51 protein-coding genes, 1 pseudogene and 1 riboswitch (1 of these 53 running past the window's edge) are annotated in these 57,671 nt (G+C 46.7%); of the genes and pseudogenes, 36 read left to right on the forward strand and 16 right to left on the reverse strand.

All coding sequences use genetic code 11. The features are described 5' to 3' along the window. The coding region (locus G7Y37_RS05110) for an Rpn family recombination-promoting nuclease/putative transposase (protein ID WP_165062399.1) at window positions 1-502 on the reverse strand (502 nt) is incomplete at its 3' end. 276 nt (window positions 503-778) lie between these two features. On the opposite strand from G7Y37_RS05110, the gene G7Y37_RS05115 reads away from it, so the two are divergent. Further along, window positions 779-4,006, forward strand: coding sequence for an FtsX-like permease family protein (locus tag G7Y37_RS05115; RefSeq protein ID WP_241156019.1), 3,228 nt, complete (start codon window positions 779-781; stop codon window positions 4,004-4,006). A gap of 154 nt (window positions 4,007-4,160) precedes the next feature. Beyond that, window positions 4,161-4,862, forward strand: a complete 702-nt coding sequence (locus tag G7Y37_RS05120) for an ABC transporter ATP-binding protein (RefSeq protein ID WP_165062400.1) — start codon at window positions 4,161-4,163, stop codon at window positions 4,860-4,862. A 27-nt stretch (window positions 4,863-4,889) separates the two neighbouring features. Here the strand turns inward: G7Y37_RS05120 and G7Y37_RS05125 are convergent, their stop codons facing one another. Next, the gene (locus G7Y37_RS05125) at window positions 4,890-6,167 is read right to left on the reverse strand and encodes an aspartate kinase (RefSeq protein WP_165062401.1); all 1,278 of its coding nucleotides are present in this window, start codon (window positions 6,165-6,167) and stop codon (window positions 4,890-4,892) included. Window positions 6,168-6,394: 227 nt separating this feature from the next. Here G7Y37_RS05125 and G7Y37_RS05130 point away from each other — a divergent pair, with 227 nt between their 5' ends. Both G7Y37_RS05130 and G7Y37_RS05135 read left to right on the forward strand, forming a co-directional pair. Beyond that, complete coding sequence (locus tag G7Y37_RS05130) at window positions 6,395-7,540, forward strand: hypothetical protein (RefSeq protein WP_165062402.1); 1,146 nt, start codon at window positions 6,395-6,397, stop codon at window positions 7,538-7,540. Window positions 7,541-7,549: 9 nt separating this feature from the next. After that, complete coding sequence (locus tag G7Y37_RS05135) at window positions 7,550-8,233, forward strand: PspA/IM30 family protein (RefSeq protein ID WP_165062403.1); 684 nt, start codon at window positions 7,550-7,552, stop codon at window positions 8,231-8,233. Window positions 8,234-8,235: 2 nt separating this feature from the next. Here the strand turns inward: G7Y37_RS05135 and G7Y37_RS05140 are convergent, their stop codons facing one another. Beyond that, window positions 8,236-8,973 (reverse strand): TlyA family RNA methyltransferase, encoded by a 738-nt coding sequence (locus G7Y37_RS05140; RefSeq protein ID WP_165062404.1) that lies wholly within the window; start codon window positions 8,971-8,973, stop codon window positions 8,236-8,238. A gap of 225 nt (window positions 8,974-9,198) precedes the next feature. Then, the gene (locus tag G7Y37_RS05145) at window positions 9,199-10,248 is read right to left on the reverse strand and encodes an aspartate-semialdehyde dehydrogenase (protein WP_165062405.1); all 1,050 of its coding nucleotides are present in this window, start codon (window positions 10,246-10,248) and stop codon (window positions 9,199-9,201) included. 91 nt (window positions 10,249-10,339) lie between these two features. Here G7Y37_RS05145 and G7Y37_RS05150 point away from each other — a divergent pair, with 91 nt between their 5' ends. Next, window positions 10,340-10,891, forward strand: coding sequence for a DJ-1 family glyoxalase III (locus tag G7Y37_RS05150; protein WP_165062406.1), 552 nt, complete (start codon window positions 10,340-10,342; stop codon window positions 10,889-10,891). A gap of 49 nt (window positions 10,892-10,940) precedes the next feature. After that, window positions 10,941-11,363 carry a hypothetical protein gene (locus G7Y37_RS05155; RefSeq protein ID WP_241156021.1) on the forward strand — a complete coding sequence of 141 codons (423 nt, stop codon included), beginning with the start codon at window positions 10,941-10,943 and terminating at the stop codon, window positions 11,361-11,363. 153 nt (window positions 11,364-11,516) lie between these two features. Here G7Y37_RS05155 and G7Y37_RS05160 read toward each other — a convergent pair whose 3' ends face one another. From G7Y37_RS05160 to queD, 3 genes are all read right to left on the reverse strand, one after another. Beyond that, complete coding sequence (locus G7Y37_RS05160) at window positions 11,517-11,957, reverse strand: phosphatase PAP2 family protein (RefSeq protein WP_165062408.1); 441 nt, start codon at window positions 11,955-11,957, stop codon at window positions 11,517-11,519. Between the two features lie 3 nt (window positions 11,958-11,960). Next, entirely contained in the window at window positions 11,961-13,178 is a 1,218-nt protein-coding gene (locus G7Y37_RS05165) for an LL-diaminopimelate aminotransferase (RefSeq protein ID WP_165062409.1), read from the reverse strand. 73 nt (window positions 13,179-13,251) lie between these two features. Then, on the reverse strand, window positions 13,252-13,671 hold the full coding sequence (queD, locus tag G7Y37_RS05170; protein ID WP_165062410.1) for a 6-carboxytetrahydropterin synthase QueD: 420 nt from the start codon (window positions 13,669-13,671) through the stop codon (window positions 13,252-13,254). 155 nt (window positions 13,672-13,826) lie between these two features. On the opposite strand from queD, the gene G7Y37_RS05175 reads away from it, so the two are divergent. From G7Y37_RS05175 to G7Y37_RS05195, 5 genes and pseudogenes are all read left to right on the forward strand, one after another. Beyond that, a complete protein-coding gene (locus G7Y37_RS05175) occupies window positions 13,827-13,982 on the forward strand; it encodes a hypothetical protein (protein ID WP_165062411.1) in 156 nt (51 codons plus the stop codon). Between the two features lie 186 nt (window positions 13,983-14,168). Further along, window positions 14,169-14,387 (forward strand): annotated as a pseudogene (rhuM, locus tag G7Y37_RS09315) (RhuM family protein); the annotation flags it as partial. A 161-nt stretch (window positions 14,388-14,548) separates the two neighbouring features. Beyond that, a complete protein-coding gene (locus G7Y37_RS05185) occupies window positions 14,549-15,406 on the forward strand; it encodes a HipA domain-containing protein (RefSeq protein ID WP_165062412.1) in 858 nt (285 codons plus the stop codon). Further along, window positions 15,403-16,203 carry a recombinase family protein gene (locus tag G7Y37_RS05190; protein ID WP_165062413.1) on the forward strand — a complete coding sequence of 267 codons (801 nt, stop codon included), beginning with the start codon at window positions 15,403-15,405 and terminating at the stop codon, window positions 16,201-16,203. The genes G7Y37_RS05185 and G7Y37_RS05190 overlap by 4 nt, the downstream gene beginning before the upstream one ends. Before the next feature lie 122 nt (window positions 16,204-16,325). Continuing rightward, window positions 16,326-17,360 carry a hypothetical protein gene (locus G7Y37_RS05195; RefSeq protein ID WP_165062414.1) on the forward strand — a complete coding sequence of 345 codons (1,035 nt, stop codon included), beginning with the start codon at window positions 16,326-16,328 and terminating at the stop codon, window positions 17,358-17,360. Window positions 17,361-18,327: 967 nt separating this feature from the next. Here G7Y37_RS05195 and G7Y37_RS05200 read toward each other — a convergent pair. Continuing rightward, window positions 18,328-18,687 carry a 3-hydroxyisobutyrate dehydrogenase gene (locus tag G7Y37_RS05200; RefSeq protein WP_165062415.1) on the reverse strand — a complete coding sequence of 120 codons (360 nt, stop codon included), beginning with the start codon at window positions 18,685-18,687 and terminating at the stop codon, window positions 18,328-18,330. 395 nt (window positions 18,688-19,082) lie between these two features. Further along, window positions 19,083-19,155, forward strand: a riboswitch (Fluoride riboswitch). A gap of 38 nt (window positions 19,156-19,193) precedes the next feature. Here G7Y37_RS05200 and G7Y37_RS05205 point away from each other — a divergent pair. The 3 genes from G7Y37_RS05205 to G7Y37_RS05215 all read left to right on the forward strand — a co-directional run bounded on the left by G7Y37_RS05205 (window position 19,194) and on the right by G7Y37_RS05215 (window position 21,715). After that, on the forward strand, window positions 19,194-19,571 hold the full coding sequence (locus G7Y37_RS05205) for a CrcB family protein (protein ID WP_165062416.1): 378 nt from the start codon (window positions 19,194-19,196) through the stop codon (window positions 19,569-19,571). A 273-nt stretch (window positions 19,572-19,844) separates the two neighbouring features. Further along, entirely contained in the window at window positions 19,845-20,291 is a 447-nt protein-coding gene (gene dtd, locus G7Y37_RS05210; protein ID WP_165062454.1) for a D-aminoacyl-tRNA deacylase, read from the forward strand. Between the two features lie 158 nt (window positions 20,292-20,449). Continuing rightward, window positions 20,450-21,715, forward strand: coding sequence for a radical SAM protein (locus tag G7Y37_RS05215; RefSeq protein WP_165062417.1), 1,266 nt, complete (start codon window positions 20,450-20,452; stop codon window positions 21,713-21,715). An 89-nt stretch (window positions 21,716-21,804) separates the two neighbouring features. On the opposite strand, the gene G7Y37_RS05220 is transcribed toward G7Y37_RS05215, so the two are convergent. After that, window positions 21,805-22,566, reverse strand: coding sequence for a bifunctional 2-polyprenyl-6-hydroxyphenol methylase/3-demethylubiquinol 3-O-methyltransferase UbiG (locus tag G7Y37_RS05220; protein ID WP_165062418.1), 762 nt, complete (start codon window positions 22,564-22,566; stop codon window positions 21,805-21,807). 152 nt (window positions 22,567-22,718) lie between these two features. Between G7Y37_RS05220 and G7Y37_RS05225 the strand changes: the two genes are divergently transcribed. After that, entirely contained in the window at window positions 22,719-24,662 is a 1,944-nt protein-coding gene (locus G7Y37_RS05225; RefSeq protein WP_165062419.1) for an elongator complex protein 3, read from the forward strand. Window positions 24,663-24,666: 4 nt separating this feature from the next. Here G7Y37_RS05225 and thrH read toward each other — a convergent pair whose 3' ends face one another. After that, on the reverse strand, window positions 24,667-25,269 hold the full coding sequence (gene thrH / locus G7Y37_RS05230; RefSeq protein WP_165062420.1) for a bifunctional phosphoserine phosphatase/homoserine phosphotransferase ThrH: 603 nt from the start codon (window positions 25,267-25,269) through the stop codon (window positions 24,667-24,669). A gap of 126 nt (window positions 25,270-25,395) precedes the next feature. Between thrH and G7Y37_RS05235 the strand changes: the two genes are divergently transcribed. Beyond that, entirely contained in the window at window positions 25,396-26,700 is a 1,305-nt protein-coding gene (locus tag G7Y37_RS05235; RefSeq protein ID WP_165062421.1) for a (Fe-S)-binding protein, read from the forward strand. Between the two features lie 102 nt (window positions 26,701-26,802). Here the strand turns inward: G7Y37_RS05235 and G7Y37_RS05240 are convergent, their stop codons facing one another. Beyond that, complete coding sequence (locus tag G7Y37_RS05240) at window positions 26,803-27,633, reverse strand: sortase (protein ID WP_165062422.1); 831 nt, start codon at window positions 27,631-27,633, stop codon at window positions 26,803-26,805. A gap of 325 nt (window positions 27,634-27,958) precedes the next feature. Between G7Y37_RS05240 and pyrH the strand changes: the two genes are divergently transcribed. Genes pyrH through dxr form a run of 5 tightly spaced genes read left to right on the forward strand, consistent with a single transcriptional unit; the run spans window position 27,959 to window position 32,370 of the window. Then, window positions 27,959-28,675, forward strand: coding sequence for a UMP kinase (gene pyrH, locus G7Y37_RS05245; RefSeq protein ID WP_165062423.1), 717 nt, complete (start codon window positions 27,959-27,961; stop codon window positions 28,673-28,675). 11 nt (window positions 28,676-28,686) lie between these two features. Then, a complete protein-coding gene (frr, locus tag G7Y37_RS05250; RefSeq protein WP_165062424.1) occupies window positions 28,687-29,250 on the forward strand; it encodes a ribosome recycling factor in 564 nt (187 codons plus the stop codon). 48 nt (window positions 29,251-29,298) lie between these two features. Continuing rightward, complete coding sequence (locus G7Y37_RS05255; protein WP_165253357.1) at window positions 29,299-30,072, forward strand: isoprenyl transferase; 774 nt, start codon at window positions 29,299-29,301, stop codon at window positions 30,070-30,072. Next, a complete protein-coding gene (locus tag G7Y37_RS05260; RefSeq protein WP_241156022.1) occupies window positions 30,072-31,280 on the forward strand; it encodes a phosphatidate cytidylyltransferase in 1,209 nt (402 codons plus the stop codon). Before G7Y37_RS05255 ends, G7Y37_RS05260 begins: the two co-directional genes overlap by 1 nt. Continuing rightward, complete coding sequence (gene dxr / locus G7Y37_RS05265; RefSeq protein WP_165062425.1) at window positions 31,267-32,370, forward strand: 1-deoxy-D-xylulose-5-phosphate reductoisomerase; 1,104 nt, start codon at window positions 31,267-31,269, stop codon at window positions 32,368-32,370. Before G7Y37_RS05260 ends, dxr begins: the two co-directional genes overlap by 14 nt. Here dxr and G7Y37_RS05270 read toward each other — a convergent pair. The 4 genes from G7Y37_RS05270 to G7Y37_RS05285 are packed head-to-tail and all read right to left on the reverse strand — an operon-like array spanning window position 32,343 to window position 40,799. Further along, the gene (locus G7Y37_RS05270) at window positions 32,343-33,077 is read right to left on the reverse strand and encodes a class B sortase (RefSeq protein ID WP_165062426.1); all 735 of its coding nucleotides are present in this window, start codon (window positions 33,075-33,077) and stop codon (window positions 32,343-32,345) included. The genes dxr and G7Y37_RS05270 overlap by 28 nt on opposite strands. Continuing rightward, complete coding sequence (locus G7Y37_RS05275) at window positions 33,071-36,127, reverse strand: InlB B-repeat-containing protein (protein WP_165062427.1); 3,057 nt, start codon at window positions 36,125-36,127, stop codon at window positions 33,071-33,073. The genes G7Y37_RS05270 and G7Y37_RS05275 overlap by 7 nt, the downstream gene beginning before the upstream one ends. Then, the gene (locus G7Y37_RS05280; RefSeq protein WP_165062428.1) at window positions 36,124-36,612 is read right to left on the reverse strand and encodes a hypothetical protein; all 489 of its coding nucleotides are present in this window, start codon (window positions 36,610-36,612) and stop codon (window positions 36,124-36,126) included. Before G7Y37_RS05280 ends, G7Y37_RS05275 begins: the two co-directional genes overlap by 4 nt. Before the next feature lie 32 nt (window positions 36,613-36,644). After that, the gene (locus tag G7Y37_RS05285) at window positions 36,645-40,799 is read right to left on the reverse strand and encodes a VaFE repeat-containing surface-anchored protein (RefSeq protein ID WP_165062429.1); all 4,155 of its coding nucleotides are present in this window, start codon (window positions 40,797-40,799) and stop codon (window positions 36,645-36,647) included. Between the two features lie 264 nt (window positions 40,800-41,063). On the opposite strand from G7Y37_RS05285, the gene G7Y37_RS05290 reads away from it, so the two are divergent. The 5 genes from G7Y37_RS05290 (at window position 41,064) to G7Y37_RS05310 (ending at window position 46,429) form a co-directional block, all read left to right on the forward strand. Next, window positions 41,064-42,173, forward strand: a complete 1,110-nt coding sequence (locus G7Y37_RS05290; protein WP_165062430.1) for a site-2 protease family protein — start codon at window positions 41,064-41,066, stop codon at window positions 42,171-42,173. Between the two features lie 89 nt (window positions 42,174-42,262). Beyond that, the gene (gene ispG, locus G7Y37_RS05295) at window positions 42,263-43,339 is read left to right on the forward strand and encodes a flavodoxin-dependent (E)-4-hydroxy-3-methylbut-2-enyl-diphosphate synthase (protein WP_165062457.1); all 1,077 of its coding nucleotides are present in this window, start codon (window positions 42,263-42,265) and stop codon (window positions 43,337-43,339) included. Window positions 43,340-43,372: 33 nt separating this feature from the next. Further along, window positions 43,373-45,124, forward strand: coding sequence for a proline--tRNA ligase (locus G7Y37_RS05300; RefSeq protein ID WP_165062431.1), 1,752 nt, complete (start codon window positions 43,373-43,375; stop codon window positions 45,122-45,124). 35 nt (window positions 45,125-45,159) lie between these two features. Then, window positions 45,160-45,912 carry a 23S rRNA (guanosine(2251)-2'-O)-methyltransferase RlmB gene (gene rlmB / locus G7Y37_RS05305; protein ID WP_165062432.1) on the forward strand — a complete coding sequence of 251 codons (753 nt, stop codon included), beginning with the start codon at window positions 45,160-45,162 and terminating at the stop codon, window positions 45,910-45,912. Continuing rightward, entirely contained in the window at window positions 45,896-46,429 is a 534-nt protein-coding gene (locus tag G7Y37_RS05310; RefSeq protein WP_165062433.1) for an NYN domain-containing protein, read from the forward strand. The genes rlmB and G7Y37_RS05310 overlap by 17 nt, the downstream gene beginning before the upstream one ends. 7 nt (window positions 46,430-46,436) lie before the next feature. Here G7Y37_RS05310 and G7Y37_RS05315 read toward each other — a convergent pair whose 3' ends face one another. Next, complete coding sequence (locus G7Y37_RS05315; RefSeq protein WP_165062434.1) at window positions 46,437-47,138, reverse strand: response regulator transcription factor; 702 nt, start codon at window positions 47,136-47,138, stop codon at window positions 46,437-46,439. A gap of 94 nt (window positions 47,139-47,232) precedes the next feature. Between G7Y37_RS05315 and G7Y37_RS05320 the strand changes: the two genes are divergently transcribed. From G7Y37_RS05320 to glp, 10 genes are all read left to right on the forward strand, one after another. Continuing rightward, window positions 47,233-48,027 carry a type III pantothenate kinase gene (locus tag G7Y37_RS05320; protein ID WP_241156023.1) on the forward strand — a complete coding sequence of 265 codons (795 nt, stop codon included), beginning with the start codon at window positions 47,233-47,235 and terminating at the stop codon, window positions 48,025-48,027. Between the two features lie 330 nt (window positions 48,028-48,357). Further along, window positions 48,358-50,046, forward strand: coding sequence for a formate--tetrahydrofolate ligase (locus tag G7Y37_RS05325; protein ID WP_165062435.1), 1,689 nt, complete (start codon window positions 48,358-48,360; stop codon window positions 50,044-50,046). Window positions 50,047-50,049: 3 nt separating this feature from the next. After that, the gene (locus G7Y37_RS05330; protein ID WP_165062436.1) at window positions 50,050-50,502 is read left to right on the forward strand and encodes a YkgJ family cysteine cluster protein; all 453 of its coding nucleotides are present in this window, start codon (window positions 50,050-50,052) and stop codon (window positions 50,500-50,502) included. A gap of 57 nt (window positions 50,503-50,559) precedes the next feature. Further along, on the forward strand, window positions 50,560-51,183 hold the full coding sequence (locus G7Y37_RS05335; protein WP_165062437.1) for a cyclodeaminase/cyclohydrolase family protein: 624 nt from the start codon (window positions 50,560-50,562) through the stop codon (window positions 51,181-51,183). Continuing rightward, on the forward strand, window positions 51,183-52,031 hold the full coding sequence (locus tag G7Y37_RS05340; RefSeq protein WP_165062438.1) for a bifunctional 5,10-methylenetetrahydrofolate dehydrogenase/5,10-methenyltetrahydrofolate cyclohydrolase: 849 nt from the start codon (window positions 51,183-51,185) through the stop codon (window positions 52,029-52,031). Before G7Y37_RS05335 ends, G7Y37_RS05340 begins: the two co-directional genes overlap by 1 nt. Further along, window positions 52,032-52,859, forward strand: coding sequence for a formate/nitrite transporter family protein (locus G7Y37_RS05345; protein ID WP_165062439.1), 828 nt, complete (start codon window positions 52,032-52,034; stop codon window positions 52,857-52,859). Window position 52,860: 1 nt separating this feature from the next. Further along, window positions 52,861-53,298 (forward strand): tRNA (adenosine(37)-N6)-threonylcarbamoyltransferase complex ATPase subunit type 1 TsaE, encoded by a 438-nt coding sequence (tsaE, locus tag G7Y37_RS05350; RefSeq protein WP_241156024.1) that lies wholly within the window; start codon window positions 52,861-52,863, stop codon window positions 53,296-53,298. Between the two features lie 32 nt (window positions 53,299-53,330). After that, the gene (gene tsaD / locus G7Y37_RS05355) at window positions 53,331-56,084 is read left to right on the forward strand and encodes a tRNA (adenosine(37)-N6)-threonylcarbamoyltransferase complex transferase subunit TsaD (protein WP_241156025.1); all 2,754 of its coding nucleotides are present in this window, start codon (window positions 53,331-53,333) and stop codon (window positions 56,082-56,084) included. Between the two features lie 69 nt (window positions 56,085-56,153). Further along, window positions 56,154-57,446, forward strand: coding sequence for a phosphopyruvate hydratase (gene eno / locus G7Y37_RS05360; RefSeq protein WP_165062440.1), 1,293 nt, complete (start codon window positions 56,154-56,156; stop codon window positions 57,444-57,446). 69 nt (window positions 57,447-57,515) lie between these two features. Continuing rightward, window positions 57,516-57,671, forward strand: partial view of a gephyrin-like molybdotransferase Glp gene (glp, locus tag G7Y37_RS05365; RefSeq protein WP_165062441.1) — the 5' portion only. The gene runs 1,107 nt beyond the window's last position; 156 of the gene's 1,263 nt are visible here — the first part of the coding sequence; its start codon is at window positions 57,516-57,518; its stop codon lies off the right edge, out of view.

Consider the following 57,671-nt stretch of genomic DNA (forward strand, 5'->3'; position numbering starts at 1 on the left):
AAGAAAGCAGGTGCTTATCTTTTGTCTTTGCATAGTCTTTACAGTTAAGAGCAATCCAGTGTATGCCGCTGTCTATATCTAAAGTACTATCTTGTCTACATATTGGTTCTATTTCATATACAGGAAGTCCTGCTTTGAAAGGGTCGTGATTGCAAACAAATATAATATAGCTTGTGGGTAGCTTATCGTAGTCTGCTCCTTTATCTAGCGATGTAGTATCAATAGATGCTTGATAGTATCTATATCTCCTAGCGATATCTGCTCTTTGTTGAATTTGTAGTTCTATGTCAAAAACTTCATGTTTTGTCTTAGCAAACAAATCAAGACGCACACTCTTAAAATCTAGCCTAGGCTCTATTGCTTGTTCAGCGTTTTTGTAAATTAGGTCATCAATTTGTTTATTCAATACACACTCTAGAAAGTCTTTGCATATATCTTTTTGAATCATTACACGATTGAACATAAATTGATTAGTAATAGAAACAAACTTTTCTTTATCCATAGCAATCTATTCTTTCTCTAGAAGACTTATAAATCTTCTAATCAAGACTAGATTGCAAACCTTATAGCTGTGTATCAAAAATGCGATATTGAGTAACATACAAACCTTGGCACAAAACCAACTACATGCAACACTCGCTGCACCATAAATCCTCATAGTTGCAACTTTTAATGAGTGTAAATCTTGCAGAAAGCTGGCATCCTTGGCAACTTTTAATAAGCAAAGTAACGGCACTTTATTGGTATGGCAAACTTTTATTAAGAATAATGCGGAAGCGTGCTAAATGTACGATATCATTCAAACATGAAGCATACGGCTTTTAATAAAGAGGTGTGGCGCTCTATTACCCATTCACTTGGGCGCTTTATTGCGATCTTTGCAATAGTTGCGCTGGGGGTGGGTTTCTACGCAGGTCTTCAAATGACCGCGCCCGACATGCGCCTTGCTGCTGATAAATTCTACGACGAAACCAATCTGTTTGACATACGTGTTGTGTCTACTATGGGTCTTTCCGATTCTGATATTGAGGCGTTGCGGCAAATTGAAGGCGTAGAAGATGTGCAGGCAGCTTGGGAGACTGATGCTCAAGGCGAAGTGAATGACGAGCCTTACACGTTTCGCATTCATTCGTTGGATGATTCTAGTGCCAACGAACAGCGCATTAACGATTTGGTTCTGGTAGATGGGCGTATGCCTAGCGCATCGGGCGAATGCGTTATTTCAGCCGACCGCATAATGAATGGTCCTGTAGGGTTGGGTGACACCATAACGCTTATTGAAGGCACCACCGAATTATCCGACACACTGAACCGGACGCAATTCACAATTGTGGGTACGGTAAGTTCGTCGTATTACACATCGTCTACCTCTATGGGTTCAACTTCGCTCGGTTCGGGCGTTATTCAACAGTTTATGTATATTCCTGCTAGCGATTTTTCTGCCGACTATCCCATAACCGAGGCATTTATATCCGTTTCGGGTGCGAAACAACTTGAATCTGGCAGCGAAGGTTATAACGACGCGGTGGCTTTCGTGCTAAGCCGCATAGAGTCCATAGCCGATGCGCGCGAACAGGCTAGGGTTGACGAATTGAAAGCCGATGCGCAGCGCGAACTTGACGATGCGCGAAGCGAATACAATGCCGAGCGGGCTGATGCAGAAAGTCAGCTGGCTGACGCGCAGCGCAAACTTGACGATGCGCTTTCCCAAATTCGGGAAAGCGAGCGCAAGATAAATCAAGGTCAGCGCGAATACGACAGCGGGAAGGTGCAGCTGGAAGAGCAGCGCAGCGCGGCTAAGAAGCAATTGGCTGATGCGCAAAGCGAAATTGATAATCAGGCGGCACAGCTGGAATCAACAAAGACCGCACTTACCACGCAGCGACAACAGCTGGAAGCGGCGCAGGCGCAACTTCAGCAGGCTCTTGTGCTTGATCCAACCAACCCGGCGCTCCAGCAGCAGCTAGCCGAAGTGCAGGCAGGGCTTGCAAAGGTAAATGCGGGTTTAGACCAAGTGGCGCAGGGCGAAACGCAGCTAGCTGCTGGACGGCAGCAGCTAGAAGAGCAGCGTGCGCAAGCAAATGTGCAGCTTGATGCCGCGCAAAAGAAGCTAGACAAAGCTGAATCCGATTTGTCTAGCGGGCGCGCGCAGCTAAAACAGGGAAAAGCAGATTACGAGTCGGGTTTGGCGGAATACGAGGAAAATCGCGAAAAGGCAAATGCGGAATTTGCTGATGCCGAAGCCGAACTAGCGGATGCTCAAGCTGACATAGATGCTATTGAGAAGCCCGATTGGCTTGTTATGGACCGCACGAAGAATTACGGCGTTGAAAGTTTCGCTCAAGATTCCACGCGTATAGGGCACATTGCCGCCGTATTCCCGCTAATATTTTTCCTAGTGGCTGCCCTTGTGTCGCTTACCACCATGACGCGCATGGTCGATGAAGAGCGCATGCTTATAGGCACATATAAAGCGTTGGGTTATTCGCGGTCGCGCATAACATCGAAATACCTAATATATGCGGCTTCCGCAAGCATTGCGGGTTCTGTTGTGGGCATTGCGGCGCTGGCATTTACGCTGCCGGCTATTATTATGTCGGCATATTCAATAGTTTATATTGTGCCCACTGCTGGCTTGCAGATGGATTGGCAGGTTGCGCTTTTGTCGGCAGGCATGGGTGTGGGTATTACTCTTATCGCTACGGCTGCTGCCGCAATTTCCACACTTAGGGAATCGCCAGCGGCTCTTATGCTGCCGCCTGCGCCGAAGGCGGGTAAGCGTATTTTGCTAGAGCGCGTGCGCCCCGTGTGGAATAAGCTGTCGTTTTTATGGAAGGTTACATGCCGCAACATTTTCCGCTATAAGAAGCGTTTGATAATGACCATAGTCGGCATTGCGGGCTGTACCGCGCTGCTGCTAACCGGCTTCGGTTTGCAAGATTCCATCAACGACATAATAGATAAGCATTATGGGCAAATCGTGAAATATACAGTGGTTGTTACAGAAGAGGAAGATGCCTCCGATGCCGACAAGCAGGCTGTAAACGATGCCATAGCTAGCGTAGGTGCCGATACGCAAGTTGATGCACACGTGGAACTGATGGTTACTGTGGGTGGTGGATCGGGTGCTGTGCAGGCAAACCCGAATAAGGAAGACCTAACCACTGAAGTTATTGTGCCCGAAAACGAACAGGAATTTTCCAAGATATGGGCGCTGAAGAACCGCCTTTCTGGGGAAGACGTGCATTTGCAAAATGAAGGTGCAGTAGTTACAGAAAAGTTGGCTGCTGAAAACGAAATAAGTGTGGGCGACAATGTTGTACTGGCTGTGAAAGACGATATGGGTAACGCTACAGATCAGGTATTTGCTGTGCCAGTAACGGGCATAGTTGAAAACTATGTGGGACACAGTGTTTTTATGTCTGCTTCGGCTTACGAAAAGGCTTTTGGCGCCAACCCGCAATTCAGCACTGTGTATGCAAATATTCCCGAAGATGCCGATGTGCGCGGCAAGTTGGATGCTGAAATGCAGCAAATAGATAGCGTGCGCACGGTGGCTTATAACGACGAAACAATAGATAGCTACAAATCGGCGCTAAGCTCTGTGAATATGGTTGTGGTTGTGCTTATTTTGGCAGCGGCAATGCTTGCCTTCATTGTGCTTTACAATCTTACCAACATAAACATTACCGAGCGTGTGCGCGAAATAGCCACGCTGAAAGTTTTAGGATTCACGGCACGCGAAGTGCAGATATACATATTCCGCGAGACTATTATTCTGTCTGTTTTAGGCGCACTTGTAGGGCTTGTGCTGGGAATTTTCCTAGAGAATTTTGTGGTTGTTACGGCTGAGGTTAATCAAGTTATGTTTGGTCGCGATATCCATATTCTAAGCTTCGTTTTCGCCTTCTTGCTAACAATGTTGTTCACTGTTTTGGTTATGCTGGTCATGATGCGCAAACTCGCCAATATAGATATGGTTGAAAGTTTGAAGTCGAATGAATAGGGAGTTTTGGAAATCTTGCCCCGTGAAGCTACGTTCAGAAGCTTCGCAGCCTTCACTCCGCTTCACGGAGCAAGACTTGCGGTTCGCCTCGCCGGGCTTCACGGAGCAAGACTTGTGGCAATTATTCATTAGGGCGCAACAGTAGGGAGTAGAAATGGCATTTTTGGAAGTGCGTGACCTTTGTAAAACATACAAGATGGGCGAGGTGGAAGTACCCGCTGTGCGCAGCATGACTTTCGACGTTAATGCCGGTGAATTTGTGGTGGTGGTTGGACCTTCGGGCAGTGGAAAGACTACGCTTTTGAATATGATAGGCGGTATGGACACCGTAACGTCGGGCAGCATAGAGTTGGACGGCGTGCGTGTTAGCGACTACACACCCAAAGAAGTTACGTTTTATCGCCGCTACGATATAGGTTTTGTTTTTCAGTTCTACAATCTGGTGGCTAATCTGACCGCGCTAGAGAATGTAGAGTTGGCTAATCAGATATGCAAAGATCCGCTGGATGCGGGCGATGCGCTGCGCTCTGTTGGGCTTGGGCACAGGATAGACAACTTTCCCGGGCAGCTTTCCGGTGGTGAGCAGCAGCGCGTAGCCATTGCGCGTGCATTGGCGAAGAACCCTAAGTTGCTGCTTTGCGACGAGCCCACAGGCGCGCTCGATTATGAAACGGGTAAGGCTATCCTAAAACTTCTACAGGACACATGCCACAACACCGGCAAAACCGTTATGGTTATTACCCACAATCAGGCGTTCGAGCGCATAGCCGATAGGGTAATTCGCGTACATGAGGGTCATGTGGCTGCTGTAACTGTAAACGACAACCCAGATAGCGCTGAAACCCTAGAGTGGTAATAATGGCTGTCTGTTGCTGCTGTTGCGCTAGCGACCTTTTGCCATTTTGGCGGCAATTTCTTCGGCGGATAGTTGCGTTTCTTCAAATATGCTGTCGGAATCTAGGTCAAATGCGGTGTGTAACAGCTGCACCGCGCGTTGAGTTTCGGCAGAATCTATAACCATAGAAAGTCTAATCGGCGATGTAGATATTGCCATTATATTTATGTTGTTTTCGCCCAGCGTGCGGAAAGCCAGCGCTGATACGCCCGGCGAAGATTTCATGCCTGTGCCCACCAGACTTATCTTGGCAATGTCTTCTTCTACGTCTACCGAATCGGCACCAATTTCCGGAATAATTACGTCAAGCGTTTCACGGGCGCGTGCCAGATCGGATGCGGGGCATGTAAATGAAATGTCGGTTGCCCCGTCGCGGGATGTGTTTTGGATAATCATATCCATGTTCACCATATTGGCAGCCAGTGCGCTGAATACTTTTGCCGCAACGCCTACAGCGTCGGGCACGTGGCGTATAGTCACCTTTATCTCGGAAGTGTCGTGTGCAATGCCGGTTATAACGGCTTCCTCCATTTTTGGATCCTCCTTGATATAGGTGCCGGGCGCATCGGAAAAAGCCGAGCGCGAATGTATTACTACGCCCCATTTTTTGGCGAATTCCACGGCGCGGCTTTGAAGCACGCCGCTGCCTGCGCTGGATAACTCCAGCATATCGTCGTAAGAAATTTCGTTCAGTTTGCGTGCGCGCGGCGCAATGCGCGGGTCTGTTGTGTATACGCCATCTACGTCGGAATATATTTCGCAAACATCGGCGCCGATACCCCAAGCAACAGCAACAGCTGTGGTGTCAGAGCCACCGCGACCTAGCGTTGTTATATCGCCATTCGCATCAATTCCCTGAAAGCCCGCTACAACCGGTATTATGTCAGCTTCTAGTGCGTTAAGTATGCGTTCGTTGTGTACTTTCACTATTCTGGCTTTGTTGTGCGTGCCATTCGTTTCTATGCCTGCTTGGCGACCTGTGAAGCTCATGGCACGCAGCCCCATGCTTTCAAGCGATAGCGCCAACAGTGTCATAGAAACCTGTTCGCCGGTTGACAGCAGGCGATCCAGTTCGCGCGCCGGCGGGTTTGTGTTTACGGCATTCGCTAGCCCCATAAGCTCGTCAGTTGTTTTGCCCATGGCAGACACTACGGCTACAACTTTGTCGCCGTTCTCTTTCATGCGCGCTAGGCGTTTTGCAACGTTTTTAATGCGCTCGGGCGATGCAACCGATGTGCCGCCGAATTTTGCAACTATAAGAGTCAACGCTCTTCCAAATCTTTCTCGCAGTTAATCAAACCAACGCACTATTATAATGCCCGCAAGCCATACGTTTGCGCTTAAAAAGAGAAAACATGCTAGGCGCTGTTGCATGTAACGTATCTGGATAATAGGCGCTGTTGCATGTAACGTATCTGGATAATGCATCTTATTCGACAAATATCCGAAATTTCGCTCATAATAATATAGACACACGCGAAAGGTGCTTAAATATGGGCAGATCAGGTGGTGGCAGCTTCGGCGGCGGAGGATTCGGTGGCGGATTCTCTAGCGGAGGCGGCGGTTTTGGCGGAAGTTTTGGTGGCGGTAACAGAGGCGGCGGCAGAAGCGCGGGCGGCGGTCCGTCTTATGGCGGCGGCTATGGCGGCGGCGGAAGTTGGCTTGGCGGTTTTCTGTGGGGAAACCTTTTAGGTTCATCGCGCGGTCAAACCGTTGTGGTTCAGCAGCCGCAAGACGGTGGCGGCGGCGGCGCGGGGTCTGGCGGTCCGGGTGGTCCGGGGTCTGGCGGTCCGTCGGATGGCGGAATGCGCGATCCTAATTCCAAACAGTCAAACAACTTGGGCTGTCTTTGGATTGTGCTTGCAGTAGTTGTGCTTGCAATTATTATTGCGGTGTTCTCGGGTACATCGTCTGTGCCGGCTTCTACGGTAGATCGCACTCCTTTACCTGCAGGAGCTGCCGAGGTTAGCGAATACTACACCGACGAAGATGGCGACTGGATACATACTCCTGCGAAACTGGAAGAGGGTCTTCGCCATTTCTATGATGAAACCGGTGTGTGGCCCTATGTGTATATTCTTCCGAATGGCTATACCACATCTAGTCAGCAGTTAACCGATATGGCTCAGCAGTTTTACGGCGAGTTGTTCACCGACGATGCGCATTTCTTACTAGTGTTTTGTGACAACAACTCTGGTGGCTACAACTGCGGCTACTATGGTGGTCAAGCGGCTCGATCGGTTATAGACGATGAAGCGCTGCAAATATTAGCCGCTTATTTGGAAATTAACTACGACGATATGTCGCTAAGCGAAGAGCAAATATTTAGCAACACGTTTTCTCAGACCGCCGATCACATAATGAGCAAAACTATAAATCCGGTTATTCCGATAGCGATTGTTGCCGGCGTTGTTATTGTGGTCGTTATAGTGGCGCTGCTTATAAAGCGCGGGCGCGATGCGAAAAAGCGCGAAGCCGATCGAATGGAGCGCATACTGAACACACCGCTTGATCAATTCGGCGACAAAGATTTAGAAGAGCTTGAGAAAAAGTACGAGGATGGCGCTGCGGCATCAGGGGCGCATAACGATGGTGTTAATACCGCTGTGGCGGACAATAAGGCTGATAAGCCGGAATAGGAGTTGAAAATGGCAGGAATACTGGATAGATTCGCTTCGATTATAAAGGCGAATATCAATGATCTTCTGGATAAAGCCGAAGATCCGGCGAAAATGGTAGATCAGTATATGCGTGAACTTACTGAAAGCTTGGCTGAAGTTAAGGAAGCCACGGCTGGCGTTATGGCTGAAGAAACTAGATGCAAGCGCTTGGTGGATGAAAATGCTGGCGAGATGGCTAAATACGATGGTCTTGCACGCAAAGCGCTGCAGGCGGGAAATGAAGATGACGCGCGTCAGTTCTTGGCAAAGAAGCAGCAGCTAGAGGCAAAGAATGAAGGCTTAACTTCAGCGTATGAGGCGGCAAAAGCCAATGCTGATAAAATGCGTCAAATGCACGACAAGCTTGTGTCCGACATAGAGCTTCTAAAGGGTAGGCAAGAGGCAATAAAGGCGAAAGTGGCTGTTGCGAAGACGCAGGATAAAGTAAACGACATTTCTGCGTCGGGTGCTAAGGCTGAAGGCGCTATGAATGCGTTTAATCGCATGGAGAGCAAGGCTGACGCAATGCTAGATAAGAGCAATGCGATGGCAGAATTGAACGCTCAGCCGAAAGATAGCGCTGATGAACTAGCCCGCAAATACGAAGAGGCTGGCAGCACGGCTGCGGTAGATGATGCGTTGGCGAAGATGAAAGCCGAAATGGGTTTGTAATTCTAGCCTTCAAAAACGGCGCGCACTAGGTATTCCACGTTGCCTTTAGGTCCGGTTATGGAAGATTTTTGCGTGTTGGTTACGCGGAAGCCCTCTTTTTCGAGGGCTTCTTTTACTTCTGCCACTGTGCGAACACGAATTGTTTCGTTGCGCACAACACCTCGGTCAGTTTCTTCGTGGCGCGATTCAAATTGCGGCTTCACTAGCCCAATAAAAACGCTGCCGCGTTGGGCTAGCTTGGGAAATATGGGCGCTAAACTAGCAAGCCCAATAAAACTTACATCTATCACTATTAGGTCAAATGGTGCGCCTAACTCTTGCGGATTTGCCAATTTTATATTTGTGCGCTCAAATACTTCAATGCGTGGGTCTGTACGGATGCTCCACGCAAGTTGTCCGTAATTTACATCTACACACGTAACGCTTTTTGCGCCAGCCTGTAGAAGGCAATCTGTAAACCCACCTGTAGAAGAGCCTATATCTATGCAGCGCATGTTACTAACGTTTTGCCCGAATGCGTTCAGCGCACCTTGCAGTTTATGACCTCCGCGCGATACAAATTGCTTTTCGTGCTTTACGAATAGATCTGCATTTGGTGGCACCATCATAGCGGCACTTGATGCGTATACGTCTTCTACACGAACTTCGTGCGCCAATACGCGACGCAGCGCTTCTTCGGCATTAGTGCAAATGCCTCGTTTAATTAGCAGTTCGTCTAAACGTATTTTCTTCTGAGCCAAAATACTGCCTATCTAAATTTTAGGACTGTAACTACTAGGGTGGAACAACTTCATAACTATAGATATGTTTTTATGTCATCCGGACACCTGCTGGGTATATGGGTGAGGAAGGCTCAGTCGCTCTACAGTCCTCGCTCGGCAGAAATGTCCACAGGACATTTCTGTTCGCTGCGGAACTCGCTTTGTGAGCACACCCTCACCCATATACCTAGCGGACAACTTGTACTAAGAAACTAGCAGCTGTGCAATTTGTACTGCGTTCAGCGCTGCGCCTTTGCGAATTTGGTCTGCTACATTCCAGAAAGCAAGACCATGCTCTACGCTGTTGTCGCGGCGCAGGCGACCAACAAAAACACCGTCGGTACCTGCCAAAATGCCGGGCATTGGGTATTCGCAGTTTTCCAAATTATCCATAACTTGTACGCCGTGTGCCGAACTGAGCGCTGCGCGTGCCTGTTCTACTGTAACGTCGTCTTCAAATTCTACATTTATGGCTTCACCGTGGCAGCGCAGCACGGGCACACGCACACATGTGGCGCAAACAGCTAAATCGGCATCGCCCATAATCTTTTTCGTTTCTACCACCATTTTCCATTCCTCTTTAGTCGAGCCGTCTTCCATCGGCACGTCTATGTGGGGAATGCAGTTAAATGCTATGCGATGTTGGAAAGCGTTAATGGTAAGTTCGTCTTCCGGTGTTCCGTCTAAAAATTCGCGAGTCTGATCGTACAACTCTGCCATAGCGGGTGCACCTGCACCGCTTGCCGCTTGATAGGTAGACACTACTACGCGCTTAATACGTGATAAATTGTAAAGGGGCTTTAGCGCCACTACCATTTGAATTGTTGAACAATTCGGATTAGCTATAACGCCCGAATGCCACTGAATGTCTTGTGGATTAACCTCGGGCACCACTAGCGGCACATCTGGGTCCATGCGAAAAGCACTGGAGTTGTCTATCATAATGGCACCGGCATTCACGACAGCTTCACGCATTGCCTTCGACACGCTAGCGCCCGCGCTAAACAGCGCTATGTCTACGCCTTTGAAAGATTCGGACGTCATTTCCTGCACAACAAGCTTGCCGGCAGAAACATTGCCGCAGCCCTCAAATTCCAGCTCTTTACCGGCGGAGCGCGCACTTGCCAAGGCGCGCACTTCAGATGCCGGGAAATTTACATCATGCAGAACCTTGAGGAATTCAGCGCCTACAGCACCGGTGGCTCCCGCCACAGCAACAACAGGGTTTTCTGGCATCTTCTTGTCCTTTGTCATTTCGATTCCTTTCAAGATTCGCAGTCAAGCTATTATAGCTACTGTACTAATAATGTTTGGGTAAGCGAACACATGAATGGAGACGATATAGATGAAACTGGCAATAATGCTAGGAGATGGGTTCGAGCCAATAGAAGCTATGTGTCCAACTGATGTGCTGCGGCGCGGTGGTGTGGACGTTACATTAGTCTCTGTAATGCCAACGAAGCACGTTATTGCAGCGCAGGGAATTACGGTTGTGGTTGATGCGGTTGTGGCAGACACCGACCTGATGGAATTCGATGCGATATGCCTGCCGGGCGGTATGGGCGGCGTGGCGAATTTGAGCAAGTGCGACAAATTGACTGCAGCGCTGCCAAAGTTTATGGATGATGGCGGTCGTATGGTGGCTGCCATATGTGCCGGACCAACAATTTTGAGTTCGCTCGGTTTGCTGCATGGACGCAAAGCAACGTGCTATCCCGGATGTGAAACCGATTTTCCCGAAGGCGTATATTGCGGTCAGGACGTATGTAAAGATGGCAATCTTATTACGGCTAGTGGTCCTGCTTATGCGCTGGAATTCGGCGTAGAACTGCTGCGTGCGTTGGCGGGCGATGCTGTTGCCAGCCAAGTAATGGAAGACATGCTTATAAAAGGCTAGTTAAGTTACTAGTTAAAATACTAGCGCGAATTTGAACTGGGAGTGGCGTTTGAACACTAAGGTTGCTGTTTGGGTGGTGCGCATAGCGTTTTCAATTGTTTTTGCGTGGAATGTGATGTGTGCTGTGCAATTCATTTGTTGGCCTTCGGCTTATATAGGCGCATATCAGCTGCAGGGTGGTGGCGCTGCGGCTGCCATTCAAGGATTAGGCGTGGCGTTTCTTATGTGGAATGCCACATATCCGGCTTTTATTTGGAAACCGCTTCGGTTCAAGGTGCTTGGCGTTGTAATTTTGGTTCAGCAGGCTATAGGGCTTTGTGGCGAATTGTTTATCGCTTCCACGCTAGATGCCAGCCTTCAAGTGTTAAGCCAAAGCATCGCGCGCTTTGTTGGCTTCGATGCGGTAGGTTTAGTAATAATGGCTGTTGCTTTTCACTTTTTGCGCAAAATTTCTAGCGCCGCTTCCGCCTGATTTTTGCCCTTCTTGCATTTTGGCTTAGTTAACGGGCAATGCTTTTTGCAGCCTGTGCAATGCATGTCTTTTAGCTTCTTTGGCTTCGTGTCCTTGCTTTTCTTCGCGCGCTTCTTTTTCTTTTTGTCAGACATATTTGGTCTTTCTATAGTGCTACCAAGGGATAAGCAGATATCCCGCGGCGCAAATAACAATAGCGGAAATTGCTCCAACTATAACATCACGTGGGAAGTGTACGCCACCTACTACGCGAATTACCGCCATTACGCACGCTAGGACAAGCAATGCAGTTCCCACAATTGGTTGATAAAGCATCCATGTGCAGGCAATAGTGAACATACTAAATGTGTGTCGGCTGGGGAATGAATGACCGCGAGTGTCCTTCGGTATAAGCGGGGCTGTGCCATTTACTTCGTAGGGGCGCGGCGCGTTTACTATGTTGCGAAATATACTTACACCCACAAACCCTATAGCTGGTACAACAATGCATCGCAACAGCATTTGGCGGTCGAAAATAGCAAGCAAAACTAACAGCAAAGGATAGGCGATATATCCAATGGCTGTTAGTATTTTGCTGGCTTGCGCTAGTGTCATCTATTAAAGAATCTTCTTTATGCGCTCTACTGCTTCACGGGTGGCATCGGCACCGCCGAATGCAGTTAGGCGTATGTAGCCTTCACCGGCTGGTCCGAACCCGGCACCAGGAGTTGTTATAACATTCGCTTCTTTAAGAAGCTTATTGAAGAAATCCCAGCTGCCCATTCCGTTTGGCGTTTTGCACCATATATACGGGCTGTTTACGGCACCGTATACGTGAAGCCCTGCGCTTTCTAACCCCTCTTTAATTATGCGCGCATTATTCAGGTAGAAATCTATTACCTCGCGTATTTGGCGTGCGCCTTCGGGTGTATAAATGGCGGCGGCACCTTTTTGGATTATGTATGACGCGCCGTTGAACTTTGTAGATTGTCGGCGCATCCAAAGCGAATTTAGGCTTTGACCTTGGCGCTCTAGTTCGCGCGGGATAACTGTGTAACCGCAGCGCATGCCGGTGAAGCCGGCGGTTTTGCTGAAGCTGCGGAATTCGATGGCGCATGTTTTTGCGCCGGGGATTTCGTAAATGCTGTGCGGTAGATTATCTTCGGTGATGAAGCGCTCATAGGCTGCGTCGAACATGATTATGGCGTCGTGGTCGTTTGCGTAGTCTACCCAGCGTTGTAGTTGTTCGACGTTAAGAGCGGTTCCTGTTGGGTTATTGGGCGAGCAAAGATAAATTAGGTCTACATCTGTGTCGGGCAGCGCGGGGCAAAAATCGTTTTCAGCTGTGGTGGGCATGTATACAAGGTTTGTCCACGCCTCTGCGCTGGGGTCGTATTCGCCAGCTCGTCCTTCTATGGCATTGCTGTCAACGTATACGGGATAAACTGGGTCACAAACGGCAACTTTATTGTCGCGCGAGAATATGTCACCTATATTGCCGCAGTCGCTTTTTGCGCCGTCGCTTACAAAAATTTCGTCGGGTGATATGTCTACACCGCGAGCCCGAAAATCGTTTTTCGCAATTGCTTCACGCAGAAAATCGTAGCCTTCGTAAGGACCGTAACCCTTGAACGTGTCGGAAGATGTTTGCTCGTCTACCGCTTCGTGCATTGCTTCTACAACAGCGGGAATAAGCGGCTGGGTTACATCGCCTATACCTAGCTTTATTAGTTTCGCATCTGGGTGGGCTTGCTGATATGTTTCGGTGCGCCGTGCAATTTCGGCGAAGAGGTAGCTACCGGGTAATTTCGCAAAATTCTCGTTTATTTTTGTCATCTAAGGTTCTCCTTTTAGTTACATGCATAAGTTAGTCGTTTATATTTTCGCAACAGTTCGTTTCATGTATGTGTCATTTGCAAAATATGGCGCAATTATTCGGCGTTTCGTCAACTTCCACGCGCGTAACTGGCAATCCTATGTCTACAAGGCAGTCGAAAAAGAAACGTGCCAAATTTTCTGCGGTAGTGCGAAACGGCAGCATCTTTAAGCTGAAGCCTTCGGATTCAAGTGCGCGGATGGTTTTTTTCTTCAGCGTGCCCTCTTCAATTAAAAATGTATGGTCGAATTCGTCAGCCAAACTGCGAACTATGCGCTTGAACTGCGAGAAATCGCACACCATATCGCGTTCGGTACCTTCGTCGCCTAGTGTTTGAGAGCTAATAGTTACTTCGATACGCCAGCGATGCCCGTGTAGATTTTCACATTTGCCGTAATAGTCGGCTAAGAAGTGCGCCGAGTCGAAGAATGCTTCGGTTTTTAATTCGTACACGCTTCCTCCTAAGCAATTTGGGTAATAATAGTGACAAGCGTTTGTATCTAAGATTCTAGCCATTTTAAGTTAACGCGTGGTTTCGCAATACATTGCCCGTGTTTTCAAAGCTCAAAAAAGCGTCAAAGCTAAAAGCTTCAACATAGGGGGCAATTATGATTAGGAACAATTTGGAAGCGTTAGAAGTGTTGGAGGGCATGTTGATTGTGCTCGAAGATGAGTCGACCGATAGGGGAGATGCAAAGCTTTGGATGCTAATTGTGCTTGTGCGCGCTGTGTACAGTTGGCTAGAGAGTGAATCTTTCGCTTAGTGAAGCGCCGATGGTATGTGCGTGGGTGTGCACTAGTCTTGCGTAACATGCGCCGGTTTTATCGAAGATTTTCAATTCGGCACGCGCTGCGTGCCGAATTGAGTTGGTCTGACTAGACTGCATAAGAAAGCTTGTGATTGGTGTGCTTAGCGCTTTATTAACATGTAGGATGCCGAAGAACTTTTCGATCGCATTCGCAACATTCGTTCCTCCGAAAAGATGCTGTATCGTCAGGTGCTCAATCTGTACGCAACTGCTGTTGACTACAATCCCCATGCAACTGAGTCAATCAAGTTCTTCAAAATTGTTCAAAATAAATTGCATTACGGTGCGCACGGGCATACGGCAATTCATGGCGCAGAGGCACATTCCAACTTATATGAGCGATTATATCGAGCAGTTTGATAATGTTTTGGCTGCCTTTGGGTATATTTTCGATAAGAATTATACCCTCGCTTTTGCCTGCTTAAATTCTCAAAAATACTAGTTATTAATTATGAGACAAACATTGTTTGATATATAATCTCATAAATACTGGCATATATTTATGAGACAAGGAATTGGATATGGAATTTGCCATTTTCCCAGATAGTGGTAGATATTATTCAGGAAGCGAACGCAAGAAAGGCATCCTGATAAATGGCGACTGCTATATGGTAAAGTTTCAAAAAGTTGATGCGTTTGGCAAGCGATTCAATCATATTTCAGAGCATATCGGTTCTAATATATTCAAACTGGCTGGATTAAATTCTCAAGATACTATTTTGGGAACATATAGCGGTTGCCCCGTTGTTGTATGCCGTGATTTTAATACCGAAGGTGCTCAATTCGTTCCATTTAACGATGTTGGTGAAAGTACTCTAGAAGAAAATAAAGAAAGATATCAATATGAATACACAGATATTATGCGTATGCTACATGACAATAGTAAATTAACAAATGTTTCGGAAACTATAAGTACCTTTTGGCGCATGTATATTATTGACGCGCTTGTCGGCAATTTTGATAGACATGGCGCAAATTGGGGCTTTCTAAAGATTGACAATGCGTATTCGATGGCTCCTATTTTTGATAATGGCGCGTGCCTTTTTCCTCGTCTTCGTGATGATGATGCAATTAGAGAAGTTTTAAATAATGAAAGCGAAATGCTAAGACGCATATATGAATTTCCGACATCCCAAATAAAACTACATGGAAAGAAAAGCTCGTATTATGAGGTTATTGCTTCTGGAGAATTTCCAGAGTGTAATGCTGCGCTTGGTTATGTTATGGATGCTTTGGATATTCGGAAAGTGCATGATCTAATAAACGATATTGCGGGCATTAGTGAAATTCGGCGATATTTTTATATCAAGATGATAGATTTGCGCTATAAGATTATTTTGCATGATGCTTACATCGCCTTTAGGGGTGAGGCTTTATGAAAAGCATTACAACCCAAGGGATAATTTGCTTGCGGGACCCTAAGGTGCTATTTGAATACTGCATTGCTCGGATTGGTTACACTGAATACGAAGACGAAACATTTGAATACTCAATCAAGCCTAACTATAGCGTTATAGATTTACTTGAATCTCCTTCTTTTCAAGGAATTCCCGGGATTAATTTGGACTTACACAGAGAAGAATACATTCGCAAAAATGTTACGCCTGTGTTTATTAGCGAAAGAACGCCTGCGGAAAATCGCGAGGATATTCGAGAACTACTAGACGCTGAAGGGATGGAATATCTAAATCGTCTCGAGTGGTTAATACGTACTAATACGCGCTATTCGGGTGACAATTTATATGTTCGTATGGCATCAGAAACAGACGATGAGGTTTTTAGTGTGTCTGATTTAAGTAATGTTGGTTTGAGATCTTCAGAAACACTACGGATTATATTGGAAGCGATTTGTGCCGGGCGCATTATAGATGGCGATGGCTTTCGTATAGACGATTCTAATCGTGGCGAATTTTATGCATTGCTAACTCCAATTTATTTGAAAGAAAAGAGATACATTGATGATAGGCGCCGAGAGGGTATTGAGACTGCAATGAACCTGCAAAAGTTGGGTCGCCCTTTAAAGGCGGTAGATCAAATAAAACTTATCGACGCGATTGATCGGTACAAAAATGGCGAAATAAAAATGGAAGAAGCTTTGGAGATGGCAAAAGTAAGTCGAGCAACTTTTTATCGCCGGATGAAGCAATTCCAGCCTTCGCAAGGCGCATGTAATTAACGGCTGAAGATATTATCATTACGGTAACGTTATAGTCACGCTTGCGCATCAACGCTGCGCACCTAAATCTTTCGTTTGCCTGCGTTTCTAAAATGTACGTAGGCACTACGAAAGGTACTTCCATGGCATATAACGCAAACCATGACAAATTCGCAAAAGGCACCGAGCGACTTGTCGATCCGATGACTGTTGGTTCCATACATTTTTTGCAGCAGTTTTTTGATGTTGTTCCAAAAGGCATTCAGCGCAAAATTATGGCACGTACCACCAAGAAAACCCCGCATATGGGATTTATAGTAGAGCCATACGCTTTCTTTCTTGTTTATGAAATTACGGACAAAACGTATGCCACGCAGCTTCTTCCGTCTGGGTTTAAATTGGCGCAATGTAGCGTATTTGCGGGAGATGAGCCCGCTTATTACGCAATTATGAGCTTCTTCCGCGTGCATACAAGCGCATTTTGGGGAAGCCGTGCCGAGCTGTATGTGATGGCTGAAGACGAAGCAACTGGTCTTATGAGTTGGGTAATTATTGATTACCTTAGCGACACCATTAGCTATGACCGCGCTTTTGGTTTGCGTGGACCTTCTGCCAGCCACTCTGTTGTTACTACAACCAGTGATGGACGCATGCTGGTTGATATGACGGCGCGCGATGGGCAGTCGTATGCTGCATTTTCCGCTGCTCTTGATGGTTCGGAAATGCGCAGCCTTGATAAACGCATGTGGATAGAGGGCAACTTGTCTATCGCTTACGGCAAAACATTGTCGTATGACCAAGCTGATACTTTTTCGCTGACATTTTATCCAGAGGAAATGGCAAGTGCCTTAGACGTTCCGCTGGAAGGTTTCGCGCTGAAAAGCATTTCGTGGTACTCAAGTATGCTTTCGTCTAATCCTGCAAAGTTGGTATGTTTCCCTTATGCTCAGCATTTACTGTCCGACAGTCCCGGTGCTGCAAGCGAACATTCTAGCGAGGCAGATTTAATTTGCGCGGCTGAGTCTACTGATTTTGAAACTATGGAAACCTTCAAAGTGGGTTCTGCCAAAAAGATGATGGCAATATCTACTGCCATTACGCTTGGAGTTTCGGCTGTTGCATTGATAGGACTTGCTGCCCATTGTTGCCACCTTCGTTATAATAAGCTTCGGGAATGAGACTCTCCCAAGGCGTTTGCCTGAACCGCGAAACAGCTGATGGCTTTACAACTTTTCTACTTTTAGCGCAGAGACGCTTGCTGTGTTTGAGGCTGGCGATATCTTACTAGCGATAGCTTATGCCGCTGCTAGCTGTGCGCTTTGTGTTTCCGTTGCGTTTTTAGGCGAAATTGTTTCTTCGGCTATTGCCGTGTAAATATGATTGCTTCGCTTTGTGCGCAATAGGTGGGTTGCCTGCGGACATTTGGATGCGGACAACCCACCTATATGTTTGCATATAGGCAGAAAAGCGTGTAAGGCTCAGTCCATCGCAAAGGGGTAAGGAGTGGGCATATAGGCAGAAAGATGTGTCTGTTTTAGTCGATTGCATATGGATAGGGCGCGCTGTTGTGAAACTCTGACCAAACCAGACCGTGTGGTGTTGCCTTCGTCACTTTTTAGGCGAAAAATGGTCAAAACTTCCGACTTTCCACAGTCTATAATGCCAAATTACGCCAATTACGAATCAAAATGGAATTGAAGAACCCTGTTTGCCCAGTGTTCTCCACAATTCAAGTTAGCCATGTGGCGCTATGACCATGGAAAGTCGGAAGTTTTGACCATTTTTCTAACTTTTTTGAACTAGTATGCGGATGAGTTGAATCGTAATCTAGCGTCAAGGTGTTGAGAGTTTATCCAAAAGCCATCCAACAAACACTTTAAGCCATCTTGCGGAGGTATCGTTTCTCCTAGCACTATAGCCTCCGCATAAGCTACATCTCCACCTTTGCTTTTCTGCTTTAGTGAATTTGTTCTTTGACATTTTGCTGCTGCAAATGCTGCATTTTGAGATAAACACCGCTCACCCCTGTCCATAACTGACTTTTTCTTGGAAAAAGCTTGTCTGAACAGGCATGTCAAGTCAGAATCCTACACACTTTTCTGCCTATATGCCTATATGTTTTCCCTAGTCAGTGGAATTATCGGTTTAGATACGGTTGAATTTGGAGAGAAGTTCGACTGCGGCGCTGCAAGCTTCGCAGTCGCAATATTTCTCACCCTGTTTCTTGCGCTCTGTATGTTTGGCAAGAATTTGATCGGCGGTTTCCTGACCAAACATTTCAATGGCAGGACCTTGAGCAAAAGCAATTACGCCGTCAATCGTATTGGGTCTGCCTTCAAGAAAATCTATCAGTTCAGCTGTGGCAGCTTCAATGGCTTTGTCGTCTGCATTGGAAACAGCGTCTTTCCATGCAAGGGCTGCTTCCTTGGTTGCCTGTTTGCTACTGTTTGCGGTTGAAAGAATATCAACGCGCTTAGCAACGTAGTCGAATAATTCCTTTTCCATAAAATCTCCTTGGTGGTTAGTTTTAATAACTGAATAATATCAGAATGAAATTTCAACTATTTATTATGTCTCGGCACTAGAACGCAATTCGTTTTTTGCAATTACGAATTATAATCGGAATTGCAAAAACAAATCGGAATTAGAATGTGAGCCAATGATGTACGGCAAACATTGACAATCGGCAAGAAAGCATTCAGGGAAATCGATACGCTACGAGATGGCGTTGAGGTGTCAATAGTTAATGCAACTATCTGCTCCGACTCGTTTTCTGCGATTGCCTTTCTTACGGCATCGGCAATAAATTTACTTCCCTCGTTACTGCAAAGTAATTATGCTTGGGGTTTCGGTTGTTACATTGATAGGAATTGCTGCTCACTGTTGCCACCTTCGTTATAATAAGCTTCGGGAATGAGGCTCTCCCAAGGCGTTTGCCTGAACCGCGAAACAGCTGATGGCTTCTATTAAAATGCGAGTGCAATGCGCTTGGATATTGGATGGAGGCTTTCGTGCTAATTAATTGCCTGTTTGTTGGATGTGGCGGTTTTATCGGATCTGTTCTTCGTTATCTTTGCAGTTTTATTAAAGTAGATATTTGGGGTTTCCCGTTTGTTACGCTTGGAATAAATGTTGTTGGGTCTTTTGCCATTATTTTCTTTGCGGGCATATTCGCCAAGACCTTGCCGGTGGACGAAAACATAATGCTGTTTTTGCGCGTGGGGCTATGCGGGGGCTTTACCACTTTCTCTACTTTTAGCGCGGAAACGCTTGCTATGCTTGAAGCCGGAGACACCTTACTGGCAATAGCCTATGCCGCTGCCAGCTGTGTGTTTTGTGTTTTCGCTGCGTTTTTGGGTGAAATTGCTTCTGGCGTCATATTGAAATGAATCCATCGCGAACATCGTGGTCATCATCCTTTTTTAGCTCTCTTGATATGTATGAAAAAGGCACTCTCTAAAAGTTGCCATATATTTTCCATATAATTCACCACTGCATTGTTTGTTTTAACCTATCACGATAGTGAACATATTTCATTTGTACTTGTCAACCGGCATCAAAATAAATATCTTCTCTGTATGGTAGGGATACACAATAACGTAGCGAAGGTGATTGGAAATGTCCGGCATTGAACTCAAAGGGACGGGGATAGCGAGGTGTATATGCGAGCGATTGTGCAGCGAGTGACTAACGCAAAGGTGGACATCGATGGGAAAATCGTTGGTTCGATTGAAAGAGGCTATCTTATTTTGTTGGGAGTTGGACAGACCGATACTGAGCAAGATGCCGAAAAACTGTGGTCGAAAATTTATAAGATGCGTATTTTTGAAGACGAATCCGGAAAAACGAACTTAAGTATCGCCGATGTTCAGGGTGAGGTTTTAGTGGTAAGTCAATTCACTTTATACGCAAACTGCAAGAAGGGGAATCGCCCTTCATTTATAGATGCGGGCAAGCCTGATGATGCGAATCGCTTGTATGAATACTTTGTATCTCTTGTGCGCAATAATATTGGCAACGTGCAAACCGGAGTTTTTGGCGCGATGATGGATGTATCGCTTATAAACGACGGACCGTTCACGATTTGTCTGGATACAGAGTTGTTGTAGAACCCAATCGCCAAATGGTGATGGGGATATTAGGTTGTATCTCGTTTCCCCACAGGCTGTAATAGCTGTTTCCCTACAAGAAGGCGTGTTTTTTACGCGATCCGATAAGATATCATTGCATTAACTGAAGGCGATACGTTTAATGCGTTGGGGGCGTTATGACCGCTAAAAATATAGAATTTCAGGCAGCGCAAGAAGAATACAGCGCTGTAGAGCGTCGTTATTTGGAAGCATTGCAGGCTAAGGGGCTAGTGTTTGAAAGCGCCGAGGCGGGCAGGGCTAACCAGCGTGAATGCGCCGAGCTGCGCGAACAGTTGGCAAAGCGCGGCGTGCGTGTGCGCAACGGCGGTGCGTCGCTTGTTTGGGGCTATCTTTCGCCTGCGTGTGTCGAATGTACTGGGGCAAAAGGTTCAGAAACTTTCAGTACAACGTTTAAGTGCCATCGGGATTGCTATTTTTGCTTCAACCATAACGTGGCTGATTACGACAAGTTTGTGCGCGAAGGGTGTCCGTGGGAAGATGGGCTTGCGGCTGCGTCCAAGCGCGATTTAGCATGTATTGGACTTACGGGCGGCGAACCTCTGCTAAACCTAGATGACTCGGTGCGCTTTTTGCAGCGTGCGCGTGAGTTGTTTCCAAAAGCGCATTTACGTATGTATACCTCGGGCGATCTTCTTACCGAAGACGCAGCGCGCAGGCTGCGCGATGTGGGACTTGATGAAATACGCTTCAGCGTGAAAGATGACGATACTCCCGAAATGCAGCAGCGCGTTTTAGACGCCATGCGTCTTGCAAAGCGCTACATCCCAAGTGTTATGGCAGAAATGCCAATTATTCCGGGCGCCGACGAACACATGCACAATTTGCTTCGCTCGTTTGATGAGGTGGGCATAGACGGTATAAATTTGCTGGAGTTTTGTTTCCCGTTTTGTAATTGGCACGAGTTTGAAAAGCGTGGATTTAAGTTGAAAAACCCGCCGTTCGATGTGATGTACGACTACGGATATTCGGGCGGGCTTGCGGTGGCTGGCAGCGAGAAGCTTATATTGCAGTTAATGCTGTGGGCGATAGATGAGGGTTTAAGTCTGGGATTGCATTATTGTTCGCTTGATAACAAGCATCGCTCTGAAATTCGCCAGAAGAATGAAAGGGCGGCAGACACGCACCCTTGCATTGTGTTCGATAATGAAGATTTCTTCCTGAAAGCTGCGAAAGTTTTTGGGCAAGATATCGTGCCAACAAAGGATGCGCTTGTTGCGGCTGGGTGCAGTAATTTTATAGAAGATGCTGACGAAAGGTCGCTGGCTTTTAATCCAAAATGGTCGCATGTAGCGCAAGATGCAGGTGCCGAGGTGCATACGTGCTACTTTGTCTATGAAAACAACGAAGAAGGTTCGTATTTGGTAGATGTGGCATTGGCGTAACAGCCGCGTTTGGTCTGTAGCCGCTTGCATGCCCTAAAGTTGAATGACGTTAACAAGACCTGCGGCGATTGCCAGCATACCTCATTCATCTAGATTTTTTGCAGCACTACATAGCGGTTTAAATTCTCTTTGCCGTCAGCTGAGAAGCGGTCTATTTCGCGTGTGCTTGGCAGCGCTGATACAAGTTCGCTAATTTCGTTTTCGGTGAAGTTGTGACAGTAGCGGAATGTGTTAGATGCGCTTTGCCACCCCAGAAGTTTGTCGTTTGGGTCTTCAAATGTAATGCCTGTTTGCGCTTGTGCTGCTTTCGTACTCTCGCTTGCTTTAATGCGTATTCTTTCGCTTTTTAGAAACTGCCAAAACGCAATAACTATATAGCCACCCCTGAGTGTGTGCTGCGCCAGCGCTTTCATAAGCTGTATGCGCCAAGCGGAAAGCGGTATGTGATGCATAAACCCGAAGCAAACGCAAAGATCGCATTCGGGTGCGTGTATTTGCTCGTTCAGCGCACTTTCGCTTAGTGCGGTTATTAAATCTAGCTGCTGGAAGTTTATGCGGTTTGTTTTGTCTTCAATGTTGAGCGAATTTGCAAGTTGTTCGCAATTGTCTACGGCGTAGTATTCGAATTTGCGCGACATTGTAGAAGTTTCGTTCAAGAATTGCAGAAAACGCATGTTGCCGCAGGCTAGGTCTAACACTTTTGGTGCACCATTCGCATCGGCGCTAAATTTCGCCACCGCGCGCTGCCAGCCAGACCAAGACTGCGTGCGCGTTTGCGAAAACGAATTGGCATTTTCGGTGTAGAAAGCGCTGGTTAAGTCGCTTAGTTTTATGGCGGTAGAAATATCCATAGCGAAATTATCACATAACAGCAGCAGCGCGGCATACCGCTAAATTGTTCTTGCAGAAAATGGGTGCTGAGGCACGTCCCGAATCAGCACCCTTCCCGATGCACGCACACACTTTTAGCAAGTTGCATGCATTGCAAAGTATAATCAGAAATATGGATAAAACGCTGCGAAAAATAGTTAATGCCGTTCAGGCTGAACAATCTGGCTTTGCCTCTACACAAGATGCGCACAAAAGCGCTTTGGACAGCGCATGGCTGGATTCTCTTGTGCGTGCTCGAAATAGGGAAATGCACGATGGGAAGCGCACTGTGGCGAAGAAGCGTTTGCTGCCCGCTTACATGCGCATACGCCGCGAAGAGCCAGAGAAGTTGAATGCTTGGGGTGCACCTGTAGGCGGCGCTGTAGATACTCAAGTTATTCGGCTTTTGCGCGCAAAGCCTAGGCGGACTGCGTCTGGCGTGGCAACTATAACTGTGCTTACAAAGCCGTGGTGTTGCTCGGGCGATTGCGTGTATTGCCCAAACGATATGCGCATGCCGAAAAGCTATTTGTCCGACGAACCTGCATGCCAGCGCGCCGAGCGCTGTTTTTTCGACCCGTATATACAGGTGCTTGCTAGGTTGCGCGTGCTTGAAGATATGGGTCATGTTACCGACAAGGTAGAGCTTATAGTTTTGGGCGGCACATGGAGCGACTACCCGCGTGAATACCAGCTGTGGTTTATATCGCAGGTGTTCTGCGCCTTAAACGATGCGGGAACAAACAATGTTGAAGATGCGGCTCGTCGTAGCTTTTACGAGGGATGCGGTCTTTCCTGCGATCCTGCAGAATTGCGTGAACAAGTTGCGCATGTTCAGAATCGCGTGAATGAAGGCGAGCTGTCTTATAACGATGCTTGGCGACAGTTGTATGGTGAAAGCCCCGCATGGCAACGTGCGTGCAGTATTCAACACGCCACATTGGAAGATTTGAAACACGAGCAGATGCGCAACGAATGCGCGGCTCATAGATGCGTGGGGCTTGTGGTGGAAACGCGTCCCGAAACAATTACGCCGAACAATTTGGTTTTCTTGCGCATACTGGGATGCACGAAGCTGCAGGTAGGCATTCAAAGTTTGGATGAACGTGTGCTGGCTGCAAGTTGCAGACCTACAAAAATTCGCCAGATTGAGCAAGCCTTTGAGCTGATGCGGCTGTTTGGGTTTAAATCGCATGTTCATATGATGGTGAATCTTCCGAATGCCACGCTAGAATCAGAGCGACTTGAATACGAAACGCTGATGAGCGATCCGCGCTTTCAGCCGGACGAGCTAAAGCTGTATCCGTGTTGTTTGGTGGAAAGTTCTAGGTTGGGCAAAATGATGCGCAACGGCACGTGGCAACCCTATGCCGAGGAAGACCTGATAAGCCTATTGGCTGCCGATGTAATGAATACGCGTCCATATTCGCGCATATCGCGGATGATTCGCGATATATCAGCCAAAGACATACTTGCCGGCAACAAGAAAACAAATTTGCGCCAAATGGTAGAGGCGCATTTGCAACAAAGCGCAGACGGCGACGCTACGCCGGTGCGCCCAGCCGAGATGCGCCTTCGCGAAATAGGCGTAAGCGATGTGCGCGCAGAACAGCTGCGTTTAGAGACACTAAGCTATCAGACAACTGTAAGCGAAGAGCGTTTTTTGCAATGGGTAACTGAAGACGGGCATTTGGCTGCGTTTTTAAGATTATCTTTGCCGCATAAGCATGCTGTGCAACGCCTGCAGGATATATTTCGCGAATTACATGCCGCTAATGCTGAAAATTCGGGCATAGTGTGCGAAATAGGCGACAAGCGCGAAGCTCCTATCCAACCAGACCAAGCAATGATTCGAGAAGTGCATGTATACGGCAAAGTGGCTGCGCTGCATCACAGTGGAGAAAGCGCGCAGCACTTAGGTCTTGGACGCAAGCTGATAGAGCAGGCGTGCAGTCAGGCTGCGGCGTGCGGCTATACCGAGATGAATGTTATAAGCGCGGTAGGCACCAGAAACTACTATCGCTCATTAGGATTTTGCGATGCCGGTTTATACCAGCGCAAGCCAATCTTGTTCTAATAGTTTAAAGCGCAGCCTTTATAGCTTGTAGCAGTTCGGAATATTCGGTATAAGCGGGAACATCCGGGTATTCTTTTTTCAGCGCATCTATTGTGCGGAAGAAAAATCCGGCTTTCGAATTTAGGATCATTCCCACATCATTATACGAATCGCCGGAAGCTATTGTTTGAAGCCCGGCTTGATGAAGCGCTCGCACAGTGGTTAATTTTGTTTCGGGGCAGCGCATCTTGTATCCGGTTATTTCGCCGGTAGTGTCATTCACCACAAGTTCGTTGCAGAAAATAGTTGGAAAGCCAAGCTTTTGCATAAGCGGTTTGGCAAACTGCGAAAACGTGTCAGAGATTATTATTACTTGTGCAATTTGGCGCACTTCATCTAAAAATTCGCGCGCACCGGGCATTGGGTCTATCTTTGCGATAACTTCTTGTATTTCTTTTAGTCCTAAGCCGTGTTCGCGCAATATATCTAGGCGGTATTCCATCAACTTGTCATAGTCTGGCTCGTCGCGCGTTGTGCGTTCTAGTTCAGGGATGCCTGCCGTTTTAGCAAAGGCTATCCATATTTCAGGTACTAGTACTCCTTCTAAATCAAGGCAAACGACATTCATCGAACATTCTCCTTTACGCAGTTTTTATTCGAAAAGAATAACGCGGAAGTTGAGATTTGCGCATCCATTTCGGCGAACGAAGCAACATAAATTATATAATCAGAAAACGATTTGATTGGAGGCGCTATGTCGGTACGTGATTTTCTGGCTGCATACAAGCAAAGCGAGGGTATCCATAGTGCGAAGATGGATGCGCTGATTCAATTTAGTGCGCGCCAGTTAACGTGTTCGCATTGCGGGAAATGTACGCGCCGCTGTGAAGTGCTTGAAGGTCCGGGGCTAGATATAGGGCGTATAGCGGCGGCTTACGATCGTATAGTTGCTTTGCCTGAAGATGAACAGCCAGCTGCTCTAATGCAGCTTCTTAATGAAGACTATCCTATGTATAACGCGCTTCGCCAATGTTGCTTTTGCGGGCATTGCACGGCAGAGTGTCCGCATCATGTGCTTGCGCCTGAAGATATGCGTGTTTGGCGCGAGCTGTTTATGCGTACCGAAATAATGCCAGCACAAGATTCGCGTTTGGTTATGGTAGACGAAGAATGGCATATTTTTAGTGCATATCGTGCTATATATGGTATAGGGTATCCGGAATTTACTAGCCTAGATGCGGCTGCCGAGCATGGTCCGGGGCTTGCGGATACGCTGTTTTTCCCCGGATGCTCGCTTGTTAGTTATGCGCCAGATGTAATGCGTGCCATAGGAGCGTGGCTTACCGAAAGCGGTGTTTCGTGGGCGCTGTCGGATGGATGCTGCGGCAGTCCGCTGATGAGCGCTGGGATGTTTGAGCGTGCGGCGGCGCTGCGAGCTAAGTTTATAGACCAAATGCAGAAGGCTGGCATAACGCGCATGGTAACGGTTTGCCCCGGCTGTGCCGATGAATTTGTGGAAGACATGCCTGCCGGAATTGATATAGTGCCTCTGCCCGAGTTGTTAGAGCAATTGTCGGCGCAGCGTGAATCTGAGGGTCGCGAAAGCGGTTTTTCGCCACTTTCGCGCGATGCGATTACTTTCTTCGATTCATGCCACGACAGAAGCAGTTGCCGCAATGCGCGTGCCATTCGAAGACTAATGGCGAAGTATGTTCCGCAAGCTGCTCAGCTTGAAATGGATAACCATAAGCGGCAAACACTGTGTTGCGGTGCTGGTGGTGCGGTAGCCAGCTACGATGCCGATATTACAAATTCGCGCGTTTGGCGCGTTATAGACGAGGCTCGTGCTACTGGTGCGCAAACCGTGATTACTATGTGTCCAACATGTACATACACGATAGCGCAGGCAAATCTTTCTGCGCCCGAACGCGGCATTGAAAACAAGCATTACCTAGAGATGCTTTTTGGAGTGGAAATAGACTGGGCGAATGTGTTTGATCAGCTAGGAAGCATGTGGACTGGCGAATATGGTCCGTGGCTTTCGGCAACATTTTTCTAGGTGTGCGTATGGCTTAGGGCAGGCGTGTGCTTCTTGCGTCAGGCGGGTCTGAGGGCGTGCCCTAGAGGCGCGTGGGTGCGTGCCCGGATGTTAGGCAGGCAGTTATCGGGCTACTATAATTCGGTAATTTGCGTTATCGCCGCAGCAGGTTTGTAAAATTACAGATTCGCCATAGCCGCTAACACGCTCTTGTATATCTTCCCAGTAGGCGCTGTTGGGCACGGTGAATACATCTATCACGTAATATGTTCGCGAATTACCGGTGCTGTCGTTAACAGTTATTGCGTCGTTGTACGTTAGGTTCATAACGTGATGGAAAGGTCCGGGGTTGTGTCCTATGAAATATCCCCAAGATCCATCGGTTGTGCTGTCTGATCCCATCCACAGTCCAGCGCCTGAAGATGGCGCTGCGCTTGCTAGGTATGTGTCAATGTAGGGTACGGTATTACCCTTTGCGCTTATGGTGTTGGCGTTATAGGTTTTCTGCGCAGGCGGGGATGTTGGTGCGGCAGAGGTGTTAGTTGCTGATTTCTGGGTTTTCGTTGAAACGCTCTGCGCCGTTTGCTTAACTTTAGCGCTTACCATATCTGCTTGTGCGTTCAAAAGATTTGCCCCCTCTTCTGTAGCTATTCCGCATGCTTTGTTTATTGCTAAAGTTATGCCGGCGTCTAGCGGAGATTGCGCTTTAGCGTTTTGCTCTACAGCTATGGGATGCTGAATACTTGTGCCGTTGTCTGTTTGCGCGTATGCCAAACTGGGGAATGCTAATAGCGCAGCGCTTAGTGTTAACGCTGCAATTACGAGCGCTGCAGCCTTCGCTTTACTTTTTCGTATCGCCAGAATTAGGCGGCTTTCGTTTTGCCTTCCCAATTTTGCTGATACGGCGTATATCTGGTTTGAATTCTGTATGTATTTAGACATATCAGTAGACATATCGGGCAGCCTTTCGCTTTACGTGAAGGCTCTGCTCCTCATGTCTTCAAACCTTACATTGCCAGCATATCGCCTATTTCGCGATAGGCATGGCTTATGAGATATATGCAATTTTGCCGATGTTGAAATGTAACCGTTGCTATATTTGTAGGTTGTTATTTTGACAATAATGCGTCACTTGTTAAGGTTGTTAATGGTTTCAACGGGTACGCTTTGGCAATTTCAAAAATTGGGTCCGGTGTTGGAATTCCGCATATTGCGTTTAGAACTGTTGGGTTTCGGGGTAATATGTATATAAACATGTTTCTATAAGAAGGCGGTGCGCATGGCAGACGGTTATAGGTACAACCGCGTACTCTTGAAGCTATCGGGCGAAGCTCTTGCAGGCGATCAGGGGTATGGTATAGATCCCAAAGTTGTGAACAATCTTGCTGATGAGATAGCCGATATAGTGCAAGATGGTGTGCAGCTGGCTATTGTTGTCGGGGGAGGTAATATTTTCCGCGGTCTAGCTGGCTCGGCTGAGGGTATGGATCGTGCTCAGGCTGACTATATTGGAATGTTAGCTACTGTAATGAATGCGTTGGCATTGCAAGATGCTTTCGAGCGGCACGGCATATTTTCGCGTGTGCAAAGCGCTATCAATATGCAAGAAGTCAGCGAACCTTTCATACGCCGTCGTGCTATGCGGCATTTAGAGAAGGGTCGCGTTGTTATATTAGCTGCCGGAACTGGCAATCCTTATTTCACGACCGACACCACAGCGGCGCTACGTGCTTGCGAGCTAGATGTTGATTGTTTGATGAAGGCTACAAAAGTGGATGGGGTTTACGATAGCGATCCTGCAAAGAATGAAAATGCGGTGCGTTTTGACCACATAACTTATATGGATGTATTAAACCGCGGTCTGAACGTGATGGATGCTACGGCAACTTCGCTTTGCATGGACAATAACGTACCGATGATAGTATTTGATCTTACGAAGCGCGGCAATATACAGCGGGCGTTGCGCGGCGAAGATGTGGGAACCACTATTGACTGAAGGGAAGTGCAATGGCTGATGTAGAAGAAATTTTGATGAACGCTGAAGATCGTATGCAAAAGGCGATAAATTCCTTGCGTGATAACTTTGCGGCAGTTCGTACAGGACGCGCGAATGCAATGGTTCTAGATCGTATAACGGTTGACTATTATGGGGTGCGCACTCCTATAAACCAGATGGCTGGAGTAAAAACTCCCGATGCGCACATGCTTGTTATAGAGCCGTGGGACAAGTCTTCGCTTAAAGATATAGAGAGAGCTATTCTTGAGAGCGATTTAGGCGTAACGCCAAATAACGATGGCTCTGTAATTCGTCTGCCTTTCCCGCAGCTTACAGAAGAGCGTCGCCGCGAGCTTGCAAAAAATTGTCGCACGTATGCAGAAGAATCGCGCGTTGCTGTGCGTAATGTGCGCCGCGATGCGAATGGAGCTATCGAGAAAGCAGAGAAAAACGATGGCTTGCCCGAAGATGAAGCGCGCCGTGCTGAAGAGCAGGTGCAAAAGTTGACCGATAAGTATGTTGCCGAGGTAGATGCGGTTCTGAAGGCTAAAGAAGCTGAGGTTATGGAAGTATAACGCTTCAGCGAATTTGCTTTTATCTTATTGGTAAGAGAGATTTTAGTATTGAAAGACCTAAACTACATATTTCCAGATCCTCCAATTGATGCCAATCCGTCAAATTTAGATCTTGCGCGTATACCTAAGCATGTTGCTGTAATAATGGACGGTAATGGACGTTGGGCAAAAAAGCGGGCGCTGAATCGTTTGCGCGGGCATAATGCTGGTATCGAGGCTGTCCGCGAAACTATACGCTGCGCTAACGATTTAGGCGTGCGGTATCTTTCCATATATTCCTTTTCAACCGAGAATTGGAAGCGACCCGAAGACGAAGTTTCAGGATTGATGAACCTGTTTGCTAAAACCATGCTTGCTGAGGTGGACGAATTGCACGCCGAGCAAGTACGAGTTATGACTATAGGCGATTTGTCCATTCTTCCGTCCGATACTCGAGAAGCTTTTGAACTTGCTTGGAAGAAGACTTGCAATAATGATGGCATGACGCTTGTTGTGGCTGTGAATTATGGAGGCAGGGCAGAAATAGTGCATGCTGCGAATGAGTTCATTCGCGATGCGGAAACTGCGTTAGGTGCGCATGGGGAATTTCCGCGACTCACAGAAGAAGCATTACAAAAATATTTATACACCGCCGATGCACCCGATCCTGAATTACTTATTCGTACAAGTGGGGAAATGCGCTTGTCTAATTTCATGCTATGGCAAGCTGCTTATTCCGAATTTGTTTGTTCTCCAGTGCTTTGGCCCGATTTTGATCGCTATGAATTTTTGCGTTGTCTTTTGGAATACCAATCTCGCGATAGACGTTTTGGAGCCATCTAATGGCTAAAGAAACAACAGAAGCTATTGATGAGACTTTGCAAAGTGATGCTGATTGCGCTGATAACTTTTCGGACGAATTGACCGATTTGCAGCGTGAGGCTAGGGCAAAACTTAAAACTCGTGTGCGAGAATTAACTGATGCGGCTGGGGATGAACCCGGGGCATTTAGCGCTCGACCTACGACTAAAGAACTTGGTAATGGGCGCGAACCCGAAGATCCGGCTATTATTTACAGTTCAAACAAGGCTCCCGTAGGACCGCCTTGGCATTATGATATTACGCCTGACGAGGCAGCTGCCAAGCAGCAAAAAAAAGAACAGCGTGCGCTGAAGCGTCAGAAAATGAAAAAGAATGCACTAGATAAAACACCCCAGAAATTGAAGAATCCATCTGGGCTTCAAGTGCGTTTTAGAACAGGGCTTGTTTATACACTAGTTACCATAGCGTGCGTTTTTGCTGGAAATATACCAACCATGATTTATCTAATGGTGGTGGCTGGTATATGCGCTGGTGAATTTTATTACATGTTGCGATCCGACTCTAAACTTCCAAATGAAATGTTGGGAATAGCTGGGGCAGTTCTGTTTATTCCCGCGGTGTATTTCGGTGGCTTGGCTGGTGGCATGTTGGTTGCGCTAGTGTTGCTAATAGCGCTTCTTATTTGGTACGTCTTTTGGCTGCGTGCACGCATTCAAGATGTTAGTGTCAGTTTTTTAGGTGCTGCATACACTGGGCTTTTACTTAGCGGTTTAATGATTATACGCGCGTCGGTTGAGCCGCCGTGGGGTGGTCTTGTATTGTTTTTGCTGTTTTTAAGCGTGTGGGCGAATGATGCCTTTGCATATTTCGTTGGAAGCAAAATAGGAAAACATAAGTTAGCCCCAAGAACTAGCCCAAAAAAGAGTTGGGAAGGTTTTTTGGCAGGGCTTGTAGGCTCTATGCTTGTTTGGGTAGTTATGTCGTTTGTGCCAAGTGTAAATCTTGATATTCCTACAGCATTGCTGTTTGGTCTTATATGCGGTCTTTTAGAGGTTTTGGGAGACTTAGCGGAAAGCCGTATTAAGCGCAATTCTGGTTTCAAAGATTCGGGCACCATAATGCCTGGTCATGGTGGTCTGCTCGATAGATGCGATTCGCTTTTCTTGGCATCGGTTTCGGCTGCCTTTCTTCTAATTTTAGGAGGTTGCATTCCATATGATGTCTTCTAAAGGGGTTGTAATACTGGGCTCTACGGGTTCTATCGGGTGTCAAACATTAGATGTTATATCTCAAAATCCCGATAAGCTGCATGTGGTGGGTTTAGCGTGTGGTACTCGTGTTTTCGATATGCAACGTCAGGCACAGAAGTTTTCTGTAAGGCATACAGCTGTTGGAGCAAATGACGCTTTAGACTTGATTGACCTAGATGGTGTTGACATTGTAGTGAATGCATTGGTGGGCGCGGCTGGATTACGTGCTAGTTATAAAACCTTAATGGCTGGCAAGACGCTTGCATTAGCAAACAAAGAGTCTCTTGTAGTTGGCGGAGATTTGCTTATGCCTATGGCTGACAAGCCCGGTCGTCTTATGCCGATAGATTCAGAACATGGTGCAATATATCAGTGCCTTATGGGGGAAGAAGCAAGCTATGTTAGACGTTTGTGGGTTACGGCTTCTGGTGGTCCTTTTAGGGGTATGACTACCGACCAGCTAAAAAATGTAACTGCAAAAGAGGCGCTTGCGCACCCAACTTGGAATATGGGACCAAAAATAACTATTGATTCATCCACGCTGATGAATAAAGGTTTAGAAGTTATAGAGGCGCATCATCTATTCGATATGCCTTACGAGCGCATTGAGGTGGTAGTGCAACCGCAAAGTGCAATTCATTCTATGGTGGAGTATATAGACGGTTCCGTTAAAGCTCATCTTGGTACTACTGACATGCGTATTCCTATACAATTTGCGCTCTCTTATCCTGAGCGTTGGGATGCTCCTGTAGCTCCACTAGATTTCCGAGAGCTTGGTAGTTTGGAATTTGCTGCACCCGACACCAAGACTTTCCGTTGTCTTGCATTGGCTAGAGAGGCTGGCAAAACAGGTGGAACTTTGCCTGCAGTAATGAATGCTGCAAACGAGGTTGCTGTTGGAGCTTTTTTGCAAGGAGAGTGCTCTTTTTTGGATATAGCAGCTTGCGTAGAAGACGCTATGGAAAAGCACAAGGTTCAGCGCGTGGAAAGCATAGAGCAGCTGCAAGAAGTTGATATGGATGCGCGTCGTTGTGCGCTGAATTATTTGTCAGATTGTACTGCAGCATAGACAAGAGTTCTTTCGTTTGAATATTGGTTATAGCTACAAGTAACAAAAGTAATGCATGATGAGGGTATGCTATCTTGTAATTTTACGCAGCATTCATCGAGGCGCTCTGAAAACCACAGATTAAAATCTTCTTGCGTATTGAAAGACGTTCGTTTTGTGCGCTGATTCCCCTTTACTATAGATGCGCCTGAAATTTGTAGAACTTTCTTCCATTCAGGGGTTTGCAGCAGCACTATCGAGTGTTTTTGAGCAAATTCTTCTTGCGAATAGTTAGCAAATGTGGCGAACATGGAATTCCCATTTCTTATGTTATGTCCGAATATTACAGCGTTTTGGCTGTTTAATCCCAGCTCTGCACAGTCTGCATCTAAGTATGGGCAACCATGGTAATTGGCGTAGCCGCGTATGTCATGTTCTAAATAATAAGTGGGATTATCTGTAGGCGCTTGTACTATAGCGCAGCTAAGTTCAGCTCCGGGTATGCTTACCCAGCCAATAACATCTGGATTTACGCTCTGCCAATAATTCCAGTCTATCTCTGGAAATCCTTCAGCATCTTGCGCTTCTGGAAAATTGGGGTTAGGCGCAGTGTATGAGTTGTTGGTGCACCAGAGCAGCCATGCAAGTACACATCCTAAAAGCGCAAAAGATAATCCCGCTATAGAAAATCCTAGTGCAGCTTTTATTTTGTAGCTGCGCTTTACCATGTTTCTTTTCTTTTTAAAGATATGTGTCCGTAAATTATTCCTATTGCAGCAATAGTTGTGACCAGAATTGCGAATAGGACTATTGTTTGGGAGGAATCTCCTGTTTTGTCGTAGGTTTCTCCTATTTTTGATGTGGCTATTGCGCCATTATTGGCTGTTTGACCATATCCGGTATTTATAGTGGGATCTCCAAAGGTATCTATGGAAGCGTCTAAAGACACTGGGTCTACAGATTGGTCAGTTATTTCACCTTTTTCTGCAGGGTCGCTAGGCTGATCGGGGACATAGGTATTTTGTGGTTCGTCTTTAAGTTCTGGATTATTTGGCAACTCCGATTCGTTTGGTGTATTTGTGCCGGCTGCGTTCAACGGTTTCCATTTTGCATATAGATTTACTACAGCTTTGTCATTGCTAGCTAGATTGATAGTTTGTTCTCCCGGTTCGTAGCAATTAGTTATTCCGCTACGATTTTTGCTCCATCCGCAGAATTCGTAACCTTCACGAGAAAATTCATTACTAGCAATATTGAACGGCTCGTCGTAAACGCATTTTGTGCAGCTCATGTCTCCTATTCCACCGTTGGCGTTATATCGTATCGTGTATTCAATTGGTTCAGATATTGCGATATATGTTGCAGCTGTATAAAGTCCATCAGAGTTTCTCTCTGGTAATACTTTCGATGTTGTACTTATTGTTTTGCCCGCTATGTCGTGCCATTCAAGAAACTTATATCCTGTATTCGATATGGCTTGCGCGCCGTTTGCCAATCCGCTTTTGGGTAGCAATTCTTCGCAAGCATTGTTGATGCTTGTTTGGTTTGAGTTTTCCGCTTTGTAGGTTATAAGGACAGGTGCATTTTCCTGCCAAACTGCATAAAGCTCTACGATGTTGGTTCCCTCTTCTACTATATTGCAGATATTTTCACCATCCTTGAAGACGATGGGTCCATCTTTGCTTAATGCCCATCCTTGAAAGGTATTGCCCGGTTTGGTGAATTTGCAATAATTTAGCGTGTCTGGCTGATCGAAATATTCATGTTGTGCAGGCATATCGCCATATGCTTCGTTTGGGTTAAATACTATGTCGTATTCAAGAGGAGTCCATTGTGCGAATAATGTTATGTCATCGTCGTTTTTATCTGTTAAATTATTAACCCATTGAGCATCTGCAAAGGAAATACCTTCTCCTTTCATGTCGGTATTCCATCCTGTAAAAATCCATCCATCGCGTTGAAAACTACACTTGTTAAGAGGCTTGCTCTCGTCGTATTTCATTGCTTGTCTATCCATTTGTCCGCAGCCGCTATTCGCATCAAAGGTTATGTGATAGTTAATTGGAATCCATTTTGCATATACGGTTGAATCTTCTACAACTTCTTTGTATCCATCGGTCCAGCCGTCAAATATGTAGCCGGTAATGGTTGGAGGTGCAGGTGGGGTAGCACTTTGTCCCGGCTTTAATGGTTCGGTTTTTAATGTATTTCCCCAGCCGTCATCAAATGTGACAATGCAATTATCTGCCCATTGGGCGTATAGTTTTACAACTGCACCGTTTGTAGCAGATAAATTAGATACACTTTCTTTGTTTGCGTAAGTATCGCCCGTACCGTTGGGTTTTGTGTTCCATCGTTGCCAAGTTGATTCGCTATTATTGAATAAATTTTGCAGTAGTTCTGCATCTTTATCGTATGTCATGTGTTGGACTGGCATGCTTCCCGACCCGCCGTTTGCACAGAATTCTATGTCGTATTTATTAGCTTCCCATTTCGCGGTTATTTGTGCGTTTTCGTATGTGCGTGTAATCTCTTTGTCCCAATTTACGAACGTATAGCCTTCACGTTTAGGAATTTCGGGTGCAGTGGGTATTCCGCCGAATGCTACCGTTTGACTTTTAAGTGCTGAACCTATGCCGTCGTAAAAACTGACAGTGGGATTTTTGCCCCACACCGCATATATGGTATTTGTTCCTGCGGCAATTGTTACAGAAGATACGATGTTTGTTTTAATGCTGTTGTAAGTAGCTTTATTGTTTATATCTCCATATTTTGTTTTCGACCATCCAAGGAATGTATAGCCACTTCTGGTCGGCTTAGCAGACGTTAATGTATGCGATTTGCCTTCTTCGAAATAGCCTGCATAGTTGCTTGCGCGTGCTTGGGAGATGTTGGTAACGATGCTGGAACTTGAGCCACCATTCAGGTTATAGACTAGGGGAGCATAGGGAACAATTTCAACATCGTCGATCATCGAGCCAGTACTTGAACTATCGGTTGATATTTCAAAACTTGTTCTCGTTTGTCCATCAGACACAAGATATTTTCCCTGATATGTTTCCCAATAAGCACCCTGAGCATAGTTCGATGTTTTGCTTGGGCAGTATGTTGTCATAGTGGTGCCAACGTATCCGAGTGCACCTCTTTTATCTACATTTTGGCTTATTCTATAAGCTCCTTGTTTTGCGGCATTATTCCATCCGATAGTCATATATACATTTTCAGCATGGGTAGCATTTCGGGCTTGATGTTTGAATTTCCAAACAAATAGTGTTCCCGGAGTAGTTGCTAATTTTTGCTCCATGCTTAGCGCATAGCCTTTCCAGTAATTTGTGGAGCTTTGCGAGTATCCATCATTACCAAACAGTAAAGCGTATTGATTACCTTCGGATTTTTGTATTCGTACACCGTGTGAGGGCCAAATTCCATATTCATCGGTGCTTGAACCTTTGTGGTAAAACCACTCCATATCTATGTCGTAGCTGTCCCATCCAAAGTCTTCATCTGGTACATCGTCTAACCAAATTTCTCCGTCATAAGAGAAATTCTGCAAAGGTAGATAATTCCAATTTTTATTAGTAAACGCATCTGAGGTGCCACTCTGCAATATCGGATAGTTGAATCTTCCGTTTTCAATCTTAGTTGGAAGTGCAGCGGCAGCTTCAGCCGCCTGTATGCTCGATAGAGCAACAACAGGAATGCAGCTTGCAACTAAAAGAGCCGATAAGCCAAAGCGTATCATCTTGTTTTTGCGTGTAAGTTTAGCGGCGTTATTCATTGTTCTACCGCCCTAACTTCACCGCAAGATGTGCAGGTTTCTGTTTCAGTTACTAATTCGTCGTAGGCTTCATTTGCTACTACTACCTCTGTCCATTCCTTAGTTTTTTGATGTGTTTCTGCAATGGGGACATTTGTGGTGTAGCCGCTATGTCCTGTTAATGCGCGATGCTCTTCTGTTTTGCCATCTATTGTTTCATTGCAGATATTGCAAACTGTGTGTGGTACAGAAACAGTCTCATATGTTGCCGGGTGCTGCACTTCGTAAGTTACAGCGTCGTGATGAACCAATTTAGTGTCTGGCTGGAATATGTGAGTGCAAGTTTGCGTTTGCGCATCTGGTGTTTCCGCTTCGGCAAATTGGCGCTGTAGACCAGTAGATGTAACAACAATGGCGGATACCCCTACGCTTATAGCCAATAATACTATGGCGCATGTTATAAAAATCACGTGCTTAGTTTGTATCTGATTGTTTGTGGTATTCATTTTACCTCCCTGATTACGTATACGAAAAAGTGCTAGCGCAATCCGCGTAGCGCTCTCTCTACAGCTGCTTGTGCTCTTCTGTTGCGCGCTGTAACTTGTCGTATTCCGTATATTGTTCCTAGCAAAGCTATAGCTAACATGCTTGCGATGCCGGCAATTATCGGACCTGTCGTATCGCCGGTTTTGTCATATCCTGTTCCTGCTGGTGGTATGTTTTGCCCAGATATATGTACTGTCTGATCTGTAGATTCAATATCGGCATGCATGGCTACTAATACTTTTTCGGAGTGGTCATCTCCTGTATCCATGCGTCTATAAAGATATTCATACACCACAATATCTTTATCAGCAATGCCGGTTGCATCTAAGGTGAACTCAACGCTTTCGGTTCCGCTTGAAGCTGCTGGAACGAAATATTTACTGGCTTGTATTTGTTTGTCGGCTATCAGAAGTGGATTGCCGGTATTTCTGTCGTACAGCACCCCTTCTAGCGTGTATTCTTTGCCCGGGGTTAAGCCTTCGTAGCTGATTTTATCTAGTATTTTGGCTTCAGAACTGTTCAGTAAATTATGATCTCCGTCGGTAGAATCGGTAGCCATTGTTTTTATGGTTCCTGTTACGAACAATACACTCTGCTCTTCGCTGTTTAAGTCCGTTTCGGCGCATACAGCTTCGCTAGAGCTAAGTTTTACTAGCAATATGCACGAGGTTGCCCGAGTACCTTCTAAATCGCGTGCATCCAAAGCGTATTCTAAAGTTGTGTTTCCGGACGATTTGTCTGCCTTGAAAGTGTGAGATGCGATTACAAGTCTAGAAGCTATGTCGTCGTATTTCTTCAGTATTTCACGCAGCGCATCTTTATCAAATTTGCGTGGATATTCGGTTTGTTTCTCGAACAATTCTGCAAGAGTGTTTTCGCTATTGCTAATACCTAGTGCAGCAAGTAACTCTCGCATCATGCTCTCGGTTTGCGTAGATGCGTTGCTAGTCAAATCAGATTCGGAATATTGCAAAACGGGCAGCCCGGTGTCGGGGTCTATTAATATTCCATACGCTGTATATTCTTCGCCAATTACGGCATCTGCATACGAGACATCATCTTTTAATACCGCCTCCGAATCGGCTGTTACTTGTTTTGTATTTGTTCTCGCATCCTCCATATAGGTCCATGCGCTAATGTTATGTATAGAGAAACTTTGGTTTTCGTTATTGGGGTCGCGATCTTGAGCTACAACAACATCGTCGCGAAGCAGCGTTTCGTATACCACGATGTTATCTCCGTCGCTTGTTCTGGAATCAAAATTGAATGTAACTTGAGTTGTGCCGTTGCTGTTTTCTGGGGTAAATGTGGTTTTTGAAACTACCGCATTACCATTTTCGCCTAGTAAGTTTTCGACAAATGTTGTAGTTGTATTATCTTCGCTTACAGTGCGTGTTTTTAGCATTAACTCTCCGTTTAGCGTGTACTGCCTGCCCGGAATAAGGTTTTCGTATTTTACGGTGTCCACTACACATGTTTCGCCATCGGCAGATACGGTACTATCGCCATCTAGCACATCGGCTACTATGGTTGCTATAGCTGGTTCACATATATTTACTGTTTGATCGGTATCTGAAATATCTTCATGTTTAGCTATTATTTCCCCATCTCTGTATAGCGTTTCAAAAAGCACTACATTTTGTCCCGCTAAGGCGCTGGTATCGCATTCGAATGTAAGGTTTATACTTCCATCGGTATATTCGGGAATAAAAGTTTTTGAGGCGCTGTATTGCTCATCTTGTGCATCCAATAATGGCTTGGCTGCATAATCGGTTTCCTCGGCGTTCAAAGAATCGCTTTTTAGCCAAAGCGTTCCGTGAAGTTCGTATTCTTCACCCACGCAAAGATTCCTGTAAAAAACAGTGTCTGTTATGTGTGCTTCTGGGTCTGCTGTAACAGTTTTGTCTTCATCGTTAGGGTCGAAGGCATATGTTTTTAGAAATTGCTCTTTTATGTGTATTGTTTGGTTATAGTCGCTAACATCTTTGTGCTCGGCAATTACGGCTCCAGTTTCACTTTTTATTAACTCTTCGTATACAACGACATCGCATCCGGCATAGTTTCTGGAATCGAATGTAAGCGAAACTTCCGCATAGCCATTTTGCTGTGTGGGTACAAATCTTGCGAAACCTGTTATAGGGTTGCCTTGCGAATCGGTTATAGCTTCTCTTGTGTCGGCATCTATAAGCGAGGCATGAAGTTCATAGGCTTTGCCTTCGCCTATGTCTAAATTTGAGTATTGCACCCGGTCTACAATCCGGGTCTTTATGTCTGCATTAGCAACTTTTGACCCAGTCTCAAATTCGCGAGCATATGTTGATATAGCGCATTCTGCAAGTGCTTGATTGTCGAATGTTCCCAAGTCTACAACGTATCCTTCGCGTTCTTCTATAGTAAGACTTGGTATTCTTATAAGAGATAACCCAGAGTTACCCGACACGCGCAACTCTTCTATCGAGTATGTTCCAAAAGGAAGCGCACCTTTAGCATTATCTGGATTGCTGGTACCAAACCAAACCCCTGCAGACGAATTCAATTTCGATTCGTCTACCGCATTTTCGTTTACGGCTAAATCGTTTGCGTTTGTGTTGCTGGAATGTGCGACCCATTGTGCGCTTGTAGATGCTTGACCATTGGCATCTGTTACTACTATATGACTTTCTTTCGTAGTGTTGTTTGTTATGCGAAAAGGAATATTAGCCATACGTCTTTGGTCTGATTCGCGGGCTTTTATGAATTTGAAATCGCCGCGGAATACCTGATCTGCTACGGAAGGCGCGTTATATACAGTGTTTGTTTCATCTGTGCCTGCAGCTGTTATCTGACGTACTTGTACGCTGCTGTCGCTAAGATGATAGCCTTCTGGAGCCTTTGTCTCTTGTATTAAAAGCGTTCCTAGCGGAATAGCTGCAGCTCCCTCAGATGATCGATAAAATGCGTCCCCCGATACTAGGCACGAATCATCTAGCAGGGCATGTCCGTCTTCGTTTGTGCGAATTACCCATGTGCGCTTCGGATTGCCGCTTTGTTCGGCTTCGTCTTTATTTGAGTAATACCCATCGTAATAGCGCACGGTAAATTGTGCGTCTGCAAGAGAAGCTCCGCCTTGTGCTTGTCCGGTGTTTGTTTCAAGATCTAGCTTGGCTACAATTATTTGTGCTGTGTTGCATAGCGGTGTGTCGTATACATTGTTAGTATTGATTCGTGTGGTTGCTCCTTTTTGAACCTCTGTGCGATATGTTCTTTTGTCTAGTGCGTAGCCCTTGGGCGCTTCAAGTTCTTTTATAAAATATGTACCTGTTTGCAGATAGTCTGATTTAGCAAATCCGCTATTATCTGTTGTTAATTCGGCAACTTTATCGCTGCATTCATTGTTGCGAAATATTCCGTACTTTGCATTTCCTAAAGAGTAGCATCCGTTTTCTTGTGTTGTTTCTTCATTTGCTGATACTTTTGAAAGGTCTATCCAGCCGCCCGGCATGTACCCCAATATGACTTGTGTATTGCTGCCGGTGTTTAGTTGGAAGCAGTTAGCTATAAATTCGCTAGGCACATCGCCTGTTCTTGCATAAATCCGCGCTTGGGGTGTGTTGGCATTGAAGTTGCCGTTATTGTTCATTAAAACGTTGTTAAGTGCCCAAGACTTAAATTCATCTGTAGTGTTATCTAAGGCTTCCTCGCTGCTGCAATTGTAAAAATCGCTAAGGACGATATGTGTCAAAATAAGATACTCGTCTTCGCCCATAGCTTCAGAGTTAAACCAAGTGCCCGGCCACATACTGGCATCGAAGCCGGGACCGCCATATCCAAACCAAAGGCACGCTGCTATGTCCTTTAGTTGATAGGTGTTGTTTTCATTAGTTGTGGTCATGCTAATTGGCGATTTTGCATATGTGCCATTTGGCGGCGCTTTTTTAGATGGAACACCGCAATAGGCTATATTGCCGTTGGTGTACATATAATTCGTGCGGGCGGTTGAGTAATATATTTCTCTACCAATATCTAAGTTTGTGTTGTTTTCGGCATACGCTATATCGGCTCCCATTGGAACCCCCGGTATCAGTCCTAATATCAGAGCTACCGCTATTAAAGTTGCTAGTGCGCGACGAGCGCGTATATTCGGTCGTTTTGCTTTAGTTCGTGCCACGTCTATCTCCTAACCACTGCATTGCGGATATGTTTTGTCTGTATGACTTTAGATATGAGATCTGACGTGTAGGTATCAAAAATGCAATATTTGATGACACTGAATTTCGTCTTCTTTTCGCATATATGCAATATTGGTTTAGGCGTAATTCTCGTGTGCGCCTTGCGTAAAACTTACAAGAATCTTGCAAAAACCTTGCAGCATTTACCTCTTGTATCGCACAATATGTAAAAACATGATTCGCTTGATTAGTTAAGGCGTTATATGGACATATTGTTTATGATCGTTTCCGCGGTTTTCACTATTGGCTTTCTCGTATTTATTCACGAAGGTGGTCATTATTTGGCTGCGCGGGCGTTCGGGGTTCGCGTTACGGAATTTATGTTAGGGCTGCCCGGACCAAGCATTGGTTTTACAAAGGCGGGAACGCGATTTGGCGTAACTGCGGTTCCTTTAGGTGGGTATGCCAAAGTTTGTGGAATGGAATGCGATCCGATAGACGAAAACATTCAACCTGTTCTCAATTGCGTGTATCGTAGTGGCTCTATTACTCTTGACGAGGTTGCGCAGCGCTGCAACATCGACCAAGAAGATGCACAAAATGCGCTAGACCAGCTGGTGGAGTGGGGAAGTGTTATTGCGCCTACCCGCAAGGATACGCAAGAAGTGTATCGCACGCCAGCCGTACAGCCCACTAGAAAACAGCGCCGTCAAGCTGCTCGTCTATGCGCTTTGGCACCTGCAGTACAGCCGATGGGCGCGCCGCGTATAGTTGACAGCGCAGAAGCGCTTTTCAAGCGGGAATTATCACAACAATATAGGAATTTACCGTTTTGGAAGCGCTCGGTAATTTTGCTTGCAGGAATTGCTGCGAATCTTATTTTTGCAATTGTGGCGTTTATTTTAATTTACTCGGTTATAGGCTTTGATGTTTCGCATCCCGACACAGGCGAAATCGTGCATGTAATAGTTAGCCCAGATAAAGCTATAACGGCTGGGTTCACATATATTGGAATGACAATTCAAGCTATTCTTGGTCTATTCAATCCGGCTACAGCGGCGCAGACTGTATCGAATTCCACTAGCATAGTTGGCATTGCCGTTATGTCGGCTGACTATTTCGCTGCGGGCGTAGCTGAAGCGCTGTTCTTTATGGCGATAATTTCTGTTTCGTTGGGATTGATGAATCTGCTTCCTATTCCGCCGCTAGATGGCGGGCGCTTTGTTGTAGAGGTCTTTCAGAAAATCAGCCGTCGTCAAGTTTCCACCCGCGTGATGGGATACCTCTCATTAGTTGGAATGACGCTTTTTATTGGCTTGTTCGTTATTATGCTAAATCAAGATGTACAACGCTTTATCTTCGGTAATTGGTGATGGATAATCCTTAGGTGAAGATAGCGGCTTTAAGGATGGTTTTTTAGGTGGAAAACGTTATTTCGGATACGGATATTTCTGTGGAAAACATGTCTTCGGTGCGCGACAATACTCATCAAGTTATGGTTGGCAGACGAAGCGCGGGTGGAGTTGCCATAGGTGGTGGGGCTCCTGTTTCTGTACAATCGATGCTTAGCTGTCCTGCAACTGATGTTTCAGCAAATCTAAATCAGATAGAGCGCTTGGCAGAAGCGGGATGCGAAATAGTGCGAATGGCTATTCCGAATCATGATGCTCTTCCCGCTTTTCAACAAGTTTGCGAAAAATCGCCGCTGCCGGTAGTTGCCGATGTCCATTTCGATGCACGAATAGCAATGCGTGCTGCGTGGAGCGGTGCGGCAAAACTTAGGATAAATCCCGGCAATATTGGGGGTTTAGAAAACACAAACATGGTCATAGATGCGGCGCGCGGCGCGGGAATTCCTATACGTATCGGGGTAAACGCCGGGTCGCTCGATTCTGCTTTGGCAGCACGCAAAGACCTTACGCTGCCCGAAAAGCTGGCTGAATCTGCCGCGGAATACGTGCGCTATTTTGAACAAGAACGCGATTTTCACGATATTGTAGTGTCAGCTAAAGCGCACGATGTGAAAACAACGATACAAACTTATCGCCTGTTAAGCCAGCGTATACCCCATATTCCGCTACATATAGGAATTACTGAAGCCGGTACTGTTTTTCAGGGCACAATAAAATCTGCTGCTGGCTTGGGCGTTCTTTTAGAGCAGGGAATAGGCGATACAATGCGCATTTCGCTAACCGACGATCCAGTTCTTGAAGTGCGCGCTGCGTGGCAGTTGCTTGCGGCTCTTGATATGCGGTGCAGAACTCCCGAGATTATAAGTTGCCCTACATGTGGGCGTTGCAAGGTAGATATGATTCCTATTGCCAAGGCGGTTGAAGAGGCGATATCGCGTCTAAATCGTCCATGCAAAGTGGCTGTCATGGGCTGTGTTGTGAATGGTCCGGGTGAAGCCGCCGATGCAGATGTGGGGGTTGCTTGCGGAGAAGGTCAGGGAGCCATCTTCTGTCATGGTAGAATTGTGCGAAAAGTTGATGAAGCGCATATAGTTGATGCGCTGATGGAAGAGGTCGAGAAACTCTAAAGTGGCGAATCTCGGCCGACTGAAGGAGAGTCGATGACTGAGATAATCCACCTCAGTAGGTTTTATATGCCTACCCTAAAAGAGGATCCGGCAGATGCAGAAATAGCTAGTCACAAACTGTTACTCCGCGCTGGAATGATTCGCAAAACCGCAAGCGGAGTCTATACATTTTTGCCGCTTGGTCTTCGAGTGCTGCGAAAAGTTGAGAATATCGTGCGTGAAGAAATGGATGCAATCGGTGCGCAAGAGATAATGATGCCTGCTTTGCAACCATCCGACTTATGGCATGAAAGCGGTCGCTGGGATGATTATGGTCCAGAGTTGATGCGTTTGCACGATAGGCACGATCATGGTTTTTGCTTAGGTCCCACACATGAGGAACTTATCACATCGCTAGTACGCGATGAATTGCGCTCCTACAAGCAACTTCCCGTATCGCTGTACCAAATACAGGTGAAATTCCGCGACGAAATACGACCGCGCTTTGGTTTGCTTAGAAGTCGTGAATTCATAATGAAGGATGCGTATTCATTCCATGAAACCCAAGAATCTCTGCAGCAGACATATGACGATATGAGTGGTGCGTATGGACGCATTTGCGATAGATGTGCGCTTTCTTGGCGTGCGGTAGATGCCGACTCTGGTCAGATTGGTGGTAGCGTAACTACTGAATTTATGGCACTTGCCGAATCGGGCGAGGCTGAACTTGTACACTGTGCATGTGGATATGCTGCCGATGCCGAGGCTGCTGAGTGCATTTGCCATCCGACCATGCATAAGACCGACACGATGCAGAAAATCTCAACTCCTAATGTTCATACTATCGATGAGCTAGCGGAATTCTTGAATATTCCAGCAAGTTCCACCGTGAAGGCACTTTCGGGCAAGAGCGCCGATGGTGAATTGGTGGTTTTCTTTATTCCGGGCGATCATGAATTAAACGATATCAAGGCTGATCGCGCTGTTGCCGGATTTGAGTTTCTGACCGACGAGGAAATGATAGCTTGCGGTTTGCACAAGGGTTCGATGGGTCCGGTGGGGCTGCCGGACGAAGCGCGAATAGTAGCCGACCGCAACTTGCGCAATATTTCTATGTGGGCTGTTGGTGCTAACGAGGATGGATATCATTATGTTGGCGCACAACTGGGAATCGATTTTCAGGTGGATGAATGGGCTGATCTTTGCACGACCGTTCCTGGCGACTCCTGCCCCGAGTGCGGATGTGCACTACAGGGTGCGCGTGGCATAGAGGTTAGCCAAGTGTTCCAGCTAGGCGATAAGTATTCTCGCACCATGAACGCCACCTATCTTGACCGCGATGGCAAAGAGCAGTTTTTCATTATGGGTTGCTACGGCGTGGGTGTCACCAGAACGTTGGCTGCTGTTGTAGAGCAACATAACGACGATGATGGCATAATCTGGCCGCCATCTATAGCTCCTGCGCATCTGTGCATTTTGCCGCTATCTTCCGATGATGAAGTAATGAACGTTGCAAATACTATTGCGCACGATTTGGCGCAGATGGGATTTGAGATAGCTATTGATGATCGTGACGAGCGGGCTGGCGTAAAATTTGCTGATGCCGACTTAATCGGATGGCCTTTGCAGGTAATTGTAGGAAAGCGCGGCTTGGCGGAAGGTAAGGTAGAGCTGAAACGCCGTCGCACAGGAGAGCGCAAAGATGTAACGCTGGATTACCTGAGAGAGGCTATGGTTTTTGTCAATGGCAAAATGAAGACTATGACGCGGGGTGGCACTAACATTTTCGCCACCTTCTTCGAATAAGTAATATTGGAAACAATATGGTTGGCATATAACACATGGCTGAATATATCGAAGGAAAGCGTGCTGTAATAGAGGCGTTGCGCAGCGGGGTTCCTCTGCGCAACGTTCTTTTGTCTGACAACGTGCAACACGATGGTCTTATTAAAGACATTCTGCGAAAGGCAAAGCAGCGCGACATATCAGTGCGCGAAATTTCCCGAAAGCGAATGGATTCAATTAGTGAACGCGGAAGCCATCAGGGAGTTATGGCAGAAGCGAAGCCCTATTCATATGTTAGCGGTGGCGAAATATTAGCAGCAGCTTCAACGCATGCCGAAGAAGTTGGTAATGCGCTCATAGTTGTTTGCGACCACATAACCGATGCGGGCAATTTAGGTGCCATAGCGCGCTCCGCAGAGTCGGTAGGAGCTAGCGGGCTTGTTATTCCAAATAAAAGATCGGCACATGTTAGCGCTGCTACATATAAAAGTTCGGCTGGTGCTGTCTCGCATATTCCAATAGCTCAGGTTGCAAATATTTCAAATTTTATTGAACGCGCGAAAGAAGATGGTTTTTGGGCGATAGCAGCAACAGAGCACGCGGACTGCATTTTATGGGATGCCGATTTAAAGGGGCGCATTGTTTTAGTTATGGGCAGCGAACACGATGGGGTGTCTAGGCTAGTTCTCGAAACGTGCGACATTGCGGCGGCTCTGCCACAAGAGGGCTGCGTTGCTTCTCTAAATGTAGCGCAGGCATCTACTGTATTTATGTATGAATGGCTCCGCCAAAATGTCCAAAACGCGTAAGAAACTACTTATAGTAGATGGCTATAACGTATTGCGCTCGGGCAGTCGTTATAAACGCATTATGCTGCCTGACTATACAGACGATACATTTAATGTGGCTCGTGAACGCCTGCTAAATGATGTAATAAATTATTCGGGTCGCGATATGCAAGCCATAATTGTATTCGATGGCAAAGATAACCAGTATTCACGTGGGGAAGCTGAAAGTGTTGGCGGGGTTAGGATTATATTTTCTCCTGCAGGTCAGATAGCCGATCGTGTAATAGAAAAATTGGCGCACGATGCACGCGAGCGCAACGTGGAAACCATAGTGGTGACAAGCGACTCTACTATACAAGATACGGTATTTGGCGATGGCGTTGACAGAATGAGCGCCGAGGGCTTCTGCCACGAAATGGAATCTTATTACGACAGTATGCGCTTAGAAGAAAAGCCTGCAATTGCCCGCAAAAGCACAATAGCTAATCGCATTAGCCCCGATGTATTAGAAAAGCTGAAACAGCTAAGAGATGCTTAGCTGTTTCTTAGTTATTCACCACTTTAAAACGATAGCCATAGCCGCGCACGGTTTCAACCAAGCCAGAATCGTATCCCGCATTGGAAATCTTGTCGCGCAGCCGCTTGATGTGGGTATCAACCGTTTTTGTCTCGGTTAGATACTCCCAGCCCCATGCATCGCGTAGCAAATCTTCGCGCGATACAACTTTGCCGGCATTTTTCATCAGCGAAGCTAGCAGTTCGAATTCGCGAGGAGTTAGCTCTATTTCGCCAATGTTTCCTATTGCCGTATGAGCATCTTCGTCTAAAGTTATTCCGCTGATGGCAATTTTGTTACCGGATATGCCCAAATCGCCGGATCCACGGCGCAAAAGCGCACGTACTCTAGCCACTAATTCGCGTACACCAAAAGGCTTTGATAGGTAATCATCTCCGCCTATCTCAAGACCGACCACTTTATCTAGTTCAGTGTCGCGTGCAGAGAGGAACAAAACAGGGGCTGCTGTGCTTGTGCGCAGTCGGCGGCATAGTTCGTATCCGTCAATGCCGGGCAGCATAATGTCTAAGATATAAAGATCATAGTTGTTTTGGCTAGCCAGCACCAATGCATCCTCGCCGTTCTTTGCGAGATCTACTGTGTACCCTTCGGTTTTTAATGCATAACCTACGAAATCAGTGATTGTAGCTTCGTCATCTACCACAAGAATACGGCTTGTTGCGTCACTCATGTCAGACCTCTTTTTCTAACTACAACGATATAAACAAAATACTTTATGTCAGAGTAATATATTAGCTGATATCTAGACGTTGTGGTATCTAAAGATGAATGGGGAAGTGGGAAATATGCTTCTTGCGGTAGATGTTGGCAACACACAAACGGTTGTCGGGGTGTATTCCAAATCTGATCTGATAAATATGTGGAGACTTGCCACAAATCGGGTTTGCACTGCGGATGAGCTGCGTGTCAGCCTAATCTCGCTTTTTCAATCGGCGGGGCTAGATCTATCTTGTGTGCATAGAGCGGCTTTATCTTCGGTTGTTCCGCAGCTGACTCAGGCATGGTGTAGCGCGGTGCGCGAATGTTGCGGGGTAGACATGCTAATATGCAGCGCTCAAACGGCAGGTCAGCTGTTCTGCGCGCATTATCCTAACGTTTCAGAAATAGGCGCCGATCGCATTGCTGATGCTGTAGCTATGAAGGCAATATATGGCTACCCCGGGATAGTTGTAGATTTTGGGACTGCTACCAATATCGAAGTTATAGATTCAGAAGGCTTCTTTGTTGGTGGCATTATAGCGCCGGGTCTACAGACATCTGCGCAAACGCTTTTTACCCGCGGTGCGCAGCTTCCCGCTGTGGCTTTAGAGGCACCCAGCTACGTAATAGGTACAAACACTGTAGAAGCTATGCAATCTGGAATAGTTCTTGGCGAAGTTGACCGGGTAGAAGGGCTTATAAAGCGCGTATTCAAACAACTAGGCTATGAAACTTTTGTTGTGGCTACCGGTGGCTTGGCGGGGCTTGTGGCTAAGCATTGCGAAACAATAACGCACGTTAACCCAGAACTTACGCTAGAAGGGCTGCGGCTTATATCTGATTGCAATGCAAATTCTTAGTGCGCGCATCGTTGATAGGATATTTTTCAGCAGAAAGTGGTCAAAACTTCCGACTTTCCACGGTAATGTCTCGAATAATCTGCGTGAAATATGGAGAACACTGGGCAAACAGAAGAACATAGCGTTTCAATAGGTGCAATTTGGCGCTTTGCACCGTGGAAAGTCGAAAGTTTTGACCATTTTTGCAATAAAAAATGACTAATCCGGGCTGAATTTGTCTTTTGCCGTTGCGTGCGAAATAAGCAGCGCCTGCGACATTGGCGCATTGAGCGCATCTTTTGCGAGTTAGAATCGTTGCATCCACCAACATATCGCGGCTAGGAGGCACGCATGCTGACAGACATCGAGATCGCCCAAGCAGCAAAGACCAAGCACATCGAAGAAATTGCCCAAGCGTGTGGCATAGATGACAAGTATTTAGAGCTATATGGAAATTACAAAGCCAAGGTTGACTATAACTTACTTAGAGAAGAAGAGCACAAGCCGGGCAAACTAATATTGGTTACAGCTATTAATCCAACGCCTGCGGGCGAAGGCAAAACTACTACTACAGTAGGACTTGCAGATGCATTGTCGCAGCGCGGAAAGAATGTCGTAGTTGCTTTGCGTGAACCTTCTTTAGGTCCCGTATTTGGAATTAAAGGTGGTGCGGCTGGTGGCGGATATGCTCAAGTGGTTCCAATGGAAGATATCAATTTGCATTTTACGGGCGATTTTCATGCGATAGGTGCCGCGAACAATCTGTTAGCTGCTTTGCTGGATGCACATATACAGAATGGCAACGAACTTAACATAGACGTTCGCAAAATAACATGGAAGCGCGTTGTGGATATGAACGATCGCCAGTTACGTCATATTGTAGATGGCTTGGGTGGTAAGCCCCATGGCGTTCCTCGCGAAGATGGATTTGATATAACCGTGGCAAGCGAAGTAATGGCAATTTTCTGTTTAGCAACAAGTATCACCGACTTAAAAGAGCGTTTAGGGCGCATTGTGGTGGGTTATACATACGATGACAAGCCGGTTACTGCGCACGATTTGCACGCCGAAGGTGCTATGACCGCGCTTCTGAAAGACGCGTTAAAGCCGAATTTGGTGCAAACACTTGAAGGCACGCCTGCTTTTGTACACGGGGGTCCTTTTGCAAATATTGCACATGGCTGCAATTCAATTATGGCGACACGTATGGCGTTGGCGTTGGGCGATTACTGCGTAACCGAGGCTGGTTTTGGAGCCGATTTGGGTGCCGAAAAATTCTTAGACATAAAGTGTCGCTTGGCTGGTCTGAAGCCCGATGCTGTGGTTGTTGTTGCCACGGTGCGTGCGCTTAAGAATCATGGTGGGGTACCAAAAGATCAGCTGAATACCGAAAATCTGGATGCCCTTACAGCCGGTCTTCCAAATTTGCTACAGCATGTAGAAAACATAACTAAGGTATACAATCTTCCATGCGTAGTGGCAATAAATGCTTTCCCGACCGACACTCCTGCGGAATTGGCTCTTGTAGAGGAAAAATGTCGCGAACTTGGAGTGAACGTGGCGCTATCGGAAGTTTGGGCAAAAGGTGGCGAAGGCGGCTTAGCGCTGGCGGATGAAGTTGTACGCCTAGCACAAGACGGAGATGCGGAAGGTCGCAGCCGCGAAACATTTGAGTTCGCCTATGACGATGACCTGTCAATTTCCGAAAAGATAGAAGCGATAGTGCGTCGGGTATATCACGGCAAAGATGTAGCTTTCGAACCTGCTGCCGTAAAAGAGATAGCGCAACTTGAAGCGCTCGGCTTTGGCAATATGCCCGTCTGCATGGCGAAGACGCAATACTCGTTTAGCGATGATGCCGCTAAATTAGGTGCTCCGCAAGATTTCACCGTAACAGTGCGTCAGGTAAAAGTTAGTGCTGGCGCTGGGTTTGTGGTGGCGCTAACTGGCAGCATAATGACTATGCCCGGTCTTGGAAAGACACCTGCTGCCTTCAATATAGATGTTGATGAAAATGGCGTTATCTCGGGGCTATTCTAAAGTATGGCATCATTTAGAGATACAGCATCTCTTTTAGAAAAGGCTAGCGATGCTCGTGCTGCGTTTATACGCAACCGCAAAGCGCAAAATGTCTCCATCATTCATTTTGATGGAGACAACAGCTTTCCTGAATGCAAACAATGCGGGCAATGCTGTGGTCTGAACGTTATAGCTATGACGCGCGAAGAAGTTTTGCGTATACATAACTATATCTTGGAAAACGATGTGCATCCTATAGATCGCGGCACTACGCGGTGTTGCTTGCAGGCAGAGGATGGGTCGTGTATGGTTTGGCAAGTAAGATCGCAGACATGCAAACTGCATCATTGCAAGGTGGCGCGCATCGATCTTCTTAGAGAGAATCCGAACATACGCGTGCATGACGATTCAGAGCTTTATCTTGTAGACATGCATGCGCATTTTATTTGCGGAGATTCGGAAGTGCATGAATGTTAAAGGTGTGTTTGCGCAAACAGGAAGCATCGCAGTTCAAAAAGGGCAGAGGTAGACGCTGTGTTGACCGAAGAGTTTATTGAAGATCTTGCAAGTTCGGCACCTACTCCCGGTGGTGGCGGCGCTTGCGCTTGTGTGGGTGCTTTATCTGCTGCGCTTGCAAGTATGGTAGGCAACATAACTGTAAGCAATCAAAAATACGCAAATACGCACGAACAAATGAGGGCATCTGTCAATCGCCTAAAGAGCACTCGCAAGAATCTTTTGCGCTTAATCGACTTAGATGCGGAAGCGTTCGCGTCTATGTCTGCTGCATTCAAAATGCCGGCTGACACATCTGAGCAGATAGCCAGCAAAGAACTAGCGCTAAATTCGGCACTTATTCAGGCATGTGATATTCCGCTAGACATAATGCAAGAATGTGCAGATGTGCTGGATGAATGCAAGATGTTGGTGCGCGACGGAAGCAGGATGGTCGTATCGGATGCTGGCGTGGCGGCTGTGTTCGCCAAAGCTGCGATAAAAGGTGCCGCGCTGAACGTATGTATAAATACGGAATGGATGACTGAAGAATCTTTAGCTAAGCAGTATATGAATAAGGTTCATAGAATAATGTCTGAAAACGACAGTTTGGCAGACGAGATATATGCACACGTGTTAGAGCGCGTAGGCGGAGGCGAATAATGGCGCAATTGCTAAAGGGAAAGCCAGTTGCAGATGCCATATATTCCAGTTTGAAGAATTGCGTACAAGCACAGGGTAAGCGCGGAATGCAGCCTTGTTTGGCGCTTGTTCGTGTGGGTAATAGTAGTTCGGATGCAGCATATCAGCGCAGCATAATTTCAAAGGCTGAAAGCATTGGCATTAAAGTTAATGTGCATGAATTTGAATCAGGTGTATCTCAGTTTGATGTAGAGGCGGTCTTGGAAAGCATCAATGCAGACAAATCTGTGCATGGGTGCATGATATTTCGTCCGCTTCCAAATACTTTAGACGAATTGCATCTCTGCAACAAAATTGCACCGGAAAAAGATATAGATGGAGTGTGCGCCGCATCGCTTGCAGGTATTTTTGCCGACGTTCGAGAAAGTTTCTCGCCGTGTACTGCGCAAGCTTGTGTGGAGATGCTAGATTACTATGGAATAGATATTGCTGGCAGGAGTGTGGCTGTTTTAGGGCGCAGTCTTGTTGTGGGTAAACCGGCAGCTATGCTTATGCTTTCACGCAACGCTACTGTTACGCTTTGTCATTCCGGAACTGCAAATTTGTCAGAAATTACACGTGCAGCTGACATAGTTATATGCGCTACTGGCAGGGCGCGTGCATATGGGGAAGAATATTTCAGAGCAGGGCATATAGTATTAGATGTTGGAACCAACACCGACTCCGATGGAATGCTTTGCGGCGATGTAGATTTTGCAGCGGTAGAGCCTATAGTGTCTGCTATAACACCAGTACCCGGCGGAATAGGGTCTGTTACTACTGCGGTGTTGCTGAAACATGTAGTTATGTCTTCGGAAGGAAGAGCGTAGATGCCAATATACACACCAAAAGAAATAACGGACAATTATGTAAAAGCATGCCCGGTTAAGGCAACATCGCCTGTGTGGCGTTTGCTTGTGTTGGCAATATTCGCCGGCGTTTTAGTAGGGCTAGGAGCTGTTGCTTCCTCTACGGCGGCGCAAAACATACCAGATACTGGTATGGTTCGTTTGGTAACGGCTGCCGCGTTTCCCATCGGGCTTATTATGATAGTGCTGCTAGGGGCGGAATTGTTTACCGGCAACGCTTTGATGGTTACTGCAGCCATATCGGGCGAAATTACATGGGCTAGTCTCTTGCGAAATTGGGCAGTAGTCTATGTGGGGAATTTCATAGGAGCTGTGGGTCTTGCGGCTTTAATGGCGTTTTTTGGTCAGCTTGATATTGGCGGAGGCACGCTTGCTGTTTACTCGGCGAAAATTGCGGCATCGAAATGCGCACTTCCTTGGATGAATGCCTTTGTTCTGGGAATATTCTGCAATTTGTTAGTTTGTGTAGCAATTTATTTAGGCAATACCGCGCACGATACTGCGGGAAAGGTGCTGGGGGTGTTTTTCCCAATATTTGGATTCGTGTTGGCGGGATTTGAGCACTGTGTGGCTAATATGTACTATATTCCTGTGGGCATCTTTGCCAATATGGGTGCATATGCTAGCGCTATTGCTGACGCGGGCATAAATACTGCTGTGTTGAATTTCGGTACATTTATTACTGCGAATCTAATACCGGTAACTTTAGGCAACATAATCGGTGGTGTTTTGGTGGGGCTTGTAATGTATGCTGCGCATGGTACTAGGCAGAAATGCGATAGGGACTAACATGGCTTTAGCTATAAAAGCAGCACAGCTAGCTTCGCATTTACGCGATGGTGATGTTGTATTGCTAAATGGCGATTTGGGCGCTGGCAAGACGTATTTTGTACAGGCTGTTGCCGCAGAACTAGGATGCGCCGATGCTGTCACCAGCCCCACTTTCAATATAATGCAGGAATACGATGCGCAAGGCTTAAAGATTATTCATTTCGATTTATATAGGTTAGATGATGCCTCGCAACTTGAAGATATTGATTTTTACTATGCGACGGATTCCTGCACGCCGGGCGTTACTTTTATAGAATGGTCTGATAAATTTGCAGACGAAATGCCCGATGATGCCCTGCATATACAAATCAATGTTGAGGGAGACAGTCGCAATATGAATGCGTGGGCTAGCGGCGAACGTTCAGCACAATTGCTCGCCGATTGGATGAATGATTAGGTGAAATTGCGTCTCGCGAGTAAAATCGGGTTATGTCAATATTTCAAGAAGAAATAACGCGCGGGCGCAGCGGGCGCAATATGTATGTCCTCGCATTCGATACCGCGAATGAGGTTATAGCCATAGGGCTTGGGAAGCTGCACCCCACTGATAGTTCTATTGAATTTATAGCAGGTACAGAGGCGGCGGCAAAGCGCGCGTCGAATACACAGCTTCTTCCTCGGATCGATCAGCTTCTAAAGCGTGAAGGTATTAATCGCGAAGATATAGCTTGCGTGTGTGTTGGGCGTGGCCCGGGGTCTTTCACGGGTGTTCGCATAGCTATGGCTACAGCAAAAGGAATTGCTAGTGCTTTAGAAGTTGCGCTTATTGGAGTGTCTACGCTTGATTCTATAGCTTGGAGGGCGTGGGATAGTGGTGTGCGCGGAAAGCTGCTTTTGCTTGGGGATGCGATGCGCAAAGAGGTTTATCCCGCTTGGTTTGAGGTAGCCAACGAAGGTGTTTGCAGGCTTACCGCCGATAGTGTTGTGAAAGCGCAGGAATTTGATGCGACCTGTCCGGTTCCGATGTCAACGGACATGTCCGATTCTGCTTTGGGAGAAGTGTCCAGTCGCTCATACAGTCCTGACTCGCACGGAAGCGCCACTGGCGCTTCCGGCTCGTGCGGAACTCGCTTTGTGAACACCTCTCCCAAATCAGAATCTACTTTTAATGTTGCTGAGACGTATAGCTTTATGAAAACACCGTTGACATCGGAACCTGTCGATACAACGGGTATGTCCGATTCTGCTTTGGGAGAAGTGTCCAGTCGCTCATACAGTCCTGACTCGCACGGAAGCGCCACTGGCGCTTCCGGCTCGTGCGGAACTCGCTTTGTGAACACCTCTCCCAAAGCAGAATCTGCAAATATCTTTGTTGGGGGAGATGGGTTGCAGAAATATGCAGAGCTGTTTGTTGGCGTTGGCGAATTTCTGCCTGAAGATATTTGGACTCCTTCCGGTAAAGGCTTACTTTTAGCGCTGCAACATGCTTGGCGGATGGAAAATTCCGACCCGCTTGATGTTTCGCGGCATAACCCCGGAAAGTTGTTGCCAGTATATACACGCCTTTCCGATGCTGAGGAAAACGAGCGAAAAAAACTTGCAAGCAAAGAGCCTAAAAATCTGCACACCGGCGTGCAAGACTGCCGGGTTACTATGCATGCCTCATCTCGTGTGGGGGAATTCGCAAATGCTCAGGGAATTGTGTATACACCGCTTGCCTCCAAATATATTGCCGATGTAGCCGATATAGAATCCAAATTAATGGGAACAGACGCATGGAATAAGGCACTAATTGCTGATGAGCTGCCTCGCGCCGATCGTACATGGTGGCGCGCTAGCAATTCTTTTGGTTGCACGGTTGGCTATGCCGGAGGGCTTATCGCCTGCGGCGAGGTTCAGATACTAAAAATTGCCGTAGAGCCGCAATATCAACGTTGTGGTTTGGCTAGGCAATTGCTTCTGCGCATTTTGGAAGACGCGCGAAACTTAGGCGCTACATCGGCTTCCTTAGAAGTGCGTGCGTCTAATTTGTCGGCGATTGCATTTTACGAGCACATGGGTTTCAAACGTTTAGGCGTGCGTCCGCGATACTATTCAGATGGTGAAGATGCCGTTATTATGGGTGCCGCCGTGGACGAGCTTCTTGAAACCTCGCAGGGGTTTTCCGCAAAGTGCGATATAGAAATGCCCGATCGGGTGCATGCTGCAAATCCGCTAATTTTGGCAATAGAAAGTTCGTGTGACGAAACTGCTGCTTCCGTAATAGATGGCGATGGGCGCATTCTCTCAGACGTTGTGGCAAGCCAGATAGATTTTCATGCTAGATTCGGCGGTGTTGTTCCAGAAATTGCAAGCCGCAAACATATAGAGGCTATATGTGGAGTTTGCGACGTTGCGCTAGAAAATGCGGGTCAAATTCGATACAAAAACCTTGATGGCGTGGCTGTAACCTATGCGCCCGGGCTTGTGGGCGCGCTTGTTGTGGGTGTTGCGTTTGCCAAGGGCGCAGCATGGGCAGCCGACGTGCCGTTTATCGGGGTAAACCATTTAGAGGGGCACCTGTACGCAAATAAGCTAGCTACTGAATCGGACGCTGACATTCCGTTTTCCCCGCCAGCTGTTGTATCGCTTGTTTCTGGTGGCAACACTATGCTTGTGTATATGCGCGACTGGGGCAACTACGAAATATTGGGCGCCACCATAGATGATGCGGTGGGAGAAGCATTTGACAAAGTTGCTAAGGCGCTAGGGTTGCCTTATCCGGGCGGACCGCATATATCGCGTCTTGCGGCAACAGGAAACCCAGATGCTATAGCGTTTCCGCGCGCAATGATTCATTCAAAAGATTTGCGCTTCAGCTTATCGGGGCTTAAAACGGCTGTTACCACTTATATAAACGAACAGCGCGCTGCTGGTGTGGAACTAAATATGCCAGACATATGCGCCAGTTTTCAAGCCGCTGTTGTAGATGTTCAAGTAGCTAAAGCTAAAACTGCACTTAAACAAACTGGGGCGAAAAAGTTTTGCTTGGGCGGTGGTGTGGCTGCAAATCCTTATCTGCGTCAGGCATACGAGCAAATGTGTGGAGAAATTGGTGTGCAGCTTATAATGCCTCCGCTCTCTGCGTGTGGTGACAATGCAGCCATGATAGCTTTGGTGGCGCTAGATCGGTTCAAAGCCGGGAAGTTCTTTGCGCTTGATGCCGATGCCTATGCACACGCCGATCTTTCCGCGCAGTATTAACAATCTGTACTATGACGTTTTCTTTGATATTATCGTTATTGTTTGTAAAACCACGAAAGGGAGGCAGCTATGGCGGTTATCGTCGACGTGTTCGGACGTGAGGTTCTCGATTCTCGCGGGAATCCTACTGTCGAGGTGGAGGTCGTGCTGGATGATGGTTCATTCGGCCGTGCGGCAGTTCCTTCCGGTGCGTCTACCGGTGCTTTTGAAGCTGTCGAATTGCGAGATGGCGAAAAGTCGCGCTATATGGGCAAGGGCGTTCTTAACGCTGTGCAGCATGTCAATGTAGAAATTGCTGATACATTGCTTGGGCTATCCGCCGAGGATCAGCGTAGCGTCGATATGGAAATGCTAGATGTTGACGGCACTCCGAATAAGGGGAAATTAGGCGCTAATGCAATTCTTGGCGCTTCGCTTGCTGTGGCTAAAGCGGCGGCTGAATCTGCTGAATTGCCACTGTATAAGTATGTTGGTGGTGCTAATGCGCACACTTTGCCCACGCCTATGATGAACATTTTGAACGGCGGCGTGCATGCCGACAACAATGTTGATTTTCAGGAATATATGATTATGCCTGTGGGCGCTAGCACGTTTGCTGAAGCGCTTCGCTGGTGTGCCGAGATATATCACACCCTTAAAGCTGTTTTGCATGATGCAGGTTTGGGTGGTGGCGTCGGAGATGAAGGCGGCTTCGCTCCAAACTTGAAAACAAATGAAGAGCCCCTAAAGTACATTAGTGAAGCTTGCGAAAAAGCTGGCTACACCCCCGGTAGCGACATTATGTTTGCCATGGATCCGGCTTCAACAGAATTCTTTGATGTCAAATCAAAGAAATACATTCTGTCAGGAGAGGGTCGCGAACTAACAAGCGATGAAATGGTGGATTACTGGGCTAACTTGGTTGAAAAGTACCCCATTATTTCTATTGAAGATGGCATGGCTGAAGAAGACTGGGAAGGCTGGCGCAAACTGACCGAGCGCATAGGCGATAAAGTTCAACTTGTGGGCGACGATCTGTTTGTTACTAATACCGAGCGCTTGCGCCAAGGTATCGAAATGGGCTGCGCTAATGCAATACTTATCAAGGTAAACCAGATAGGCAGCTTGACAGAAACGCTAGATGCGATAGAGCTGGCGAAAACACATGGTTATGCATGCGTTATGAGTCATCGCTCTGGCGAAACTGAAGACACTACAATTGCCGATTTGGCTGTTGCTACCAACTGTGGGCAAATAAAGACAGGTGCTCCAGCACGCAGCGATCGTGTGGCGAAGTACAACCAGTTGTTGCGCATAGAAGAACAGTTGGAAGACCAGTCGCAGTACGCAGGCATTAAAGCCTTCTACAACATAGAACGATAGCGGCGAAACAATGGGCGTCTTTCGAGGCGCCCATTCTATGCACTTATATATCCACGTTTGAGGAGTGTTATGTCAAAAGACGAAATGATATCTCTTAGCGAAGCTAGAGAACTTGTGTTAAGCCGCATTGGCGACATGCCGGTTGAGACTGTGGGGTTGCTTGACGCCGTTGGGCGCGTTGCAACAGAGGATTTGCGAAGCGATATAGACGTGTCGCCTTTTGCG

It is taken from the genome of Adlercreutzia sp. ZJ154 (genome assembly GCF_011039055.1).
In the GTDB taxonomy this organism is placed as follows: Bacteria; Actinomycetota; Coriobacteriia; order Coriobacteriales; family Eggerthellaceae; genus Adlercreutzia_A.

Excerpts from the sequence above, each read along its gene's own strand:
- eno (WP_165062440.1), top strand. The coding sequence starts at position 56,154 with ATGGCGGTTATCGTCGACGTGTTCGGACGTGAGGTTCTCGATTCTCGC.
- tsaD (WP_241156025.1), top strand. The coding sequence starts at position 53,331 with ATGTCAATATTTCAAGAAGAAATAACGCGCGGGCGCAGCGGGCGCAAT.
- G7Y37_RS05150 (WP_165062406.1), top strand. The coding sequence starts at position 10,340 with ATGAAACTGGCAATAATGCTAGGAGATGGGTTCGAGCCAATAGAAGCT.
- frr (WP_165062424.1), top strand. The coding sequence starts at position 28,687 with ATGGCTGATGTAGAAGAAATTTTGATGAACGCTGAAGATCGTATGCAA.
- G7Y37_RS05345 (WP_165062439.1), top strand. The coding sequence starts at position 52,032 with ATGCCAATATACACACCAAAAGAAATAACGGACAATTATGTAAAAGCA.
- G7Y37_RS05160 (WP_165062408.1), bottom strand. The coding sequence starts at position 11,957 with ATGACACTAGCGCAAGCCAGCAAAATACTAACAGCCATTGGATATATC.
- G7Y37_RS05270 (WP_165062426.1), bottom strand. The coding sequence starts at position 33,077 with ATGGTAAAGCGCAGCTACAAAATAAAAGCTGCACTAGGATTTTCTATA.
- G7Y37_RS05190 (WP_165062413.1), top strand. The coding sequence starts at position 15,403 with ATGAAAAGCATTACAACCCAAGGGATAATTTGCTTGCGGGACCCTAAG.
- G7Y37_RS05185 (WP_165062412.1), top strand. The coding sequence starts at position 14,549 with ATGGAATTTGCCATTTTCCCAGATAGTGGTAGATATTATTCAGGAAGC.
- ispG (WP_165062457.1), top strand. The coding sequence starts at position 42,263 with ATGTCTTCGGTGCGCGACAATACTCATCAAGTTATGGTTGGCAGACGA.
- G7Y37_RS05220 (WP_165062418.1), bottom strand. The coding sequence starts at position 22,566 with ATGGATATTTCTACCGCCATAAAACTAAGCGACTTAACCAGCGCTTTC.
- dtd (WP_165062454.1), top strand. The coding sequence starts at position 19,845 with ATGCGAGCGATTGTGCAGCGAGTGACTAACGCAAAGGTGGACATCGAT.
- tsaE (WP_241156024.1), top strand. The coding sequence starts at position 52,861 with ATGGCTTTAGCTATAAAAGCAGCACAGCTAGCTTCGCATTTACGCGAT.
- G7Y37_RS05225 (WP_165062419.1), top strand. The coding sequence starts at position 22,719 with ATGGATAAAACGCTGCGAAAAATAGTTAATGCCGTTCAGGCTGAACAA.
- G7Y37_RS05325 (WP_165062435.1), top strand. The coding sequence starts at position 48,358 with ATGCTGACAGACATCGAGATCGCCCAAGCAGCAAAGACCAAGCACATC.
- G7Y37_RS05235 (WP_165062421.1), top strand. The coding sequence starts at position 25,396 with ATGTCGGTACGTGATTTTCTGGCTGCATACAAGCAAAGCGAGGGTATC.
- G7Y37_RS05320 (WP_241156023.1), top strand. The coding sequence starts at position 47,233 with ATGAATGGGGAAGTGGGAAATATGCTTCTTGCGGTAGATGTTGGCAAC.
- G7Y37_RS05200 (WP_165062415.1), bottom strand. The coding sequence starts at position 18,687 with ATGGAAAAGGAATTATTCGACTACGTTGCTAAGCGCGTTGATATTCTT.
- G7Y37_RS05215 (WP_165062417.1), top strand. The coding sequence starts at position 20,450 with ATGACCGCTAAAAATATAGAATTTCAGGCAGCGCAAGAAGAATACAGC.
- G7Y37_RS05340 (WP_165062438.1), top strand. The coding sequence starts at position 51,183 with ATGGCGCAATTGCTAAAGGGAAAGCCAGTTGCAGATGCCATATATTCC.
- G7Y37_RS05240 (WP_165062422.1), bottom strand. The coding sequence starts at position 27,633 with ATGTCTACTGATATGTCTAAATACATACAGAATTCAAACCAGATATAC.
- G7Y37_RS05275 (WP_165062427.1), bottom strand. The coding sequence starts at position 36,127 with ATGAATAACGCCGCTAAACTTACACGCAAAAACAAGATGATACGCTTT.
- G7Y37_RS05280 (WP_165062428.1), bottom strand. The coding sequence starts at position 36,612 with ATGAATACCACAAACAATCAGATACAAACTAAGCACGTGATTTTTATA.
- G7Y37_RS05260 (WP_241156022.1), top strand. The coding sequence starts at position 30,072 with ATGGCTAAAGAAACAACAGAAGCTATTGATGAGACTTTGCAAAGTGAT.
- G7Y37_RS05130 (WP_165062402.1), top strand. The coding sequence starts at position 6,395 with ATGGGCAGATCAGGTGGTGGCAGCTTCGGCGGCGGAGGATTCGGTGGC.
- pyrH (WP_165062423.1), top strand. The coding sequence starts at position 27,959 with ATGGCAGACGGTTATAGGTACAACCGCGTACTCTTGAAGCTATCGGGC.
- rlmB (WP_165062432.1), top strand. The coding sequence starts at position 45,160 with ATGGCTGAATATATCGAAGGAAAGCGTGCTGTAATAGAGGCGTTGCGC.
- G7Y37_RS05195 (WP_165062414.1), top strand. The coding sequence starts at position 16,326 with ATGGCATATAACGCAAACCATGACAAATTCGCAAAAGGCACCGAGCGA.
- G7Y37_RS05120 (WP_165062400.1), top strand. The coding sequence starts at position 4,161 with ATGGCATTTTTGGAAGTGCGTGACCTTTGTAAAACATACAAGATGGGC.
- G7Y37_RS05330 (WP_165062436.1), top strand. The coding sequence starts at position 50,050 with ATGGCATCATTTAGAGATACAGCATCTCTTTTAGAAAAGGCTAGCGAT.
- G7Y37_RS05165 (WP_165062409.1), bottom strand. The coding sequence starts at position 13,178 with ATGACAAAAATAAACGAGAATTTTGCGAAATTACCCGGTAGCTACCTC.
- G7Y37_RS05290 (WP_165062430.1), top strand. The coding sequence starts at position 41,064 with ATGGACATATTGTTTATGATCGTTTCCGCGGTTTTCACTATTGGCTTT.
- dxr (WP_165062425.1), top strand. The coding sequence starts at position 31,267 with ATGATGTCTTCTAAAGGGGTTGTAATACTGGGCTCTACGGGTTCTATC.
- G7Y37_RS05315 (WP_165062434.1), bottom strand. The coding sequence starts at position 47,138 with ATGAGTGACGCAACAAGCCGTATTCTTGTGGTAGATGACGAAGCTACA.
- G7Y37_RS05175 (WP_165062411.1), top strand. The coding sequence starts at position 13,827 with ATGATTAGGAACAATTTGGAAGCGTTAGAAGTGTTGGAGGGCATGTTG.
- G7Y37_RS05135 (WP_165062403.1), top strand. The coding sequence starts at position 7,550 with ATGGCAGGAATACTGGATAGATTCGCTTCGATTATAAAGGCGAATATC.
- G7Y37_RS05310 (WP_165062433.1), top strand. The coding sequence starts at position 45,896 with ATGTCCAAAACGCGTAAGAAACTACTTATAGTAGATGGCTATAACGTA.
- G7Y37_RS05300 (WP_165062431.1), top strand. The coding sequence starts at position 43,373 with ATGACTGAGATAATCCACCTCAGTAGGTTTTATATGCCTACCCTAAAA.
- thrH (WP_165062420.1), bottom strand. The coding sequence starts at position 25,269 with ATGAATGTCGTTTGCCTTGATTTAGAAGGAGTACTAGTACCTGAAATA.
- G7Y37_RS05145 (WP_165062405.1), bottom strand. The coding sequence starts at position 10,248 with ATGACAAAGGACAAGAAGATGCCAGAAAACCCTGTTGTTGCTGTGGCG.